Genomic DNA, 54,574 nt, shown 5'->3' on the forward strand with positions numbered 1-54,574 from the left:
AAATCGTCAGGAAGACCTGTCCTTTGATAGCATCGCCGCCACTAATCCCTGCATCGGTGAGGCGAATGGCAAAGAGAGAGGCCACAGAAGCGGCCACAATCCCTCGCGGCGCAATCCAACTCAGGAAGGCTTTTTGTTGCCAACTCAGATCGCTGCCCCATGTACACAACAGAACACTCAGGGGACGGATGAGCACCATCAAGCACAGCACCGTGAGCACCCCCGACCAGCCTAGCTCCAACAGACCCGCAATCGAGAGATCCGCAGCCAGTAGGACAAATAACACTGAGATGGAAAGGGTACTCAATTGGCCCTTAAAGCGCCGCAGCAGACGCCCTCCCGGCACATCTAACCAACGCAGCACGAGTCCCAGAACCACTGCTGTCATGAGACCCGATTCACTCACCAGTTGATCTGAGACCCAAAACAGCCCCCACAGTACCGCCAGCACGAGAAGATTGCGGAGATCATCGGCCAAAAACCAAGCACGGCGTAGGAACCGACTCAGTAACCACCCCCCCACGCCGCCAATCAAAGCACCCACCGCCAAGCGCTGCGCTATTCCTAGGGCGATCGCCCCCATGCCGAGGTCTTGATTGAGCACCACGTTTAGCACCATCACCGCCAAAATGGCCCCAATGGGGTCAATCAGTACCCCTTCCCCTTCGAGAATGACCGCCAGCTTATGCTCGACTCCCACTTGCCGCAGCAGGGGTCCCACAACCGTCGGCCCAGTCACCACCACGAGGGAGGCATAGAGAAAGGCCAATTGCCACGGAAATTCGCCAATCCAATGGGCCGCCATGGCTCCCCCCACTAGGGTAATTAAACTCCCAATGCTCACGAGCTTCCAAAGGCTGCCGCTAATGTCTTGGTCAGCGCGAGTGAGATCTAAACTCAACCCCCCCTCAAAGAGGATCAAGGCTACGCACAGGGGCACTAACACTTCTAGGCCTTCCCCAAGGGCTTCTGGATGCACTAGCCCCAAACCACTGGGGCCTGAAACAATCCCTGCAAGCAGCAACAGAACAATACTAGGTAGCCGTAGCCACTGAGCCATGACTTGAGCGCCAATGCCCAAGCCCACAACCATGACGAATAGGGCGGTCAGTTCAGCACTACTTTCCATTGCAGCCTCCACAGCGGTTTAGGCCTTCAGGGCTAGATGAACGGGCAAACATTCCTCCTTTTTTACGTCAAAGAGCAGTATTGGACTGTTGCATTGATCACAGCCGGGCGAACCTGATTACAGGATACTGGAAGTCCTTGAGCACTGCCAATTTCAATCAATTTTGCTAAATTTAAGGAGAGGAGACGGACCGCGATCGCCACCACAGCCATGCCGCCGCACCACAGAGGGTACAGTTGCCAATGAACGTGAGCAGCGCTTGCAGATCCACCAACCAAGCCAGTGTCGCTGCATTATCGAAGTAATGCCACGTACAGGCACACATGGCACTCACCAACGCTGGCAACATTGCCCACGCCAACCACCGCCATCCCTGCTCCGGACAGCGGCGATCCAGTTGTGCCACAAACCAAATAGCGGCCATCCACTCCAGCACACTGGAGATATGGACTATCCAAGTGGGAATTGATAGAGCATGCATCAGGACTCTGGATAGATGAGAATTTTATAGGTTTCTGGGCTGGGGTGAATCGCCCGTTCCACGGCTTCAGCTAATTTTGAGAGGGGATAGCGATCGCTTACCAATGTGTTCACATCAATACGGCGGTTAAAGATAATGTCGCAGGCAAGGGACTGCAAGCGATAGGAGGAACTGTAGCTGCCCATGAGGTCAATCTCACGGCGATAGAGAATATTGGGATTGAGGGGAATTTCCACTTCGTCAGGAAACTCGGCAAAGAAGAGAATTTTCCCCCCTTTGCGGGTACACTCTAGGGCTTGGAAAAAGGCCTTTTCACTGGGTACCGCCAAGAGACTGACATCCACCCCCAAGCCGTGGGTCAGGGCTTGTACCTTGGCACTGAGATCAGGATCACGGGCATCAAAGGCGGCTGCAGCGCCCACTTCCTTGGCCTTGGCAATTCGGGAGAGCAGCAGATCGGTGGCGATCGCCCGTGCCCCAAAGAGATTCACCAGCATGATAAACATCAGGCCAATCGGCCCTGCCCCTGTAATTAGTACTGTTTGACCGGGAGCAATCCCCGCTTTCTTGACTGCCTTCAGACAACAATTGGTGGGTTCAACAAAGCTGGCTTCCTCATCACTAATGTCATCGGGAATGGGGATTAAACCCCCATGCTGCACAATATGCCCCGGCACTTTCACATACTCGGCAAAGCCGCCGCCACTGGGAATAAAGCCCGCCGTTGTCGTTACTGTCCTATAGACATGGCACATGGAGTAGTTTTCATTCAAGCAGTAGGCGCAGTGCATACAGGGAATATGGTGCATGACCACCACCCGCTGCCCCACCTGCCAACCCGTCACAGTCTCCCCCACTGCCGCAATTTCCCCCACGGTTTCATGGCCAAAGATACGGGGCGGCTCATAGAGGGGATAGCGAATTTTTTTGATGTCCGATTGGCACAACCCAACCACTCTGACCCGCACTAGCACTTCATCGGCAGCAATCTCTGGAATCGGAATCTCTTCATAGCTGAGTTGATTTACCCCTCGGAACACTTGGGCTTTCATTGCAACCTTGGCAAACTCGTCACCCCTAAGATACAGCCCTTTTCCCAAGGAGGGAAGCCACGCCCCCTAGGCAAATGAAAACTCTAGTTGCTTAGCCGAGGGTGAAAAAACAGCAGGCTGAGGCAATTTCGTTTCAAGGGCATTCAATAGATTTACCAGCGATCGCCCCACTGCTGCCGCTAAGTTAACGGGCACCGCATTGCCAATCTGACGATACTGACTCGAAAGAGAACCACAAAACCGCCACTCGTCAGGGAACGTTTGGATACGGGCATATTCACGCACGGTCAGGGGTCGGGTTTCGGTGGGATGGCAGCGTTCCGTTTGCTTTTGGGCAGGAGAGCAAGTCAATGTCAGCGCCGGTTCATCCCATGCAAGGCGCCGTGCCATGCCCGTTTTGCCCCCATCGAGGTGAAAACTGCCCATCAAATAGGCCCGCTGAAGGTCGGGGGGTAAGTCGCGCCAACATCCCCCTTCAGGCACCCGTTGTAAAATTGCCGCTTTCTGCGCAGGGTAGCGCTGACCCTCAGAAGGCGGCACATCGGTTTCGTAGAGCACTCCGGCTTTGAGGGCGTCCACCAACGTCATGATTTGCGGACAAGGACTAGGCCAAGCGAACTGCGCGTAGAGAACCAAGTCATTACGAATTCCTACCAAGAATAAGCGCTGTCGCTTTTGAGGAACGCGATAGAACAGGGCATTGAGAACCTGTGGTGGCAGCAGCGTATAGCCCATGTCTGAAAGTACGGTTTCAATCGTTCTAATGGTACGCCCGCGATCGTGGCTGAGCAGACCCCGCACATTTTCCGCCAAGAACACTTTGGGTTGAACTTCTTTGATGGCTCGTGCAAATTCAAAAAATAGCGTGCCGCGGGTGTCAGCAAAACCTAATTTTTCACCTGCATAGGAAAAAGCCTGGCAGGGGAATCCACCGGTCAGCAGGTCAATTTCTGTCTCGATTAGACCTGCCCAGTTAAGCGTGCGAATATCTGCCTCAACCACTGGCCACTGGGGACGATTTTGCCGCAACGTCCCGCAGGCATCCTTATCAATTTCGTTCAGACAGACAACGTGCAACCCCGCCCGTTCTAATCCCAAAGCCAGACCTCCTGCCCCTGCAAATAATTCAAGGGTTTGGTAGGGTCGCAAGGGCTGGATCAATTGTTCCTGCTCCCAAGGGCTGAAAATAAGTTCCCGGAATTTGGCAAACTGAAGCAGTTGTGCCACAGGATAGTAGCGTTTGCCCCGTTCATCTTCTTTACTACAGGTCAAGAGACCGTGACGCTCCCACTTTTGTATAGTAGTTTTTGTTACATTGAGAATATCGGCGATCAACTCAGCCGAGAGGACATCATTAGTCTTGTGTAAAATTCTTAAATCCTTCATAGCTGTCAAATGCTAAAAGATAAAGAGCTGTCAAGAGATCTTGATTACGTTTTCTTAACTCTTCCAGAATATTGTTATTTTCAGATGAGAAGCCGATTTCAATTCCTTCATCTCTAATGACTTTAATGACATCACGAATAATTCGTGGTAGTTTTTTGCACAATTTTGCAAATGCGTGATCATCACCCGTTGCAATCGCATAAAATCTATCAATTGAAATTATTCTTATTCTTTCACATTCAACAACTTCATTGTCTATTTTAACAGACCAAGGATTGTTTCTAGACTCTTTTGAAATTACTTCAATCAAGAAACAAGTTGCTTTTAAATTATTTTCGATCGTTTTTCGCATCTTGCGAAAAGTGTTTTCTTTTGCATTACTGTTCATTGTGTTAAATTTATTTTTGATTTCTGCATAATAATTTTTCTCATGGTTAACTATATCATAACCTAATTTGAGAACTTCCCAGCCTTGAATGTATTTAAAAATATTTTGATGAAAATATCCAATTTGATTATTATTAGACTTATCAATTTGTCTTATGATTTCTCTTTGAATAAATTCGACATCACTGAGATTATATACAAGCATATCAAAGGTTGCTTTTATTGGATCAATTTTAAGCTTTTTGAATTCCGTGTAATTGATTGATAAACGATACTTTAAAATTATGTCTTTAACATGGTTACGAATATTATTGTCGCTAATAAACCCTAAGTTGTACTGACTTCCAGTGGACATAATCAATTTTTTGAAAATCCAAAAGCTTTATAGAGAATGGTACAGTATGTACAGTACTTTTTATATGGATGGAATACACCCAAAATGGTCAAAACTACTATGAGCCGACAGCAGGCACTGAGGCAGGAGCATAACCCATACTCTAGAAAAGGGCTATATTAAGATTTTTGCTGCTTGTGAGATGTTACGTAACAAAGTGGTGGTGGAAGAAACTCTCCTGAAATACTAGAGGAGAAGTCTTAAGTACTGGGGGCAAGTTTGTTGTGGCCTATCCCTTGCACATTGCCTTCATTTGGCACCAGCACCAACCTCTCTATAAAAGTTGTCGCACCGGTCAATACCTGCTCCCTTGGGTACGGCTCCACGGCACTAAGGACTACCTAGATTTGATTCTTGTCCTCGCCAGATATCCCCGCCTTAAGCAAACCGTCAATCTTGTTCCCTCGCTACTGTTACAAATTCAAGACTATGTGAACGGAACCGCCCTTGATCCCTATCTGACCGCAGCACTGACACCGGTTGAGCAGCTCACGGATCAGCAGCGGTGGTTTATCATTGAGCATTTTTTTGATGCCCACCACCGCACGATGATTGACCCGCATCCCCGCTATCGGGAACTCTACGAGCAGCGACAAACTCACGGCAAAGCGTGGTGTTGGCAAAATTGGCAACCCCAAGATTATGGCGATTTGTTGGCGTGGCACAATTTAGCGTGGATTGATCCCCTGTATTGGGAGGAGCCAGAGATTGCCCAATGGTTGTCCAAAGGACGGGATTTTAGCCTTAGCGATCGCCAGCGGATCATTGCCAAACAGCGAGAAATTCTCAGCCAAATTATCCCCCAGCATCGCGCCCTGCAAGAGGCGAGTCAAATTGAAGTCACCGCCACGCCCTACACCCACCCGATCTTGCCCCTCTTAGTGGACACCGATGCTGCAAAAGTCGCCGTTCCCAATATCGCCTTGCCCCAACAGCGGTTTCAATATCCTGAAGATGTTTCGCGGCATTTGCGGCGGGCGCGAGTTCTCTATGAGCAATTCTTTGGGCGATCGCCCCGCGGACTGTGGCCGTCAGAACAATCAGTCAGCCCAGCGATTCTTGAACCGATTCTGGAGCAGGGATTTGAGTGGATTTGCGCCGATGAAGCCATCCTGGGCTGGACAACGGGCACCTATTTTCACCGCAACGAAGCAGGGGTTGTCCAACAGGCCAATGTTCTTTACCAGCCCTATCGCCTAACCACTAGCAAAGGGGATCTCAACATTGTCTTTCGTGATCATCGCCTCTCGGATTTGATTGGCTTTACCTACAGTGCCATGGCACCTGAAGCAGCAGCAGCAGATCTACTCAAGCAGCTTGAGGGCATTCGCCAGCAACTCATTGCCTATGAAGGAACTGGCCAGTCCAGCTTAACGCAACCATGGCTTGTAACCATTGCCCTTGATGGTGAAAACTGCTGGGAGTACTATCCCCGCGACGGCCTACCCTTCTTAGAACGGCTCTACCAAGGCCTGAGCGAGAGCGAGCACTTTGCCTGCGTCTCTGTGGCGGAGTATCTACAACAGTATCCGCCGCGTGCGGTAATTGCGGGTTCTGCTCTCCACAGCGGCTCGTGGATTGACGGCAATTTCTGCACTTGGATTGGCGATCCGGTCAAAAACAAGGCTTGGGACTATCTGGCGGCGGCTCGCCAAACCCTTGAACGCCACCCCGAAGCTACGGAAACAAACAATCCAGCAGCATGGCAAGCTCTATTTGCCGCTGAAGGCTCTGACTGGTTTTGGTGGTTTGGTGAAGGTCACTCCTCGAACCACGATGCCATGTTTGACCAGCTTTTCCGTGAGCATTTAATGGCCCTTTACACGGCATTGGGGGAGCCCATTCCTGAGGTTCTTAACCATCCCTTGGAAGTCCACGAAGCTAAGGCCACCTACCCGCCCCAAGGCTTTATTCACCCTGAAATTGATGGGCGCGGCGATGAGCAGGACTGGAACTTTGCCGGACGGATTCAAATTGGTGGCAGCCGAGGGACGATGCACCGCCAAACCCTAATCAATCGCCTCTGGTATGGGGTGGATCACCTCAATATCTATCTACGTCTTGATGCCCCTAGCCAAAAACAGCCCTTTGGGACTGACATCAGTGCCCTGCACTTTTGCTGGTACTACCCCAACATGGTGACGTACAATAGCCCCCTCTCTGACCTGCGAGATTGTCCCGACGCAGCGCCCCTCAACTACCTGTACCACCATCAATTAATAATTGACCTTGAAAAACAGCTGCTCACCTTCAAAGAGGCGATCGCCAACTATCAGTGGGAAGAACGCCCGACCCATGCTCGCTATGCCTTGGGCATTTGCCTAGAGGTGGCGATTCCGTGGGCAGATTTGCACCTGCGCCCCGATTGTGGTCTGCATCTGTTGATTGTGTTGGCCCAGGATGGCTACTACTTAGATCATCTGCCCAAAGAACAACTGCTCGTTTTGACCACCCCCTAGTCTGGAGGGCGAGCCTTACAACCCGCGATCGCCCTAACGTCCTCGTGAAATAATACTTGAGAGCAAATTAATTTGCAGTGAAAAATTATTTTCTGCGTCCCAAAGTTCTGTAAGCTCAGAGAGGAAACCTCTGCGGGATCAACTGTGCACTTAGGAGGGTTGTGTGGATAACGTCATCGGCTTAGAGATTATCGAAGTGGTTGAGCAGGCGGCGATCGCCGCCGCGCGCTGGATGGGCAAAGGGGACAAGCACATGGCCGATCAGGTGGCTGTGGATGCCATGCGCAACCGCATGAATCAAATCCATATGCGCGGTCGCATTGTCATTGGTGAAGGGGAACGGGATGAAGCGCCGATGCTCTACATTGGCGAAGAAGTGGGCATTTGTACCCGTCCCGATGCTGCCCAATACTGTAACCCCGAAGAACTGATTGAAATTGACATTGCCGTTGACCCCTGCGAAGGGACCAACCTCTGTGCCTACGGCCAACCGGGATCAATGGCGGTCTTGGCCATCTCTGAAAAAGGGGGGCTATTTGCGGCACCGGACTTTTACATGAAGAAATTGGCGGCGCCCCCTGCGGCTAAGGGCAAAGTGGATATTCGTTACTCGGCAACCGAAAACCTAAAAATTCTCTCGGAATGCCTTGACCGTGCCATTGATGAATTGGTGGTGGTGGTCATGAAGCGCGATCGCCACAATGACTTGATTCAAGAAATTCGCGATGCGGGTGCCCGTGTTCAACTGATCTCCGATGGCGATGTCTCGGCAGCCCTCTCCTGTGCCTTCTCTGGGACCAACATTCATGCCCTCATGGGCATTGGCGCCGCACCTGAAGGGGTGATTTCTGCGGCTGCCATGCGCGCCTTGGGTGGGCACTTCCAAGGGCAACTGGTCTATGATCCCGCTGTGGTGATGACCAAAGAATGGGCCAATCGCACCCGCGAAGGCAACCTCGAAGAACTGAAAAAAGCCGGCATTACCGATCCCGATAAAGTCTATGAAGCCGAGGAATTGGCCTCTGGGGAGACGGTACTCTTTGCTGCCTGTGGCATTACCCCCGGTATGCTCATGAAAGGGGTGCGCTTCTTCAAGGGGGGTGCCCGTACCCAATCGCTGGTCATTTCCACCCAGTCGAAGACAGCGCGCTTTGTGGATACCATCCACATGTTCGATAAGCAGTTGAAGTCGCTGCAGTTGTACTAAGCACTGCCCGCGATGAAGGACAATGAACTCCCTCTCGGTGAGGGGGTTTTCTTTTGCATGAGTGCCATGCCCTTGAACCTCGCCACGACGATTACCCTTGCCCGCCTGTTGATCGTGCCAGTGATCCTAGGCTTGCTCTCCTTCAATGATGGAGCGGTCTATCGCTGGTGGGCTGTCGGCCTGTTTCTAGTGGCCGCCCTTACGGATTGGCTGGATGGCTATATTGCGCGTCGCTTCCAGCAGGTCACAGATTTGGGCAAGGTGCTTGATCCACTGGTGGATAAGTTGCTGATCCTTGTGCCTCTTTTAATTTGTATTGAGTGGGGAGAGGTGACCGCCTGGTCAGTGGCCTTGATCCTCTTTCGGGAGTTGGGAATTGCCAGTTGGCGGGTTCAGCAATCGCACATTCAGGGGGCAAACCTTTGGGGCAAAGCCAAAACCGTTAGCCAGATGGTGGCTGTGGCATTGCTTCTAGCTCCCTTACCTCCGAGTTGGCAGGGGGGAATACTCGTTGTGTATGGGGGGGCGATCGCCCTCACGCTAATATCCGGGGCACTTTATTTGCGAGGCTGACTCCCCATTCGGCCTGCCAGTACCTCCTGCAACTGCTGCGGATTAATGTGATCCACCCAATAGGCTTGAAAGGTTGGCTGGGCAGCTTGGTGAGCAAAGGTTTGACTCAAGAACGGACGCAACTGCGCATTTTGTTGATTAAAGACACCAAAGAAGGCTGCACTCACCCCCTTGAAAAAGGGCTGCGCCAACTGCGGATTCGGACCTATGAGATCATCGGGTACTGGCAACACCCCTGCTGCACTGACCCCCACGGCCGAAAAGTGGGTACCAGGCACCAGCATGGCAAGATACTTGGGCTGTGCCTGCAACCATGTAAAGGGCAAGATTTGCTCCTCTAGCGGTGGCGCAAAAACATCCTTGCTGCTGGAAATAATCAGCGTGGGCACGTTAATATTGGCCATGCCCTGCTCGCCGATGAGAACACTGCTCACCGGATTGACCGCCATCACGGCCTTGACCCGTGGATCTGCCAGCTTAGAGGGTGGGTCAGAAAGACCGAGACTACGGCACTGTAAGGGCAGTGAGATATTAAAGATAAAGAGATCGTTGGCGGCTGCCAGACAGCGTTGTTTCACAGCATCCCAGTCAACCCTACCTCCCGCCGCTGCCAAGACGGTAAAGCCCCCCATGGAGTGACCAAGGAGACCAACATTGTGGGTGTCAATTTTCAGGGCAGGGTTTTTCTGAACCAAAGCCGCCACGGCATCCACGCCAAACTTTAAGTCAAAGGGACGCTGCGCCCAATCCTTCGGCAAATTCTCATAGTCTAAGGGTGCCCCTGACAGAAAACTACTGATCCGACTGGCATCAGAGCCGGGGTGAGTCACCGCCAAAACGGCTAGCCCATAACTGGCGAGGTGCTCCGCTAAGTAGGCAAATGTCGTGCGGTCTGAGGCCAAGCCGTGGGAGATGACCACCAAAGGGGCAGGCGCTGTAATCCCTGTTGGGATATAAAGATCCGCAGGAATTAGTCCAGTGGTGCGATTGGGATTGGTAAATGCAATTTTTTGCTTTTGCCACTGGAAAGGCCCTTTTTGAGCGGGATTGAGGGTTGGCAGAGGTGTTTTCGGTTGGAGTTGCGCCAAGCGCTGGATAAAGTCTTGCGCCCGTTGTTCTTGGTTCACTGCCCGGGTAAAGGCACCCACCGCCTTCAGACCCAACTCGCCGTTGACCCTAACACTCTTGCCCGGAAAGGCTTGGAGTACTGAAAGCAGAGTAATGCCTGAGGGAGAATTGGCGGCAGCTGTTAAGGCTTCCCCAAGGGCTTGGCCACCATTGACATCATTATCTGCCCGAATGACTTGGCCGATCCGCTCTAGAAAGCTTTGACCAATGGGACTGTTGACAAACTGGCGGACGGTGGTGGGTTCTAAGTCCATGCGGGTTGTGAGGCCTTCCCGCAGATTTGGCTCTTGGTCATTGGGGAGCAACCGAATTAAAAACCTTAGCGTTGGACTGGCATTGCCTGTCTTAGCAAATGTGGCAAGGTCACTCACTTGAATGTTGAATGTGCCAAAGGGTGGATAAACGAGGCTAAGCTGCTCCGCAGCCAGTCCACCGTGTCCCCAAAGTGCTGCAGCCACGCCCAAGAGGGAGAACCATTGCCACTTTTTCCTTGTGCGTGCGATCGCCATCGCCGAACCCCCTTTAGGTAATCACTAGCCCTAGTGTAGTTTACAAGGTCACTTGCAATTAACTTTCAAGGACTGGCGGCTGCAGAGACCAGTTCCCCATCTTTGAAAAACGCTGTGAAGGGCTGGCGGTGTGGTATGGTGCTTTTGGAAAAAATGAGGGAACTCGTGCATGAGTGAGGATGCTATCAAACAAATGAAACAGGCCGTGGCCAAAGCTGCCGCCGATCGCGTCCAGTCTGGAATGATTGTCGGCTTAGGGACTGGGTCAACGACGGCCTTTGTCATCCAATTTTTGGGCGATCGCCTGCGCAAGGGAGAACTGAGTCACATTTCTGGCGTACCCACTTCCTTCCAAGCCTCTGTCCTCGCTAAAAAGTACGGCATTCCCCTAGTCACCCTCGATGATGTGGAGAAATTAGACATTGCCATTGATGGTGCCGATGAAGTGGATCCCGCCAAAAACCTGATCAAAGGGGGTGGAGCGGCTCATACCCGTGAAAAAATCGTTGATTCCCTTGCGGATCAGTTCTTGGTGGTGGTGGACAGCAGCAAACTGGTGCCGAAATTGGGTGCCACCTTTCCAGTGCCCGTGGAAGTGTTGCCCTTTGCGGTGGCTCCTGTGACTCGCGCCCTGAAAGCCCTTGGCGGTCAGCCCGAACTGCGCATGGGGGTGAAAAAAGATGGCCCCGTGGTTACCGATCAGGGCAACCTTGTCCTTGATGTCAAATTTGCTGACATTCCTAACCCCGCCGAACTGGAGCAAACCATTAACAACATCCCCGGCGTTGTCGAAAATGGCCTTTTTATCAATGTGGCCGACGTGATCCTCGTTGGTGAAATTGTGGATGGCCAGCCCCATGTTCGTGAAATGGCCTAGCAGTTTTTCCATCCATTTCCCACGAGGAAGGAAGAGTTATCCTCCTGTGATCAATCTCTCAATCTACCGGTGATCGAGGTCTTAGGCGGCGACAGGGTTGCCATTAATAATTGGAGTATCCACTCCATAGGAGCTTCCAATGTCTCTCCACTCCTTCAGCCGCCGGTTGGTCGCAGTAGGCAGGATTGCGGTTTCAGGTTTTGTGGTTGCTACTACAGCAGCCCAAGCCAATCCCCCGATTATCGTTAACTGCAATGGTGGTGGTCAAATTTGTAACCAAATGGCTCGTTATAACTTCACCTCTGAAAGCCCAAACTTTGATTACGCCCTACAGGTCACCGCGCCTGCTACCCACTGCTCGGAAGTGAAATATTTCACCACCAATCGTCAGGGACAGCGGGTCGAAACGGAGTTCCTTGGCCCCAACCGTTCAGCCTTTTTGCCCATTGGTGACAACTGGCCACAGGGGAATCACCCAATTCAAATTGGGGCGATCGGGCGCCAAGGGGGTTGTAATGCGGGTACGCTAGGTTCTTGGGGGGTTCAAGTCCGTCCTGTCGTTGTTCCCCGCTAATTAGCAATGCACTCCTAGAAACCTGACTCATCCTCATCTATGCAAGGGTCAGTGGCAACAACACTGACCTAACAACACTGACCTTTTTTTGTGTGTATTTTAGGCTGACTTGGCCGATTTGTTTTGGGAGGGGGGCAACTTTCCGATTGAACCTCCGAGGGCGATCGCTGGTCAAATTGTTGAAAAAAATTATATGCGTTGGTTGATATTGGCATTAGTGGTGGCAGGAATGTTGATCGCCCTACTCGATGTCTGCAAAATCTGCCCTGCGCAATGGCGTTCTTAGGGTGGGCAGCATTGTTACTGCCAGTGGCAAACTTGAACTTGATGATCGCGAGCTAGATGTTTGGGTTGTCCAGATGAATGGGTCTCAGGTCTGCCCATAATAAATGCCGCAAGGATCCTGCCACGATAGCACTGCACCCTTGACTTAGTGAGCTTGAGCTTATTGAGCTTAACTTAAGTGAGGGAGAATGTCACAGTTGCGAACACCAAAGGGGACATGTACTGAGGGAATTGAACCCGCTGCTGATTCTAGATGGGTCAGTTGATCATCAAAGAAAATATGCGGCTTGAGTTGCTTGAGCACCCGTAATTTCTCCATACCGCCAAGGAAAAAGGTTTCATCAGGCATGACGCTCCAACTATTCAGGGTGGTGACCACCCGTTCACTCGCAAGGATATTGCGTGCCGTTACAATCGCAATCCGTAACAGCCGCTGATAGCTGGCATCCTGCTGCTCTTTTGCCATTTCTAACTGTTGAAAGGCTGCCAGTTTCTTAAAAAGATCGCTCAATGGCCCTGGATTGTGGGGAATATTGGCCTTTTGCAGTTCATGGGCTTGAAATTCCTCCAGATCTCCGTGGCGAAAGACAGCTTCAGCCTCGTCATCCGCTAGCACGCCGTCAAAGTCAAAGGCAATGCGCAACTCAGCATCCTCCTCGTGATCGGTAATGGGCGATCGAATCACCATGCCCGCTGGATACCCGGCAGCGATCGCCTGCTGCACATCCGTTGCATTGGCCGAAAGAAACAGAGACACATTAAAGGCGGGAATATAGGGATGGGGGGATTTTCCGCCCAAAAATGCGGCGCGGGTAATGTTCAGGCCATAGTGTTGGATGGAGTAGAAAACCCGCTGACCTGTATCCGGGTCATTTCTGGAAAGGAGCACCACCTCGACGGGTTCTTGTTCTGGATAGGCACGGTTGAGATTCAAGAAGCGACGAATAAAAGGAAACGCCACCCCTTTGGGCAGCACATCGTATTTCCTTTCGCGTTGAAATTGGCGGTACTTTTCGGTACCCTCATTGCGAAAAATTTCGTCTGCCTCCCCCAAGTCAAAGAGGGCACTGGAGGCCACAGCAATCACTAATTTATCCTGAATGGGATAGGCCATCGCTGACCCTTGGATAGTGGGTTTGAAGGGCGGTGCGCAATTGGGCGATCGCCCCCTGCCAATCGCCGCGTCGCGGCTGACGAATTAACTGTGCCGAAGGATACCAAGGCGATCGCGCCCGTTGCCAATGCCACCGCCAATCCGCGACAAAGGGCAGGAGAATCCACAGGGGCTTCCCCAAGGCACCCGCCAAATGGGCCACTGCTGTATCAATCGTAACGACTGCATCCAACTGCTGGATCAACAGCGCCGTATCCAGAAAATCCCCCATATAGGGCTGGCAGTCAATCATCCCCGCCTGCTGGAGTTGTGCTGCCTCCTGAGGCGATCGCTCCTTTTGCAGGCTATACCATTGCACCTCGAATTCCCGCAGCAGTGGCAGGAAATACTCCAAGGGACAAGACCGCTGTACTGCGGTGGGCGTTTGGCTATGGCTGGCCCAAACTAGACCAATCCGAGCTTTTGGGACATGAAAGATGCTGTGGGGTGGGCGGGCAGGCAGGGGGAAATAGGGCTTAAACTTGGGAAAGTGGTCTTTGTCAATGCCCAAATAGCGCGGCAGACTCAGCAGGGGCGTATGGTAATCAAAGGGGGGAGGGGGTTCCTCGCTGCTGATCACCTCAATCCCCGGCAACGTTTGGCACAGACGCACCAAAGGCGGGTAGGCAGCAAAAATGACCCGTTGGGCATGCCGCGCCATCAAAGGCAGTAGGCGCACAAACTGAATGCAATCCCCTAGCCCCTGCTCGCTATAGACAAAGAGGGTTTTCCCCTTTAGGGATTGACCTTGCCAGCGGGGTTGCGGATAGGTGCGCAATCCGCCTGTGGGTTGCTGCCAACGCCATTCGTATTCTTGCCATCCCTCTTGGAAATGCCCCAGCAATAGCAGCACTAGGGCAAGGTTGAGGTGCCCGTCTGCATCTTGGGGATTGAGGGCAACCGCTTGGCGAAAGTGGTCGAGGGCAGCTTGGGGATCCCCTGTTTCCAGCAGCGCGGTGGCCAATCCGGCTTGGGCAGTGGCATTGAGAGGATCCAGACTAAGGCAGCGTTGGTAGTAGCCGATCGCGCCGCTAAAGTCGCCTTCAGTAAGGCAAATTTGACCCAGTTGCAGCAGCGCCTGTTGATGTTTATTGTCCCGCAGTAGGACTTCCTGATAGCGATCGCGCGCTGCCGCAAGGTTCCCCTGTAAATGCAAGGCGTACGCCAGATTGTAAAGAGCTGCCAACAGTTCGGGATTGGCATTCAAGGCCGCCTGAAACTGGCGAATCGCCGCCTTATAGTTTTTCAGTTCCAGATAGACGCTGCCCAAGTTATTGTGGACATCCGCTTGGCCGGGTTCAAGGTACAGCGACTGTTCATAGCAGGCACTGGCTTCTGTCAGTTTGCCTTGGTTATGGAAACACAGTCCCAAGTTGTATAGCGTCGTGGGCAGATCAGGATTCAAGGCGAGGGCTTTTTGGTAGCAGGCGATCGCCCGCTCAGGTTCCCCCAAATCCAAATAGGCATTCCCAAGGTTGCTATGGGCTTCCACCCACTCTGGTTTGACTTCGAGGGCGCGTTGGTAGTGGGGCAGCGCTGCCGCCGGCTGTCCTAGCAACTCATGGAGAACAATGGCCAACCGATAGTGGGCAGGAGCATGCCAAGGGTCAAGGGCGATCGCCTGTTCATAGGCACTCTTGGCCTCTAGGGGTTGCGCCAGTTGTTCTGCACTCAAGCCCAAAAGATAGTAGGCCTCTGGCTGGGGGGTTTCCTGAACACTCTGGCGTGCCCACTGCTGTGCCCCATGCCAGTTCTGTTGCTGATAGAGTTGCCACGCCTTTTTTAACGGCGAGGCGGTTCGCCATCCAAAGATGCCCACGGTGACTACGATGAACAGTTATTCAAAGTTATTCAAATAATAGGCAACAGCGGTGGCGATCATAGAATTTCCATTGAGATCTAAGGGAGTGGGATCTTGGGGCGGCTGCGGTTGTGCGTGCAAAAAGTGCCAGTGGCCCCTAAAAAACTCTTCATGGCTGAGAATTTGATGGAAATGATGTGCCTGCAATCCCGCCACCAAAACGGGGCCTTCGGCAAAATCATCACGGCGAATGGTTGCCACGGGTACCCCCAAGCGGCAGGCCTCTGCATAGGTGCCATAGCCGGGCTTGGACACCACCCGTCCACAGAGGGGCATGACATCTACTGGACGCAGTTGACGGCCACAGAGCTTGATCAGGTTTGGCATGTCCGCCGGTGCAGTGCTGTCAAAGGTGAGGAACTGCCAGTCGGGAAAGTCCCTGAGGGCCGCATAGGGAATGGCTTCTAGACTCAACCCCCCAAAGGTCAGCAAAACCGTGCGATCGCGGGAGGTTACAAGACCAAGGCGCTGCCGCAGCTCCTCTGGTTCAAAACGCGGCTCCGCACCCGTCAGTCCCACAGGTTCTTTGTGGGGAAAGGCTGCTAGCGGTTCAGCAAAGGGCAGTTGAAACAGGCGATCGCAGCCGCTATAGAGATCACGCACCCAATCGGCAATCTCGATAAAGTCATCCCCAAAGGAGCGATAGATAAAATCCCAGCCAAAGTTACTGGCCATCCAGCAGGGCACACCGGCCGCATGGGCGATCGCCACCGCCAAAGGGGGAATATCCGCGAGGACTAAGGCGGCTCGATTTTGCTGAATAAAGTCGGCCTCAGCACGGATCAACTCCGGGGCTGCCGCCTGAAGTTCCAAAAGCTTGGCACGGGTTGCCGCCAAATCCATGTGCAGACTATCCCTCTGTACCACCCCCAGATCAAGGGCGCGGGGACGATGAATAAACTCCCCCTCCAGGTTTGCTTGCAACAACCAATAGGGAGCAGCCGTCACAATTAAAGGCAAGAGATCGGGCACGTGGTGGCGAATTGCATTCACAAGTGCCGTGGTGCGCGCCACATGACCAAAGCCATGGTTGGTGATTGCCACGTAGAGAGTTGGTCGAGCCATGGCAGCGTTTTTGCTCAAACAGAAGCAATCTTAACATTTGTAACAACTGTCCATCTGTGTTCTAGACATCTTTTTGTTCGCGGGGCAGCGGCACCCCAAAGCCACTTTTCGTGTCCTGTAGGGTTGTTTTAATCATTTAATTTTATCTATTACAGTGATTCATAAAATAGACTTATTCCCAGTATTTATAAAATTGTGTTGCATTTTATAAAGATATGTAACATACTGTTGACTAGGAGACAGAGATAAGCATGACAACCTGCTAAACGTTCAACATCTCTGAAGCTGTATGACCTATACCACCGATACTCGTTTCACTCCCTCAACACTGGCCACAGCCGTTCAAGAGGTTACCACCCTTTTCAATTGCTTGAGCGTGGATGACAAGCTAGCGCTCCTGTGGTTCCTCTACACTGAAACGGGTCGTTCAATTACAGCCGCTGCCCCCGGTACTGCTCGCCTACAACTGGCGGAAGGGCTGCTCAATCAGGTCAAAGCCCTCAGTTTTGATGAGCAACTGCAATTCATGCGTGACTTGGTGGCTCAGGTGGACACTCCCCTCACCCGCGCCTACGGCGTCTTTAGCCCCAACACTAAGCTCGCCTTCTGGTACCAACTGGCCGAACTGATGCAACAGGGGTTTGTCGTGCCCGTGCCCCCTGGTTATACCCTCAGCCGCGATGCCGATCGCGTGTTTGAAGCGATCAAAGCCCTTGACTTTGGTCAGCAGATTACCGTCCTGCGGAATGCGGTGGTCGCCATGGGGGTAGATCCGCTGGCTGTCTAATTGAGATGCCATGGGTTACGCAAGGGGGCAACGCGCTCCCTTTTTTTGTCCGGATATCAACCCCTGAGGAAATGAACACATGACCTATCTTGTGCAAGGAAATCCCCTTCTCGGCTTTGATGAGCCGACCCTAGTTGCCTATTTTGCCGCCCTCAACGAGGAACGCTACGAAGCGGTGGCTGCCCTGTTTGCTGAGGAGGGAGTGCTCTATCCGCCCTTTGAGGAGGCTGTCATTGGCCGAGGCGCGATCGCCCGCTATCTCCAGCTTGAAGCTACGGGCATGCGGGCGGAACCCCTCAAGGGCGAATTGTTGGCAACGCAGGACAGGGAGCGCCGCTATCGCCTTGTGGGTAAGGCCAAATTTCCCCTTTTTAGGGTGAATGTGGCTTGGCAATTTGGCCTCAATCCTGCGGATCAGATCACGTTTGTGAAAGTGGATTTACTGGCAACCTTGGAAGAACTCCTCAGCTATCAACCTCTGCGTCAGCAGCGTTAGGGGGATTGGCAAAGACTTCCGCTTCTAGGGCTTCGAGGCGATCGCGCAAATTGTGGAGAATACCAGAATGACTAAGGCGCACCGCTGCCAACTGCTCCCGCAGGCGATCGTAGGTTTCGGGCAGTTTTTGGCGCAGATGAATCACTTCCCGGCTGAGGGCATTGACCCGTCGCTCTAGATCCGCCACTCGTTCAGGCAAATGATCCGTTTGAGCATAAAACTTACAAACAATGTCAACAATTGCCGCTTCAAGACTAGTAAATTGATGCTCCCGCTGATAGGCATACAGCCAACTGAGAACAGTTAGCGGTAAATGCTCAGTAATCCCTGGCTCAGAATCCATCTTCCCGTCCTGTGGCAGTCTGTATCTCTATTTTGGCGTTTTGGGAGGTTCAGCATGAGAGGCGCAGAGAACTGGCATAGGCGGATAGAGTCAGGCAAGGCCACTGCTGTTGAGCAAAAACTTGGGAGGTGTCAGCCAAAAGAGGTGGCTATTCCCCAGGGGATCGGTTGCGGGCATCTTCAGGCCAATGAGGCCTGCCTTCTTGAGTTGGATATGTCCCAAGGCTTTGCCACAGATCAGTAGTTCCGCCCAGTGACTCAGATTGGGCTCGTGACCCACGGTAATCAAAGGCCCCTCATGCTCTTGACACCAGTGACTCAGCCAATTGAGCCATCCCTGCAAGCTGCCACTGGGAGCAAGCAGCTCAGAAATGATGAGATCAGGGGCAACCCCCACTTCAAGGAGAATTTCTGCTGTTTGCCGTGCCCGTACGAGGGGAGAGGAGAGGATCAGTTCTGCCTCAATGCCCAGATCCAGTAACCGCTGGGCAACCTGTTGGGTTTTCTTTTCCCCTTTGGCCGTCAGGGGGCGATCGCTATCCCTGCCTTCAAAGACCTCCGCTTCAACGGCAATCCCGTGGCGGAAAAAAAAGACTGTTAGCTCCCTCATAAAGACCTAAAACTTGATTACTGCGAACAGTGCCTTACTCCGTACCGTGGAGGACATTGTTTTTGGGATTGACCAGGTGGAGGAGCTTCTGCTTAATCTGCGTATCGTAAACGCTCCACTTGAGTTTAGCGTATTCTGGATTTTCATTGAGACCCGATAGGAAGCCCACGGGAATCTCAAAGCCCCCTGCTTGGGAGCGTCCACCCCCAAAAAAGCGCCCCTGACTATCCTTGCCAAAGGCCTCTTTGATAAATTCATCGGGGTCAAGGGTAATTTTTGTGGTACGCAGGGAGCCAATAATTAGTTCCACCTCTTCATCCTCGTCGTGGACAAGGCCATAGACAACGGCGGTATGCACATTTTCTTCGGTCACGAGGAAATCTGCAGCTTGGGGAATGGCATCACGGTCTTCGTAGCGGATATAGCCGACCCCGGAAATAGAAAAGTTGTTGTGGATGGAGCGGTTTTTTAGCGATCGCTCAATTACATCCATGACCTGCTTCGAGCGGTGGGACTGCAAAATCGTGTTCAGCAGTTGATAGTCAATATAGCGACTCAGGAAGGCGGCTGCGAGAAAGTCCTCTTCTTTGGCCTGTTTCAGGCAATCCGTATCCGAGCGCAGGCCATGCATGAGGGCAGTGGCGCATTTTACGTGAACCGGGTTGCTACTGTCGAGGGTGAGCAGCCCCGCTTGCAGGTATTGGGTAAAGATGGTTGCCGTAGCGCGGGTCGTTGGCCGAATATCTGTAAACTCCGCTTGAATGGCCTCCTGCAGACTGTGGTGATCAATGACGGCGATCGCTGGCAGGCCGGCCGCTTGAACCATGGGGAGCAATTGACTGGTGGTGCCTTGGTTGTCAATGAGGACGTAGCCTTGGTAACAGGAGCAGTCCCGCTGATCCTTATTTTTCGTACCTTGCACTGACCAGCGCACAAGGGGCATCCCTGTCAGCCGCACAAGGGTAATGTTTTCCTGATGGCTCAGGGCACCGGCGTAGGCAATATCGCACTGAATCTCAAATTGCTCGGCAATCAGCTTATACGTCCATGCCGAAGACAGGGCATCGGGGTCAGGAAAATCTTGGAGAATAATCACCTGCCGCGTCCCCCGATGGCGTTCCAGCATTTGCCGCAGTGCTTCGGCACGGGGGTCACTCAAGCGAACTTCCACCTTTGCCAATCCTGTCGTGCTCGTCTCCGATTTCACCAGTGCGTTACCATTCAGTTCAGGATGATTGGAAGCAACGTCACTGGCAGCAGGGTCATTGACTTCAAGTGGATAGGGAGATTGCATAGTTGTTTCAGCGTTGGATAACAGGGTTCAACCCAATGGGGAACGCGCAGAAGAGAATTGTCGTTACTATACTGTTAACGACGCTATCTCGATCTTGGCAGATATTTTATCGTTTGACATCCCCCTTGGACGGGGCGTAGGTCTCTTGGAGATGGGGCGGTCTTGGCATCCCTTAGCATTGAGCTTGGCGATCGCGCTGTTTTTGGTAGGAACCCACAGGGTGACAGCGCAGCAGGTTTGGTGGGGCAGTGAATCTGTCCCTGTGCAAAGGGCCTATGCCGACTGGCAACAGCAGCACATCCTCTATTTGGGTGAAACCCACGACAGTGAGGCAGACCATCGGGCGCAACTGCAAATTTTGCAAGAACTACAGCGGCGGGGGCGTCCGCTAGCGATCGCCCTTGAGATGATTCAGCGGCCCTTTCAGGCTGCCCTCGATGCCTACATTGCCGGGGAGATCACCGAAATGGAGTTGCTAGAGCAAACGCAGTATGCCCAGCGGTGGGGGTTCCCTTGGTCACTGTATGCACCGATTTTTCGCTTTGCCAGGGAGCAGCAAATTCCCCTGATTGCCCTGAATACGCCTACAGAAGTGACTCGCCAAGTGGCACGTTACGGCTTGGCCAGCTTGAGGGAAGAGAATTTTCGCTATATTCCACCCCTGACAGAGATTGACTTGAGCAACACCCCCTATCGCGATCGCCTGTGGGAGATTTTTTGGGCAGCCCATCAGGGGGCGAGCCACAGTCTCAATTTTGACTTCTTTTACCAAGCCCAAGTTCTGTGGGATGAAACGATGGCCAAGGTCATTGCTAAGCACCATCAGCGGCATCCCGATCGCCTGATTGTGGTGTTGACGGGACGGGGCCATGTTTATTTTGGTGAGGGTATTCCGCAGCGGGTACAGCGACGGCTCTCCCCCAATCTCCGCCAAGCCATTATCCTTCTGAATCCCACCGCCACAGAAAAAGCTAAGCCTGGCATTGCCGACTGGTTTTGGCAAAACGATCCGTCCTAACTTCCCCTAATCAGCCAAGCCATGTTCTAGGGCAAAGCGCACCAGTTCGGTGCGGCTACTCGTCCCGGTTTTCATAAAGAGGCGACTCACGTACTTTTCAATGTTGCGCACACTGGTATTGAGTTGGCTAGCAATTTCCTTATTCATTAGACCCTTGACCACCAGTTGCAAAACACTGGCTTCGCGGGGGGTGAGATCCAGTTGAAGCGGGGGAGCCGTGGGATTGCGTTTGCCCTGTTGGACAAGCATTGCCCGTAGTTCGGCGATTTGTTGGGCGAGGTTGGCCAGATTGGGTTCTGCCTCATCGCGAGCAGCCGCTTGGCGCCGCAGCAGATTTTTAATAATGGCCACCAGTTCATCGGGGTCAAAGGGTTTGGCGAGGTAGGCATCACAGCCAGCCTCATAGCCTTGGATGCGATCGCGCTTCATGCCGCGCGCTGTCAGGAAGAGGACTGGAATATGGTTGAGATGGGGCTGTTGGCGTACTCTTTCCAAGAAGGCATAGCCATCCATTTGCGGCATCATGATGTCTGTAATAATCAGGTCGGGTACGTTAGTTTCTAGGTACTCTAGAGCGGCTTGAGCACTGGCCACCGCCGTCACCTCAAAGCCACTGTCCTCTAGATAGGCCGTGACTGCCTCGCGCACCCCCGGTTCATCATCCACCAGCAGTAGTTTTGCTGTCATTGCCTCTCTCCTACATCCTTGACATCCTCACCACCCAATCGCTAGGCGATATGTGAGGTGATTCCCTGGGTCGCCCCAAAGATTTCCTGCTTCAACGCCAGCCAGCTAGACTGAGTGATCCCAGCCCCCGCCGCATCGACTCCACAGGCATTTTCTATTCCCCGTTGCCCACGGGTACAAATAACTTGAGCTGCTGCCACGTCACGGGGTTTGATTGACCCGCAGTTGTGGCAGTAATGAACTCGGCTGAAAAGGTCTTTGTGCAACTCTGCCCCGCAGTCAGAAGTTGAGAGAAAGTATTCCAGTCCAACGTCAATCGCGACCGGGTGCCCATGGGGCACTGCGGCGGGCACATCCACATCGGCCTCAAGGCTCAACATGACAAAATAGCCTGACGCCTTGCGAACGATGCAAGCCTGTTTGACCTTAGACCGCATTCGCCCAGGCTTTTTGAACCGAGGAAACCCTGAGCGCTTTAATCGCCATGACTCCCAAGCGGCTGCCAGTTTTCTAATAACTTGCTGGACCACTTGGGCATTGACGGTCTTCAGCCGAGGGAACACGGACTTAGCCGCTGTCAGTGCCTTGCACTGCTTGACATAGTTGGGGAATGGCGCGTCAGCAGGCAAGATGAACTCTTGCCGGATTGAACAGGCATTCACCGGACACTTGCGAGAATCCAGCCAGTCTTTGCGTTCCTGCAGCGCAAAGTTCCAGACATTGCGGCACACCTCTAGGATGTGCTCAATCTCTGAAACCTGCTCAACGGTTGGCTCTAGCTTAAATTCCCAAGTCATATTTAGCATAAGGTTATTATCCCCTAAGAAGTATGGGTTCATTTCTTAGATTTCTTAGACGAGGATCAACCCATTGCTCCCTTCGGTCGCCCGCCGCTTCACCACCCCCCAAGCCTGCGGCTATGGGCGGAGCACTGCGACGGATTTTGGTAGAACCCAATCTACCCATGGTTTATTATTATTTGCAGTCTCTGTTTGGAATGTTTTAATGGCAATTATTGTGCTGCGGGCATGGTACCTACCGCAGTATGAACCCCTTGACCAGATCGAGCAACGCCCCCACGATTTACGGCTCAATAAAAGTAGCTTGCTGAAAACAGCATTGCGGGCGGATTTTCTGGATGACTTAACAACAGTCCAGCGTTCGGAGTGGTTTCAGCGCTATCGCCTTGGCGAAACAGTGGAGTTTTACATTGAAGGGAGTGGCAGCTATACAATTGCCAATATTGATGTTCTCAGCCACGAAATCTACTTCATCAAGAGCAATCGCCTAAGTTATTTAGAACCCACCCTCTTTTTTAGCAGCAGCGATCGCCCCAGTAGCGACGAGATTCGCCATGCCTTGAAAGCCTTTATTGCCAACACGCCAAGCCGTTTGCCCCTGCAACTTGTGGAAAGCCCGCGATCGCCTGTCCCTCGCTTGCAAACCCCCGTCCTAACCCATTTGCGTCGGGCGTTGCTGTTTATTGCCGATGTCACGGCTTGTCCTCACCTAGACGGAGCCGTGGCCCTTGAACTCGGCTATGCCATTGCTAGTAAACGCTGCAACCAAATCCTGCTCATCGAACAACAGTCCCTCGACCGCTCCCCCCTGCCGGTGGCAATTCCTAGCCAGCAGCGCCTCATCTATGGGGAAGCTGCGGAGTTAGCCACCCTGCTTACCTCCCACCTTCAGACCCTGCTGGCGCCGTTTCAGCTGCTCGCCCATGAGCATCAGACCCATTCCCCAGATTAGACAGCAGGCTGGCCGGAACGCCGGCATCTAAAAGTAACTGCGGCAGCACCGGCAACACTTGGCAGCCTTGGCGGATAAAGCGCTCGATCCACCCTTGGAGGGTTTTTTGTTGTTCAGAGGTTAATCGTTGATCCTTGCTTTTAGGGGGGAGTTCAGAGCCGTAAAACTGTTCCACCGAAATTTGAGCCAGCCAACTTTGAGGCGGGCGGGTTGCCAGCCAGTAGTTCCTTACAATCATTTTGCCGAGATAGCAGGCGGCAACCGAGGTGATTTTTTGAAAAATTCGGTAATACTCTCCCAGTGTGGTTACTTCCTGTGTTGTGGTGGGGCTAGCTGCTTGGCGAGGAGTGGCAAGTCCGTTGAAGAACGTCATCATCTGCGTTAGCGCCCCCTTCGAGAGCGGCAATTCAATGCCCAGTAACTCCAAAATTCGGGTTTCAATTTCCTGAAGTTGGGCGCTTTGTTCGGGTTCGACTTCCTTGAGCTTTTGATGTAACCTGACAAGAACCTCCAGTTCGTTGACCTGTTCAGTACGCAGGCGGCTGCGATTCAGGTAGCTCTCAAGACATTCGTATTCCTCTTGCTGTTCCCGGCAGTTGGCCAGTTTAGATTGCAGGGCAGGTTGAGCCTTCAAAAGCTGACGCAGATAGTAACGAGTTAGGGGAGAAATTGAATTACTCATATCCACCTCATTTCTTAAGTCATTCGGGAAACACTAAAGTTCTTGTCTTGAACATCGCCAGTCTGCACTTCAGTTGCTAAGCCGAGTGAAGCCTCAATTTTCTTTTTACCTAGGTTTAATTATATTAAAAACATCGTGAGGATGGTTATTGCCAAAATTATAGGATTTATTTATGTTTTTAGGATTTCTTAAAACATAGAAAAGCAAGTTCACATCAGCTTGCCGCTGTATCAATCTCCTAGAAGCGATCGCCCCCTAAGCTGCGGCATGCCTAGCCCACCAAAGCCCAGAGCAATTGACAAGGGATATTGGCAGCAAGGAGAAGACGCGGCAGACTCGGCAGGATGCGACAACAGTGCTGAATGAAATCACAAATCCACTGTTGGAGGGTTGCCGCTTCCCGTTCGGCCAGAAGCTGATCTGGGGGTTTGAACGTGGGATTATAGAACTGTGCCACTTGAATTTTTGCCAGCCAGCTTTCACGCGGTCGCGTCAATAACCAATAGTTGGTGACAAGCATCTTGTCGAGGTGAGGCGTTGTTACTTCTGTAATTTTCCGAAAGTAGTGATAATACTCAGACAAAGTAGTGATAATACTCAGACAAGGTTGCGGCCTCATGTCTGGAGGGGTCATTTTGGGGTTTGATCAACCAATCACAGGAGGATGGCGAATTTTCGATGGTATTGTAGGAATGAGGGGCAATGGGAAGCTCAATACCGAGGAGGTCAAAAATTTTCTGCTCAAGGCGCTGAAGTTGATGGGTTTGGTGGGGTTCGTTAATTCTTATTTTTTGATGTAATTCAATAATAAATTCTAATTGATTCAGTTGCGGATATGTGAGGTGCTCTAAATGAATGTAGCGCTCTAGGTATTCCTCTTTCATGCCTAAGGGGTGCGTGTCGCGATTGATGTAGGAGCGAATGGCGGGATGCTCTACCAGTAAGCGCCGCACATAGTGGCGGGCAGCTGGAGAAATATCCATGGTGGGAACCCTCACTATCGGAACAATACAGAGCAGCAAAGGGCGGAGAGGCACGGGATAGATCCATGCTTTTGACGTAGTAGCAACTTGACAAAGATCGTTAGTTTTTTTAATGGGACTTAACTAAAGCTTTTTTCTTAGAAAAGATGGAATCAGTAATTGAATAAAACCTCTTGCCCCTGTTATAAAATCTAAAATCGAGGATTGTCAAGTATTGGCCGATACCCACAGGGTTAAGTCATTGTTTTGTAACACCGTCACCCTGTGCCTTTCTTGAACCCAAATCAAGTAATCGGGACTACACTTGCCGTGAACAAAACGGCAAAATGATTTACTCTGATTTTATGTTCTGATTAAAAATTTTTATTTTTGATTGTCATTAAGATTTGTATAAATTTACGGCATCGCCATTTTCCTACAGCGGCGGAAAGGTGAGGGGCAGGGGGTGTTGATGAAATCCGCTTCAGAACACGGCGGGGGCAATCGCCGGCCAGGCGCTAATCTGAGGGGGCATGCGCTGTTCCTAAAAATCGGCGATGATGGTTTTACGCATTCCCTTGAGGCTGTGAACCTTTCACCTTTGTCATTGAGTCACCTATGCTTGCCGTCTATCCCGGAAGCTTTGATCCCATTACCCTAGGACACTTAGACATTATTGAGCGGGGGGCGCGTCTGTTTAGCGAAGTCATCGTCGCGATCGCCCACAACCCCCAGAAAACAGCCCTCTTTAGCATCAGCCAACGCATCAAACAAGTCCAGGCGGCAACAGGCCACCTAAAAAATGTACGCGTCGATGCCTTTGATGGCCTAACAGTGGAGTACGCGCGATCGCAACGGGCAACAGTGCTCCTGCGAGGGCTGCGGGTCCTGTCGGACTTTGAGTACGAGCTGCAGATGTCCCACACCAACAAAAGCCTCTGGCCAGAAATTGAAACCGTCTTCCTGACAACGTCCAATGAGTATAGTTTCTTAAGTAGCAGCTTAGTCAAGGAAATTGCCCGATTCGGCGGTAATGTTCGTCATCTTGTACCAGCCACCGTTGCTAAGGATTTAGAAGCATGCTTTACTCAAACACCGACCCCCTCTCAACCAACACGGGAGTAAACGCCCCTCCCAATGTCCCTTCGATCTCCTTGCAACTGCTGCAACAGCTGCAAAAGCTGGAAGAACTGATTATCCTTGAGGGAACCAAAATTCCGCTGACGGGACGTAAACTCATTGACGAGGAGCAGATCCTGAACCAGCTGGCCCAAGTTGAACAGGTGATCCCTGAATCAGTGATCAGGGCACAGCAGATTCTCAATCAGCGGGATGAGATCATTCAACAGGCTCAAAGCCGCGCCCAAGAGATTATCCGTGCTGCAGAGCAACGTGCTGCCCAAATTGCCGATGAGTTGCGGATTCGCCAGCAAGCAGAACTAGAGGCGCAGCAAATTCGCCAGCAGGTACAGCAAGAGATAGAGTTTATGCGCCAGCGCGCCATTGAAGAAGTGAATTTGCTGCGGCAAAACACAGAAAAAGAACTTGCCCGTCTGCGCCAAGTGACGCGTCAGGAGTGCCAAGAACGGCAACAGGAAGCCGATGCCTATGCCGATCGCACCCTTGCGGAAATGGAACGCCAATTGAAGGAAATGTTAGCCGTCATCCAAAATGGTCGCCAATACTTGAAGCAACAGCAAGTGCAGCGTCAACCCTAGGGCCTCTTATGGCATTGGCTGTGTCTAGGAAGCAGAGGCTAGGGGTAGCCAGGCAATAGCCTCCACTAAACTGTTACATTGCGTTACGCTAGCGGGCTTTGGCCGGCTCTAGGGTAAAGAAGGTCTCAAAAATTTGTGTATCCACCTCATTCATCTGCTGCTGCAAGTGATCGAGGAACTCGTGCATGCCTTGACCAATAATTTCATCAATGGTCAAATAATCCAATTGCGATCGCAGGCGTCCCAGTTGGCGCTCTACGGGTTGGTGCCAGCTTCCCAAGGGCGTCCCCGTAATTTTGTAGAGGGACTTTTCCACCTGCAACAGACAAAAACGAATCGCGCGCGGAAACTCCGCATCAAGAATCAAAAACTCTGCCACCCCAGCGGGAGTAATCCGATGGGAGCCCCGTTTGCGGTACATCTCATAGGCACTGGCCGACTTTAGGAGCGCCATCCAGCCCAATTCATCTATGGGCGTGCCCACATCCTCCACCGATGGCAAGAGGAGATAGTATTTCACATCGAGGATGCGGGAAGTTTTGTCAGCCCGCTCCAAGAGCCGTCCCATTTGACCAAAGTACCACGCCTCATTGTGGGTCATGGTGCTATCCATCACACCCGCAAAGAGGTGACTGGCCTGTTTAACTTTCTCCAAAAAGCTGGCAATCTCCACTTGATCAGGGGCTTTAGCCGCCTCGCGCACCATGGTGTAGAAGGCGTTCACCTGCTGCCACATCTCCGAGGAAATCACCTCGCGAATGGAGGTGGCATTCTCCCGTGCTGAGCGCAGACAGGAGATGATGGAGTTAGGGTAAGTGGGGTCAAAGACGAGGAACCGAATAACATTTTCAGCGGTGGCGGTGCCGTAGTGCTCCTGAAAAAAGGCCAAGTCCCCTGTGGTTAACACGAGGGGTTCCCATTGACTGGATACGCTTGTGGGCAAATCCAGCAGCATGTTCAAGTTGACATCCACAAACCGCGCGATATTCTCGGCCCGCTCAATGTAGCGATTTAACCAATAGACTGCATCGGCAACCCGACTTAGCATATACTGGCAAGCACTCCCTTTTTGCCCACTTTAGCAACCTTTGCCTCTCTTGAGCAGATGCAGCAAACCCGCCTCAATACCCTCCTTGATCGTCTAGGTGCTGGGCTTCAGGAGCAGTTAAAAAATCCTTGGCGACGGCTGGCAACCCTGAGTATTGCCGTTCTCTTTGGCATGTTCTTGGGGCTGGCTGTCTCCTCCAGTGCGGGTCAACTGGGTTACTTGGACATCGTGGCCTCGACAGTGGTGGCGATCGCTAGCGAAATTATCAGTGCCCTGTTCTATGGCGATCGCTGGAAACTACGGCAAACGCTCTTTGGCGAAATGCTCAATGCCCTGAAGTTTGGTCTCCTCTATGGCCTATTTCTCATTGCCTTCCTTTTGGGCAGTTAGCTGCCAATTATCCCGATCAAGTTTATCGAGAATATCTCAATGAGTATCAATGAGTATTGCTGCAATTTTGATCGCAATTCTCGACAGTGAGCCGCTAAAAGACCTTGAAGCGCTCATTGCAGCCGCAGAAGAGGGAAACTTGCCCAGTTGCATCCTAGAAACCGCATGGCAGGCTCTGCATTGGTTATTCACCGGCACTGCCGATGGCGGTGACGAACCCTGGTGCTATCTCCTCAAAAGGGAAATAGAAATTACCACCAAAGAGCAGACAGGATGGACAGTGTGCCCTGTTTCCTCAAATACCAGCAGATGGAGCCTTGGCCTCAAGCACTGCAATCTCTGACTAAAACGGCTCTAGCACAACGTTTTGACCCAGCAGTAAGGGCTGCCCTCCTCTGGCGCTGCAGCAACCAAGAGCCTTGGCAACTACTTTGGCAATCCTCTAGGGATCTACAGGACTTTTTAGCAAGCGCAGAGCAGCAAAGGGCAGGGGTACTGATTTACTTTGACTAGAAGAAAGAATCCTCTATTTAGCAGGCATAATTTGAGTAAAATAGGGGGATGCTAACAGGGGCTTGCCCTGTTGGTACGGCGTTTACCCTAGGTTGATCACTGCCTGCTATGGTTCAAGAGCGTAGTCTGCCCTCTTTGTCCATTCCCCAAACGACGATTACCCGTGAGCAGGGGTTAATACTCTATGAAGATATGGTACTGGGGCGCACCTTTGAAGATAAGTGTGCGGAAATGTACTACCGAGGGCGGATGTTTGGCTTTGTCCACCTCTACAACGGTCAAGAGGCCGTTTCCACAGGCGTGATCAAAGCGATGCGTCCCGATGATTACGTGTGTAGTACCTATCGCGATCACGTCCATGCCCTGAGTGCCGGTGTTCCAGCGCGGGAAGTGATGGCAGAACTCTTTGGCAAGGCCACAGGCTGTAGCAAGGGTCGCGGTGGTTCAATGCACCTGTTTTCCGCCAAGCACAATTTCTTGGGGGGCTTTGCCTTTGTGGCTGAAGGGATTCCCGTGGCAACAGGGGCAGCCTTTCAGACGATGTACCGCCGTCAGGTGATGGGCGATGCCAAAGCCGATCAGGTCACCGCTTGTTTCTTTGGGGATGGTGCCACCAACAATGGCCAGTTCTTTGAGTGCTTGAATATGGCGGCACTCTGGAAATTGCCAATTCTGTTTGTGGTGGAAAACAACAAGTGGGCGATCGGGATGGCCCATGAGCGCGCCAGCTCCCAAACGGAAATTTACAAGAAAGCCAAGGTCTTTGGCATGGTGGGTGAGGAAGTAGATGGCATGGATGTGCTAGCAGTGCGCACCGTAGCCGAGGCAGCGATTGCCCGTGCCCGTGCCGGGGAAGGTCCTACCCTGATCGAAGCCTTGACCTACCGTTTTCGGGGTCACTCCCTTGCGGATCCGGATGAACTGCGCTCCAAAGAAGAGAAAGAATTTTGGCTGAAGCGTGATCCCATTAAGAAGCTAGGAGCCTACCTCGTGGAGCAGGAACTGGCGACTACTGAAGACCTACGTGCCATTGAGCAAAAAGTACAGGCCATTGTCGAGGATGCGGTGGCCTTTGCGGAGGAAAGTCCTGAGCCTAAGCCCGAAGAACTCTACGACTATGTCTTTGCCGATGAGTAACCTAGGATGAGTTCTGTTGACTACAATAAAAAGAAACTTTCCTAGAACATTGGCATGCTGCTAACGCCTTTCCCCTTTGCTTGGCTGGATGGCCTCTGGGATGGGGTATTCTCCACCCAAGGGATCATGATCATGTTGCTGATGGGCTACGTGGGAGCGATGTGGCTCTTCTTGTCCAGTGCTCCCAAGGTCTATACAATCATGGTTTCGGATTTAGAGCACGCGCGGCAGTTCTACGAGCAGGAGTTGCGTTTGCCAATCGCCGATGTGCCGCTGCACTATTACTACAACTATGAGCAAACCCTTGGTGTGGCCTCCTTGGATCCACTCTATGTCCCCTCGGCCTTGAGCTACGCTAGTCCGAAGCGCCCTAGCCCCAGTGATGGTCTGTGGTACCAACTCAAGAAAAATACGCAACTGCATATCATTAGCGGTGCCAGTAAGGGGGAACGCAACCGTCAGCGTCATGTCTGCTTTGATCGGGAGTGCTTAGAACTTTTGTTGCGGCGGATTCAGCGACGCCAGTTGCGCTACAAAATGCGCAGCGATCGCCCCCTCAATTTCCTTGTTAAGGACTATGACGGCACTGTGATTGAAATGGCGGAAATTTCGGCGCGGCCATGACAGATCTGCAAGACCTCCCCAGTCGCGGGCATCTCTTGACGGAGCAGATCAACCCCGCCAGCCAAAATCTCGATCAGCTCAGTCCCCTCGAATTGGTTGATCTCTTTAACCGCGAGGATGCCCAGACGCTGCGGGCGATCGCCCAAGCCCGTGAGGCCTTAGCGCAAACCATTACTGCCACTGCAGCTCGCCTCCGCCAAGGGGGACGTCTCTTTTATGTGGGGGCAGGCACCAGTGGTCGCTTGGGGGTTTTGGATGCCGCCGAATGTCCACCCACCTTTTGTACCCCCCCTGATTTGGTGCAGGGCATTCTGGCGGGGGGAGAAGCAGCCCTTGTGCGCAGCTCCGAAGGCCTTGAGGATCGCTACGAGGATGGCGTGGCGGTGGTGGGCGATCGCCAGATTACTGCTCAAGATGTGGTGATTGGCATTACCGCTGGGGGCACGACTCCCTACGTCCACGGGGCCTTGGATGCAGCTCAAGCGGTGGGGTCACTCACGGTCTTTATGGCCTGCGTTCCTTCGGATCAGGTGCAGCGCGCTGCTGACATTGATATTCGCCTGCTCGTGGGTCCAGAATTGGTTGCTGGCTCCACCCGTTTGAAAGCTGGTACGGCCACAAAAATGGCACTGAATATCATTTCCACAGGGGTGATGGTGCAGTTGGGCAAAGTCTATGGCAACCGCATGGTGGATGTGGCTATTACGAATCGGAAGCTTTTAGATCGTGCCCTGCGCATTCTCAGCGATCTGACGGGGATAGATCGGGCAGCGGCGGCAGATCTCCTTGAACGCAGTGACTACCAAGTGAAACGTGCCCTGCTCATGCATTGGACAGGATTAGATGCCCTTGCCGCTCAGGCCCTATTGCAGCAACACAATGGCCAGCTTCATGCTGCCAAGCAGGCTGCCAGCACCCGCTAAATGCCAACCCGGAAACCAATGCCGCGGCGGCGGGGTTCCTCAAATTGCCGATATACTTGGGGAGCGGGGCGCGGCGGTACGGGGGCAATCTCTAAGCTGTTTTCAATTTCCACCTTATCTTGCACCTGTTGTAGGACGTTGATGGTTGCGGTAGAACCTGCTGCCGACTGCAGGGCCGATCGCAAGTCAGGACTAACCTGAATCGTACCAATGGCATTGGAATCTGCAATGGCTGGTGCGGCAGCAAGGGTGCCAACCATCAGCACCAAAGGAAGTGAGGAGAAACGCATCATCCAGACCCCTCGATAGCAGTGGAACTTAGACCCTTAAACCCTCTAGCTATGGGATGACGGCCATTGAGTTTCTTTCTATTTTAGCTTGGCTACTTCCCTCCGCCGCCTTGCAAGGGGCGCCCTCAAGTACAAGCAAAGTAATAAACTTAGAACGGAGAGAGAGGGATTCGAACCCTCGGTGAGTTGCCCCACACAGCATTTCCAGTGCTGCGCCTTCGACCACTCGGCCATCTCTCCAAATTTAGGCAGTTCTACTATCTTATCAGAAGTCCTGTGTCTCTGCTGCATCCAATAGCCCAAGCCAGTTTTGCCATCATCGATCGCGAGATCGGCGCTCACCATTTTGATGCCCAAAGTTATGCGATTCTGCGGCGGATTATCCACAGTACGGCAGATTTTGAGTTTAAGCACCTCCTTGAGATTTCACCAGGGGCGATCGCCCAGATCACACAAGCTCTGCGCTCAGGTGTGCCGATTATTACGGATGTGGCCATGGTCAGTGTCGGTATCCAAACAATGGTCAAGCGTACTTTTCAAAACCCAATTATTACCGCCCTCGACGATGGCAGCCACACTGCCCCCGGTCAAACCCGCAGCGAAGCAGGCATGATCCGCGCTTGGCAACAGTGGCCCCATGCACTGTTTGTGATTGGCAATGCCCCCACGGCGCTCCTTGCCCTCTGCGATCGCCTGCAACAAACCCGTGTGCCGCCGGCGGGCGTCATTGGTGTCCCCGTTGGCTTTGTCAATGTTGTGGAGTCAAAAGCAGCCCTTGCCCAACTGCCGGTGCCCCAAATTCGCATTGCCGGTCGCAAGGGAGGGTCGCCTGTGGCAGCAGCAATTGTAAATGCTCTACTGGAGTTGGCCTCTAGCGAGGAGCCAGTGTGACTCCGATTCATGTAGTGGGCATAGGTCTCGATGGACTGGCGGGGTTGGGGACAAAGGTTCAGGCAATTATTGAGACTGCAACGCTCTTGGTGGGGAGCGATCGCCATCTGCAGTTGATTCCCCAACGAGAGACCCCCCGCCTCTCTCTCGGAGATTTTAACGCCACTCTCAAGGCAATTCAAACCCACTTGGCAACAACCCCTGACCCCCAAGTGGTCATCCTCACCAGTGGGGATCCCCTGTTTTACGGCCTAGGGCGCTGGCTCCTTGAAGTCTTTACCCCGGATCAGTTGACGTTTCATCCCCACCTCAGTGCGGTGCAGTTGGCCTTTAGTCGGCTGAAGCTGCCTTGGCAGGATGCTGTGATCTACAGTGCCCATGGTCGCGATTTGGCGGGGCTGGTGCCGCTGTTGCAGCGGGGGGTGGCAAAAATCGCCATTTATACCGATGGCGAGGCCAATATTGCGGCCATTAGCCGCTTGTATCAAGCCTTGCGTTTGCCCGTGTCCTATTGCGCGTGGGTGTGTCAGGCCCTTGGCAGTGAAGACGAAGTCATTCTGCCCTGGGACTTAGCCCAACCTGTGACGGAACTGCCACCGCTACATCCGCTGAATCTAGTGGTACTCCTGCGGCAACCGCAGCGCCTGCCTCTTAAGGAACAGCCCGTTCTTGGCTTAGGGGATGATCAATTTTTCACGTTTGGCGATCGCCCCAGCTTGATGACGAAGCGAGAAGTACGGGTACTCGCCTTGGCGGAACTGGCCCTCACCAGCAGTATAGAAACCGTTTGGGATGTGGGCGCCGGCACCGGCAGTGTAGCCGTGGAAATGGCTCGCCTTGCCCCCCAAGCCACCATCTACGCGATCGAGAAAACCGCCATTGGCTTTCAATTGATTGAGCGCAACCGCAAAGCTTTTGGTTTGACCAACCTGATCCCGATCCAAGGGGCAGCTCCCCAGCGCCTCAGTGGCTTGCCACCACCAGATCGCGTGTTTATTGGCGGCAGTGGTGCCCAGTTACTAGCCAATCTTGACTATTGCTGGTCGCACTTGAAAGCCGGCGGCCGGGTGGTGCTAGCGATCGCCACCCTCCAACACCAAGGCCAAGTTCTCCAGTGGTGTCAGACCCATCAAATTAGTCCACAAGTGCTACACGTGCAACTCAGCCGCTCTGTTCCTTTGGGTCCAGGCCATCGCCTCCATCCCCTCAATCCAGTGACGCTAATTACGCTGAGTCAAGGATAGAAATAGCCATCGGGATAGATGGTGGTGCGATCGCACACCGCCACCGAGAGATCAACGCCTGTAGCGCGAAAAAAATTACAGCGCTGTACCTGCGCTGCCGTCAAGTCTGCCCGCTCCAAATTGGCTTGTTGCAGGTTCGCTCCCCGCAGATTAGCCTCGCGCAAATTGGCATAGCGGAGATCTGCCCCCTGAAGATTGGCCCCTTGCAGGTTTGCCCGTTCCAAATTGGCCGTGCGCAGATTTGCCCGTACAAGGCTTGCCCCCTCGAGATCTGCTGCCGCAAGGTTCGCTTGATACAACTGCGCATCCCCTAATTCACTGTGGCGCAGATTGGCGGCAGTCGCTTGAATGCGATTCAACTGGCAATAGGGTAAATAGGCATTCTCTAGGTTACTCTCGCTAAAATCCGCATCGCTGAGATTGATGTCAAAAAGACTCAGCTCCCTCAAATCACGCCCCCGAAAATTCCGTTCCCCCGCTGCATAGGCTGCCAATAGTTCCTCATTGCTGAATTTGGCCATAATGGTATAAAGAGCGCTGTACTGCGACTAAGTATTTCTACCTAAACCTTTTTGACTGTAGGGGGATTTATTGAAGAAGTTCATCTTACTTAATGGTTTCTTAACTTGGTGAGGCACCAGAATGGGGTTTCAACGGCTTTCCTTAGCACAGCACTACCACGAACGCACCAAGTATGCCCCTGAGACCTTAGCCCAACAGGCAGCACCACTGGATTTTAGTCGTCAGCCCACTCCCTTCAAAACCTATCCCTTGGGTCATGTCTTTTCCCTCAAGCCCTTTTTAGAATCTGAGCAGGGGGCAGCCCACCCCCACTGGCAGCGACTGTCGCGGTTGTTGTACTGTAGCTATGGCATTACTGGGGTAGTTCCCTATCCGAATCAGCCCTTTTATATGCGGGCAGCCCCCTCTGCCGGCGGGCTATATCCAGCGGAAATCTATCTCCTCACGCGCAACGACACCGCCATTCCCGCTGGCATTTACAACTACCAAGTAAAAGATCATGCCCTTGTCCAACTGTGGCAAAGCTATTCGTGGTCAGCCCTACAGGCCGCTTGTCTTTGGCATCCGGCACTGGAACGAACCCACATTGCCCTGATTGTCACAGCGGTCTTTTATCGTTCCGCTTGGCGTTATGGCGATCGCGCCTATCGCCGCATTTGCCTCGACATCGGGCACCTTTTGGGGAATGTGGAACTGGCTGCCAATATCAATGACTTTCGCGCTCACTTCATTGGTGGCTTTGTGGATGCCCAAATGAATGAACTGCTTTACCTTGATCCAGAACAGGAGGGGGTGTTGGCGGTGGTTGCCCTTGCCAATTTACTAGAAGTGGGCGAAAACTTGTCCACGTTTCCTTCGGTGTTGGCCTCTGCTACCTGCTATGACTATGGGGCGATCGCCAGTGGCGAGCTACTAAAGGCTTACCATCGTGCCAGTGCCCTCACCAATAGTGACATTATTTACGGCATGGCCAAAGTCGAGGAGACCACTCATCCCAACCTCAGTGCCCAAGAGCCGACTGAACCCCCCGCTAGTAAGTACAACTTTCCCTTTGGGCTGCGGGTCACTCTGAGTAAAATAATCATTCAGTGGCAAGACAATTTAGCCGCTCTCCAGCAAACCATTCTGCAGCGGCGCTCCACCCGTCAGTACAGTGGCCAAGGGATTGAGGTGGATCAACTGGCCGCCCTCCTCACCTTTGCTTACCATCCTCAAGACTATCGGGATCAAGGCCTAGATGAAGCCCCCAGTTTCTTTGACCCGACTTTGGTGGAAACCTTTATTGCCGTGACGCGGGTCAGGAATCTTGAGGAGGGGTGCTACTACTACGCCGTGGCTGAGCATGAGCTACGCCAGATTCGCTTCAAGAACTTTCAGGAACAGTTGCATTTTCTCTGCCTGAATCAAGACCTCGGTCGTGATGCCGCAGTGGTGATTTTCCATACCGCCAATCTGGAGCGGGCGATCGCTCGCTATGGGGAACGCGCCTACCGCTACCTGCACATGGATGCCGGCCACCTTGGACAGCGACTCAATTTAGCCGCCACCGCTTTGGGGTTAGGGGTCAGTGGCATTGGCGGTTTCTTTGATGATCAGGTCAACGATCTTCTAGGCATTCCCCCCGAAGAAGCCGTTTTGTACATTACCACCGTGGGCAAAGCAGCGTGACCCTCACCACCCGTGGCCACTATAGTATCAAGGCGCTATTGGATTTGAGTTTGTTACCCAACTATGGGCCTGCCTCCGTGCGTGCCATTGCCGAGCGACAAAAGATTCCTGCCCCCTATCTAGAAAAACTCTTGATTGAATTGCGGCGGGCTGGCTTGGTGCGATCGCTGCGGGGGGTTTATGGGGGGTATCAACTTGCCCGTCCCCCCGCCGCTATTTCCCTGCGGGACATCCTGACTGCTGTTGGTGAATCCCCAATCCCGCTGTTTTTGCACCCCCCCCAACCAGCAGATGGCACAGCGGATTGGGTGACCTTGAGTCTCTGGCAGCGACTCCACCAAAAACTTCAGGATGCCTTGGCCAGTATCTCCCTTGAAGACCTCTACTTCGATGCCCGCAGTTGGCAAGCCGCCCAAGGGGATGGTGCCACATTTGTAATCTAAACCCAGTCTGCTGGGGTGAGGGGTTTGACAGCCAGAGGGTATAAATCTATGATGGGAGATTGTTGAGTTTGCGCGGAACAGGTTTCCAAGCGGGTAATTCCCCACCTGCACGGCAAGGAGTCCTTTGGTTTCTATGGCATACGCAATCATTGAAACTGGTGGTAAGCAACTGCGGGTCGAACCCGGACGCTTTTACGATGTAGAGCGGCTCCCCCTTGAGCCAGAAAGCACAATTGATATAGAACAGGTGCTGTTGGTGCAAACCGATAGCCAAGTGCACGTAGGTCAACCCTACGTCAGAGGTGCAGTTGTGGCGGGGACGGTGATGGAGCATCGGCGCGGTCCCAAGGTGATTGTCTATAAAATGCGCCCGAAAAAGAAAACCCGCAAAAAACAAGGCCATCGCCAAGAACTCACCCGCATCATGATCAACGAGATTCGTCTCAACGGTGAATCCCTAGGAGGTTAACATGGCACACAAGAAAGGAACAGGTAGTACCCGCAACGGTCGTGACTCCAATGCCCAGCGTCTCGGTGTCAAGCGCTTTGGTGGTGAAGTAGTAAAAGCCGGCCACATTCTTGTGCGGCAGCGGGGCACGAAGTTTCATCCCGGCGCCAATGTTGGTCGTGGTAGTGACGATACTCTTTTTGCAACAATCGCGGGTGTGGTCAGGTTTGAGCGTTATGGCAAAAATCGCAAGCGCGTGAGTGTTTATCCTCTAGCAGAGGGCTAGAGCCACGCCTCGATAAACCTTCAAAAATCATGCAATGGGGTCAATCCTTTGGGTTGGCCTTTTTTGTTGTCTTAGCCAATGACCCTCCCAAGGAAGTGTTGACCCGAGTATTGTAAATTTCTATGAAAAGCTTGCTTTAAGGTCGAGAAATTGTTAAATTAGATACAGAAATAAATCGTTCATCTCTCGCAAGACCGCAGTAAACGCTTTTCAGACGAAGTTTAGGAATCAGCGTTTTCCCCTTGCGAGGGACGGAAGTAGGGAAATAGCTCCCGAAGGAACGCGCCTCAACCAGTCCATCTTGTAATACAAAGTGGGGCGATGACGATGACTACTCTGACCTATCGCGGCGTTCAATACAACTACGTTCCTCCAGCGATCAATACCCAAGCAACGGACGTTGTAGCCAAGTATCGCGGTAACACCTACCGGGTGGCGGCGGTAACCAATCCGCCGGAAGACTCCTTAACAATCATGACCTATCGCGGGGTCAAGTATCAAAAAGGCAAACAGCCCGCCGGTGTGCCTGCGGCTCGCTTGGCCGATAATGTGGCTTCTGTGCCCATGACAGCCAGTGTTAACGAAATGGCTCGCTCCTTGGCCATGGCACATCATGGGATGATTAAAAACCGTGAGCAAACCCTTCTTGCGCGGATGGCAGAGGCGATCGGCATGCCGGTGACGGTAGCCCACTACTGGAACCACATCCAAGGAAAAATCAACCCCGTGTTTGGTGCCACCTACGATCGCTCCCATGTGGCGCTAAGTTAAGGTGGAAATGACCTTGGGTTAAAGTGTTGAGTTGACTCAGAGTTGACTCAGAGTTGACTCAGTAGCAAAGGGTGGAGGGAGTCAGGTCGTCCTTGGCTCCCTTTTACTATGAGCATTAGCCCCGTCGATCCCAAGGCCCCCAAATGGCAAAGGTCATCCCTGGGTGGTAGAGATTGACAAACAGGGTCTGGCCATCGGGGGAGAAGCATATACCTGCGAGTTCTTGATTGTTGAGGGCATTGCGGGCGAAAGTGTATAGCTGTCCTTGGGGGGTAATGCCGACAAGGCGGTTGGTGCCATCATTGCCATCTTCACAGCAAAGCAGATCTCCCCAAGGCGCCATTGTCAAGTTATCGGGATAATCCAGAACCTCCTTGCCCGGTGACTCCACAAAGAGTTCAATCGTCCCCCCATCGGCTGAGGTACGACCGGGACGATAACGCCAAACCTGCCCCAAGCGTTTTCGGCCGCCGCTGGTGGCTGTAAAGTAAAACTCCCCCTTGGCGTAGCAGAGGCCTTCAGCACGGACAAACTGGGCTGCGCCCTTTTCATATCCCTGGTAGCGGACAGTGTCAGTCGCAGGGTCAGGCTCTGGAATGGAAACCCACTCCACTTCAAAGGGCTTGCGCAGGGGAAACCCTTCGGCAGTGTTGAGTTTCGGCGCCCCTTTAATCTTGAGGGCTTGTAGCTCGCCGCCGGCAGCAAGGTTGCCCGCCTGTTTGGGAATAAAGCGATAGAAGAGGCTATCCCCCCGATCCTCCGTTTGGTAAATGATATTCGTCTGCGGATCAATGGCGATTGCCTCCCGTTGAAAGCGACCCATGGCTTTCAGGGGAACGGGCTTCACGGGTCTAGAAGCGGCAATGGGGACTTCAAAGGCATAGCCATGCCGCTTTTGCACAGCACCACGCCAACCGGGGTTTGCTGGGGTCGCAACCGTTTCTTCACAACTAATCCAACTCCCCCAAGGGGTCTTGCCCCCACCACAGTTACAGGAGGTGCCAGCAAGGGAGACATAGTGCTTGAGAAGGCGACGATCCTTGCTGAGGATCAGCGTTGTCGTGCCGCCAGGAGCAAGGGGGTCGTACTGGATTTCTTTTGTACTTTCAATCCCCTGAAACACTCCCCTCAGGGCAGGGTAGAGTTCATGGTTGCGCACAAGAATGGTGGTGCCCTCAGGGCCAAGGAAGGCGGCCATGCCATCGTGACAGGTGGGTACCGGCGTACCATCACTCAGGCGATCGCCCAATTTGGAGAACACGCGATACTGAAAACCCGCCGGTAAATCCAACAGGCCATTGGGGTCTTTGACCAGCGGGCCAAAGCCACGAGTAGTGAGGGGTTGACCATAGGCTGCCCGTTGATAGAGAAGCTGTAATCCTTGGGGAAAGAGGGCTGCCCCTATACCGGCGGCGGCAAGGGTGAGGAAGCGACGACGTTGCAAACCCATAAAAAACCTGAAGTGAACTGCACAACCGATGGCTCAATGGCTCTCAATGGCTAAATACTGCCCCCTACTGTCTTACCGCAAAGTGAGGCAACTATTCAAGGGAGCAGAGGTGCTGAGGGCGGCGGGGCTGGTAAAATAAAGTCATAATGAGTTTGGATAAGCCAATGCGTGTATTAGATTTGCCCCTCACTGCCATTCGTCGGCCTCTGCCTCGGCAAACGGATCCTGCCAAAGTAGCGGCGTTGATGGCCTCAATGGCTGAAATTGGCCAACAGGAACCCATTGATGTTCTTGAAGTGGAAGGGGAATACTACGGCTTTTCGGGGTGTCATCGCTACGAAGCCTGTCAACGCCTTGGACTGCCAACCATTCGGGCACGCGTCCGCCGTGCGCCCCGGTCGGTACTGAAGCTGCACCTTGCCTAGGCGCCTTGTCAGATGAGTCCCCGTGTGGGATGCTAGCCAACTAGCCCCCTCAAACAGCGATCGTGAGCGGTGTACGTCTTGAACAACTGACCAAGGTCTATCGCGACCCTCAGCGCCGGCAGCCTGTCACGGTGCTCAAGGATATTGATCTCAGGGTCGAGGCGGGGGAGTTTCTAGTGCTAGTGGGGCCTTCAGGGTGTGGCAAGAGTACGCTGCTGCGACTGATTGCGGGTTTGGATGACCCCACCACAGGCACCATTTGGGTGGGGGATCGCGTGGTCAATGGTTTACCCCCCAAGGCACGGGACATTGCCATGGTCTTTCAGAGCTATGCCCTCTATCCCCACCTCACGGTCTATGACAACTTGGCCTTTGGTTTGCGCCGCACCAGTCAAATGCAGGGGGGATTACCTGCCCCCCTTGAAGCAGCATTAACGCGCTGGACGCGATCGCTCCCCAAGCCTTTGCAACTCTCCTTCCCGCGTGAACGCGCCATTCACCAGCGAGTGATGCAGATTGCTGAGATGTTGCAAATTGCTCATTTGCTCTCTCGCTATCCCAAACAACTTTCCGGTGGCCAGAAGCAGCGGGTCGCCCTTGGACGCGCCATGGCACGCAATCCCCAAGTCTTTCTCATGGATGAACCGCTCTCTAACCTCGATGCCAAGCTGCGCACGGAAACCCGTGCCCAAATTGTTCAGCTTCAGCAGCAATTGGGCATCACAACCATCTATGTGACCCACGATCAAACGGAGGCGATGACGATGGGCGATCGCATTGTCGTTCTCCATCAAGGTCAAATTCAACAGATTGCTAGGCCCCTTGAGCTGTATCAACGCCCCGCCAATCGCTTTGTTGCCGAGTTTATTGGCTCACCGCCGATGAATTTCCTAGCCGTAACCCCCAAGGACGGAAAGATTCAGTACCACGGTTGGCAGTTGTCCCTGCGCCAGCCCTTGCCCTCAGGCTCCAAGGTATGGTTGGGGATTCGGCCTGAGCATTTCCTGCTCGCAACGCCTGAGGCGGCGAATACACTGGCCGTGGAAGTGGATCTCGTAGAAGCCCTTGGCCACGAAACCGGGCTGACGGTTCACCTCACTGCCACAGGAGAAACGTTGCGGGTGCGCTTGCTAGGACAACAGCCGATTCAGCGGGGCGATCGCCTGTATTTGCGTCCTGATCCGCAGCATCTCCACTTTTTTGACCACAGAACAGGGCAGCGTCTAGAACCATGAGCCAGCGTCTGCAAGCCCGCCTTGCCATGGCCGGTATTACCCGCAAAAGTCACCTGCGCCGTCAAGGCTTCACGCGACAGCAAGCGAATGCCATTTGGTTAGGCGAGCTACACCGCTTGCGCCTTGAGACCTTAGAACACCTTGCCCAACTGCTGGGGATGCGACCCGCAGAATTCTTTCAATGGTTCTATGGCGAAGCGGTTTCTGAAGCGGCACTCCAGCACCAAGCCCTACAGATTCTTGAGCCGTTTCTGCGTTTCTGGCCGACTGCTGCCTACGCTGCTCACCAAAACCCCACTGCCCCCGCCCAACGAATTTTGCCCCTTGTCAAGCCGGTGTTTCAACTTCTAGAACAATGGGGGGTCAACAGGATGGGTGAGGTGGGAGACTGTGTCCCCTTTGATCCGCATCAGCACCAGAGCGATCACGCCCCCTTAGCAGCAGGTACCCCTGTGCGCATTACCCATGTGGGCTATTGGTGGGGCGATCGCCTCCTCTTTCGGGCGAGGGTGACGCCAGTAGATACTCTTGGACAATCCGCCCCCCCAGCACATGCTCCTGAATCACCCGCTCAATAACCGCCGGGGTTGCCGAGTGATACCACACGCCCTCGGGATACACCACAAGAATCGGCCCCTGTTGGCACACCCGCAGACAATTGGCCTTGGTCCGAAAAATACAGCCCTCTGGGCGCGGTTGATCCAAGCCCAAGTCCTTGAGGCGTCGTTTTAAGTACTCCCATGCCTCTAAACCCACCGCCTTCTCACAGCAGAGGGGTTTTGTTTGATCGGCACAGAGGAATAAATGCCGCTGAATGTGACCAAGGCCGAGGACTGCAACTTGCTGCGCTAAGGAAGGAGGTAGCATAGGGGAGGTTCTAGTCTGTAACCAGTGTTTCGGCGGTTGGCAGCACCATTGAAGAAGTGGGAGAAGGCTGGCAGCGGTTCCATTCTATGTCCGGCATTTCCTCAAAAGCCCGCCGCAAGGAGGCCTCCCAGAACTGCCGCACCTTGGTTAGGAAGGGATCCCCCAGGACAAATTCGGCGCGGTGACGGATCTCAAAGCTATCTGTCCGATACAGGATCAGGTCAAGGGGAGGACCGACGGAGATATTCGATTTCATTGTCGAATCAAGGGAGAGCAGGGCGTACTTTGCTGCCGCCTCCACCGGAGTATCGAAGCGCAACGTGCGGTCTAGGATTGGCTTGCCATATTTGGTTTCCCCAATCTGCAGAAAGGGCGTTTCGGGGGTTGCCTGCAGAAAATTGCCCTGACTGTAGATGAGGTAGAGGTAGGGTTCCTCGCCCCGAATTTGCCCCCCCACTAGGAATGTGCACTGGTAGTCAATGTTATCTTTGGCTAGCCAAGGGCGATGGCTTTCGGTAACTTCCCGCAGCTTACTGCCGACGTAGCGGGCTACCTCGTACATCGTGGGTAGGGAGTTCAAACTGTGCTCGGCTTGCCCCTTGAGATCACGGCGGATCAGGGTCAGGACTTCCTGCGTAATTGAGAGATTGCCAGCAGTACAGAGGACAATCACCCGCTCCCCCGGCACTGAAAAATCAAAGAGTTTCTGATAGGTGGAGATATAATCTACCCCCGCATTGGTGCGCGAGTCTGCTGCCATGACTAGACCGGAGGTGGTGAGGATTCCCAAGCAATACGTCATTTTGCCCAATGCTGCGCCACTAACCAAGCACTATAGAGCATATAGAGAGCATATAGGGGATTGGGAGCGATCGCCAAGGACCCTACTAGCCATTGACCTGATCATTCGATAGGGTAGGGGGCGGTGTCACAGTGAGGCTTGCACTCATGTCAGCCATTTTAGAGACCCTTGCCCTGATTCTGCTGCTCGGGTTCTTTGGTGGTCAGTTGGCACGGCGACTAGGGGCACCGCCGTTGATCGGCATGATTCTTGTGGGAATCCTCCTTGGACCTGCGGGCTTAGACCTCTTGCATGCCGCTGTCCTAAGGGCAGCCCCCACGTTTCGAGCAGTTGCGGTAATGGTGATTTTGATGAAGGCGGGGCTGGGCTTGGACCGCCAGAAGTTGGCGCAACAGGGTACGGTAGCCCTGCGCCTCGGTGTCTTACCCGCCCTGTGTGAAATGGCTGTGGTGGCAGGAATGGCTATGCTCCTGCTGGGATTTAATCTACGACAGGGGTTCCTGCTGGGGGCGATCGTGGCGCCGGAGTCTCCTGCCGTGATTGTGCCGGGGATGCTACGACTAAAAAGTTTGGGTTGGGGCGTGGACAAGGGCATTCCTGATGCCATTCTCTCCGGCAGTGCCATTTCCGATGTCGTGGTGCTGTTGCTGTTTAGTTTGCTGATGGGAGCTGAACAGGAGGGCAGCTTCCTAGGCGCTTTGCCGCCAGCCTTGGAGGTGAGTGTGCAGGCACTTCTTGAAATTGGGGGTGGCGTGATTGTGGGGTATGGCGTGGCAAGGGCGCTGGTCTTTTTGTTGGTCAAGCAAAACTGGAGTCAAAATCGTGTCCAGACGACGCTGGTGGCAGCCGCTGTGGCCTTGGGGGCGGTGGGCTTGGCGGAGCGCCTGCCCCTGTTTTCTGGCTACTTGGCGGTTATGAGTGCAGGATTTTTCTTGATTGAGATGGATGCGCCCCTAGCCCGTCAATTGCGGGGGGGCTTTGATGTGCTGTGGCAGGTGGCGGAGATTTTCCTCTTTGTACTGTTGGGCGCCAGTGTGCAGTTGGGAGTATTGCAACGTTCCCTTGGGGTGGGCTTGGTGATTTTGGCAGTGGGCACCGTGCTTGGGCGCGGCATGGGTTGGTACCTTGCCACCCTTGGCAGTAATTGGACCCGCTCAGAACGCCTCTTTTTGCTGGCGGGGAATTCGGCAAAGGCCACTGTGCAGGCGGCGATCGGGGCGTTGCCTCTGTCTGCAGGGGTAGCAGGGGGTGACACGATGCTGGCGATCGCCCTCCTTGCGATCTTGATTACAGCTCCCCTGGGGGCATGGGCCATTCCCACATTTGCGCCGAAACTGCTGCAAAAGGGAGAGGTGGATGCCACCAAAGTCCTGCTGCAACCTCGGGTTGTGCTCTTGGCCGCCGTGGATTTCTCCAGCGTCACCCCCTATGTCCTGCAAAAGGCGGCGGAATTGGCGCGGCGAGCCGATGCAGAAGTGATTGTGCTCCATGTCCAAGACCTGCCACAACCCAAGGCGATCGCCGCCCTCAAGGACCAAGTCAAGCAGTACCTTGCGGATATTCGCTATCGTTTCATTGTGAGTGCTGGCCCGATTCCGCAAGCAATTTTGGAGACTGCTACGCTCTACAACGTCACTGAGATTATCCTTGGCAAACATGGCCAAGGGGGCTGGCAGCGAGTGCTCATGGGGTCTGTGTGCCAGAGTGTTCTTGAGGCATCAACGCGACCAGTGCTGATTGTGGAGGAGCCACGCTTGTGATCTCGATTCATTCTCGCTTGCGCCCTGCCCTAGCCGTTAGTCTTGGGGCCATCCCCGGTGCCTTGGGCCGCTTCTTACTGGCGGCCTATTTGGAACCCCATCTTGCCGGCAATTTGCCCTTTGCCACGTTGATCGTGAATGTCAGCGGCTGCTTTTTGCTGGGGGGGATTGCCCCCCTTGCCTTTGCCCGCACGTTTGTCCTACACCCCGATTTGCGCTTGCTATTGACAACGGGGTTGATCGGTTCCTACACAACCTTTTCATCCTATGAGTTGGATAACGACAAGTTACTGGGGATCAGGGATGGGGCAATCGAGGGCTTTTACTGGCTAGGCAGTATGGGGCTGGGATTACTCGCCCTAGAGGTGGGAAGCCGCCTAGTCCTATGGGGATTGGCCTATTGGGAGAAATGGGATGATCTGGCCTGAGGGACTGTTGGCGATCGCCATTGGCGCTGTGCCCGGCGCTTTGATACGCTACTACATCGGCCTGTGGAGCGATCGCCGCTTTGGCACCCTCGTCTTCGGTACCTTGAGTGTGAATCTCAGCGGTGCCTTTCTCATGGGCTTTTTGAGCCACGTTTTAGGCCGCTGGGGGGCACCACTGTGGCTGACCTATGGGCTTACCGTGGGTTTTTTAGGGTCTTTGACCACCTTTTCCACGTTTATCCTCGAAGTCTCGAACCTGCGCTGCCAAGGCTACTCGCGGCTGGCGTGGTTTTATTGGCTGGGCACACCTGTTGGGGGATTTCTGTGTCTTGAAGGGGGAATTTCCCTTGCTCACGCACTCTAGGCGAGTTGAGACCGCCGAGGCTCCCTTGCTTGAGGCTCAAGATATTATTCTTCGCTAATCCTTTGCAGCTGCTGGCGATCGCAAATCGTAATTTCCGCCCCATTGACACTGATGATTCCCTGGAGGCTCAGCTCATAAAAGGCACGGGATAAGGTCGCAGGAATTGTGCCCAAGAGGGCAGCTAACTCAGTTTTTGTTAGGTTCAGCGTGACCGTGTCGGAGCGATCGCGAGGGACAAGTTGCAGCAAATAGGCCGCCAGCCGTTGGGGCACCTGTTTGAAGGAAAGAGTTTCTACTAAGCTGACCAGATGCCGCAGGCGCTTGGCAAAGCCAGCTAAAAGATGAACGGCAAGGGCAGGCTCTCGATGCAGTAGCCCTAAAAAAGCTGACCGCGGAAAAAATACCAATTCAACATCATCAAGCGCCTGGGCAAAGGCAGGATAGGGCTGGTGGTCAAAGGCGGTCACCTCAGCAAAGCTATCTCCGGCTTCACAGATGTGCAGGATTTGTTCTTTTCCTGCTGTCGAAAGATTGAAGACTTTGACCCGTCCGGTTTTGACAACAAAAAACCCCGGAGCCAGATCTCCTTTGCGGAAAATGATGTGCTGCCGTTGCCAAACCTGTAGCTCAGCAATTGCAGCCAATTGCGCTAACTGTGCTGTGGAAAGTTCGCCAAACATGAGCGACTGGCGCAGGCACGGCTCAATATCCCTTTCCTGACCCATAGGCAAAGTTAAGGATTTCTCAAGGTTTCTTTTGACTTAGGTCAAAGCCCTACGCTTCAGCCCCCCCGTAACTTAAGAGCTTAAGGATACTGCTTGGAGAATCCTACCATGGTGAATTTGTCCTTCAATCCTACCAAAGCGCTGCAACCGGCGGCGCGATCGCGGGGCTGGACACTGCCTGCTTGGTTAGTGTTTGTCTGTGTGGTCACCTTCTCCGTTCTCCTCACCGCCGGCGCAGTGATTTACAAGAATGCTCCCCCGCTGCCGGCTACGATCGTATCGCCACAACAGGAAGTTCTGCTAGATCGCGCAACGATTCAGCGGGGTCAGGAACTGTATTTGGCACGGGGAGGGCAGCACATTGGCAGTATTTGGGGGCATGGCAGTTATCTTGCTCCCGATTGGACGGCCGATGTATTGCACCGCTGGGGGCTTGCCACCGCCGGGGTCTTGCTCAATGGTCATCCTGAGTTTGAGGAAGCAGATTGGCAAGCGTTATCCGAGGCCGATCGCGCTCAACTGCAAGTCCAGGTTCAAGAGCAATTCAAACCGAACCGCTACAACCCGGAAACGGGAGTGCTTGTGCTCACCCATGCCCAAAGCCAAGGACTGCAAAAGGTCTTTCGGGACTACCAAAACCTGCTCTCCCAAGGCTCTGCGGCTCACTCTATTCCCCGCCATTGGTTTACGGATGCAGAAGAGATCCATGCTGTTACAGCTTTCTTTGTCTGGACAGCGTGGGCGGCGGTGGCCACCCGTCCTTTGTCGCCGTTTTCCTATACGGCCAACTTTCCCTATGATCCCTTGGTGGGCAACCAACCACCGGGGCAGTTTGTCATCTGGTCAATTGTTTCCGTGGTGGTCTTAATTGCGGCGATCGCCCTCTTTCTTTTTGTCTATCTCACTCAAGAGGAAGATGCGGTTCAACCTGTAACCGAGCGCCCGGCAATTCGTCTGGCAACCCCCAGCCAAAAAGTGGCCACCCTCTTCTTTGGGGTAGCCATGGCCCTGTTCTTGGTGCAGATTTTGATGGGGATGGTGACTGCCCACTACGCCGTTGAGGGGGATGGATTTTATGGAATTCCGATTCAGCAGTATCTTCCCTATGCTGCCTCACGAACATGGCACTTGCAACTGGCCGTCTTTTGGATTGCCACCTGTTGGTTGGCTGCCGGTCTTTATTTTGGCCCGCGCTTTGCCCACCACGAACCCAAGTTTCAGGTTTGGGGCAACGGTAGTCTGCTGCTGGCTCTGACCATTGTGGTGATCGGCTCCTTGGTAGGCACATGGGCAGGGATTCAGGGATATCTTGGCTCCCAGAGTTTTTGGTTTGGACATCAAGGTTATGAGTATGTGGAGCTAGGGCGACTATGGCAACTTTTGCTCATCGCGGGTATGGTCCTGTGGCTTTGGTTAATGTTCCGCGCTCTGCGACCGGCCCTTAAAGCCGAGGGAAGGAAAACCGGTCTCAATCATTTTTTCCTTTACAGCGCCATCACTATTCCCCTGTTCTACGGGGCAGGGCTGATGTACACGAATCAGACTCCCTTGAGTGTGGCCGAGTATTGGCGCTGGTGGGTTGTCCATCTCTGGGTGGAGGGCTTCTTTGAGGTCTTTGCCACCGTCGCGATCGCTTACCTGTGCAGTGAACTGGGTTTTCTCAAGCGCTCCGCTGCGCTGCGCGCCAGCTATCTCACGACCATTCTCTATCTTGGCAGTGGCGTCATCGGTACCCTGCATCACCTTTACTTTGCCGGTACACCGGTCTTTATCAGCGCCTTGGGGGCTGTGGCCTCTGCCTTGGAGGTGGTTCCCTTGACACTCATCGGCTTTGAGGTGGTGAAGTCACTTAAGCTTTCCCAAGAAGCCCAAGGGTTTTATCGGCTGCCCCTGCGTTTTTTCATTGCTACCTGTTTTTGGAATTTGGTGGGGGCAGGGGTCTTTGGGTTTTTGATCAATCCGCCGATTGTTCTCTACTATTCTCAAGGCTTAAATACAACCCCCATTCATGCCCACGCGGCGCTGTATGGGGTATATGGCTCCCTGGCGATCGCCCTAATGCTGTTTGTTTTGCGGGAAATCACACCGGAAACCGCCTGGGACGAAACAACCCTCAACCGCGCCTTTTGGTGGCTAAACGGGGGGTTGGTAGCCATGTTGGGGCTGGGTCTGATTCCCAACGGATTTTATCAGCTTGTGCAGTCCATTAACCACGGTACTTGGTATGCCCGCAGTGCCGCCGTCATTCACTCCCCTTGGATGCAGTGGACGGTTTGGCTGCGGATTCCCGGTGATGTGATCTTTGCGGTTGGGGCAGGGTTGCTCATTTACGCAGTGGCACGGGCACTCTTTGGGATTTGGCGAGAACCGACGGCAACTGTATCCCCCGCTGCCCAACCCCTTGGAAATTGACGTTGACCTTACCGTTGGAGGTTACCCCTATGACGACTCAGTTACGTCTGACGGAGACCATGGGCACCTTGGTGCGAGACCACCCTGCTTTGGCGACATTGTTTGAACGGGCACGCATTGACTACTGCTGTGGGGGGCGCCAAACCCTTGCTGAAGCCTGTGCGCAGCAGGGCATTGATCCGCAAGGGTTTCTACAGGAGTTAGAAGCTGCCTTAGAAACCGCCCCTGTAGCGTCAATGGAGGTTGCCTATGACTCCCTGACGTCGCTGATTGACCACATTGAGACGGTGCACCATGCCTATTTGCATCAGGAGCTTCCCCATCTCGAAGCGCGGGTTGCCCAAGTGGTGGCTGCCCACGGGCACAAGGATGCTCGTTTGGGGCAACTGCAATCCTGTGTAGCCGCCTTAGCCGCAGAGCTGCAAGCCCATTTGCAAAAGGAGGAACAGATTTTGTTTCCCCTGCTGCGCCAACTAGAGGCCGACCCCAACAGCACCCTGAGGTCTTTCATCCAAGCCCCGATCGCCTGTATGGAACAGGAACACCAAAAGACCGGAGCTGCCCTAGCCCAACTGCGGCGGCTGACCGATGACTTTACCCCTCCTGCGTGGGCGTGCAATACCTACCGCGCACTGTTGGCCGGCCTTTTGAGGCTGGAGCAAGACTTGCATCAGCATATCCACAAAGAAAATAATCTCCTCTTTCCGAGGGCGATCGCCGACCTCTGAGGGCAGCCATGCTGTTCAAACTTCTTGTGATTTTCCATACCCTCGGGGCAACGGTTTGGGTGGGAGGGCACCTGATTCTTGCCCTGACCATTCTGCCCCCTGCCCTCAAACAGCAAAGTGCGGAACCCATCCGACGGTTTGAGGAGCCTTTTGAAAAATTGGGTTTGGCAGCGCTGCTGGTGCAGGTGGTGACCGGTGTGGGGCTGACCCTCATTTATTTTCCCCAACTGGAGGACCTGTGGCCACCGCGCTCTGTAGTGGCGCAGTATGTTGTGATCAAGCTGGGAGCTTTGCTGGCAACCCTTGCCCTGGCGGTGCAGGCGCGGCTGCTAATTCTCCCAAAACTGACCGCCACAACCCTGCCTTGGCTGGGGCTGCACATTGTGGGTGTCACGGTTCTTGCTGTCCTGCTTGCCGTCGTAGGGACAGGAATTCGCTTAGGAGGGTTGATTTAGACCATGAACCTTGGAGAATCGCAACCGTTGTCTAAACCGGCACCCCCGCCAAGGAGCGGCAAACCGTGGTATCTGCCAACCTTCTCGCCGGAGCATGGGGTCTATGTCATGCTGCTGGTGGCGTTTCTGACGGGAGTGGCAGCCGCCCAACGGTGGACTTGGACAACAACGCTGGCATTGGTGTGCGCTTTCAGTGCCTTTCAGGCGGAGCACCCCTTGACGCTCCAAATGAAGCAACGGCGGCGTTGGCAACCGCGCCTTCTGGTGTGGGGAAGTTTCTATAGCGCCCTCGCCCTTGGCATTGCTTTTTATCTTTACTGGCAAGTGCCTCTATTACTTTGGATTTACTTGGGGGCGATCGCCATCTTTGCCATTGATAGTATTGCCGTCTTTTATCGGCAGCGCAAAGCCATCTGGAATGAGTTACTCACCTTTGCCGGCGTGTGTCTGGTTGCTCCCCTAACAGCGATCGCGACAACCGCAACAGCCGATGTTTCCCTCCTTGGGCTGTGGCTGCTGAATACCCTTTTCTTTGGCAGTGCCATTTTTACGGTCAAGCTGCGTAAGCTGCAAGACACCTCTTGGCCGGCCGCAGTGGTTTATCATGCCTTGGCCGGTCTCCTCATTGCTGGCCTTTGCTGGCTGGGTTGGTTAGGCGGTTGGGTGGCGATCGCCTTTTCTGGGGCAATCCTGAAATTCGGCCTGATTGCCTGGCAACGGGATTGGTACAAGACCACCGCCATACAAAACGTGGCCCTGCTGGAGACAGGCGCGGCATTTTTGTTCTTGGGTTTAAGCGCGATCGCGCTGCTGCCTCCCCACCCGGCCGGCGGTTAGCCACCGATACTGGCCCATAGCTTGGCCTCCTCCTCTTTGGAGATGAGACGGCCTTGATTTTCGTAGTCGGGGATTTGATCAAAGTAGAGGTAGCGATAGAGATCTGCGGCAAAAGGATCAATTTTCCGCGTCACGATTTCTAGATACTCCTCGCGGGTGGGAATGCGCCCCAAGAGGGCACAGACGGCTGCCAACTCTGCGGATCCAAGATAGACCCGTGCTCCTTTGCCCATCCGGTTATTGAAGTTCCGTGTGGAGGTGGAGAAAACCGTCGTATTATCTGCAACACGGGCTTGATTGCCCATACACAAAGAGCACCCTGGCATCTCCATGCGCGCCCCAGCAGCAGCAAAAATACTGTAGTAGCCCTCTTCGCGCAACTGCTGCTCATCCATGCGGGTGGGGGGGGCAATCCAGAGGCGTACCTTTACCGCTCCTTCCCCTTCAAGCACCTTGGCTGCGGCACGGTAGTGGCCGATATTGGTCATACAGGAGCCAATAAAGACCTCCTGCACGGGGTCGCCCGCACATTCGGAGAGGGTTTTGATATTGTCGGGGTCATTGGGGGCGGCGACGAGGGGTTCTTTGATCTGGTCTAAATCCACCTCAATGACATCGGCATATTCGGCATCCGCATCCGCCGACAGGAGACTGGGATTGGCCAGCCATGCCTCCATCTTTTTCACCCGCCGTAGGAGAGTACGAGCATCGCCGTAGCCCCGCGCCACCATGTTCTTGAGGAGTGCCACATTGGATCGCAGGTAGGTGGCCACGGTTTCTTGACTCAGCTGAATGGTACATGCTGCCGCCGATCGCTCCGCTGTGGCGTCGGTCAATTCAAAGGCCTGCTCCAGTTGCAAGTCCGGCAGCCCTTCCATCTCGATGATCCGCCCAGAGAAAACATTCTTTTTATTCTCCTTGGCTACCGTAAGCTTGCCCTGCTGAATGGCCACATAGGGAATAGCATGGACAATATCCCGCAGCGTTACCCCCGGTTGCAGTGAACCTTTGAAGCGCACCAGTACCGACTCCGGCATATCCAACGGCATCACCCCCAAGGCCGCCGCAAAGGCCACCAAGCCAGACCCCGCTGGAAATGAAATGCCCAAGGGAAAGCGCGTATGGGAATCACCCCCCGTGCCCACGGTATCGGGCAGCAGCATGCGGTTGAGCCACGAGTGGATAATGCCATCCCCCGGTCGCAGGGACACTCCTCCCCGTGAGGTGATAAAGTCGGGCAGTTCTTTGTGGGTTTTAATGTCCACGGGCTTGGGATAGGCCGCCGTATGGCAGAAACTTTGCAACACCAAGTCTGCACCAAAGCCAAGGCAGGCCAGCTCCTTGAGTTCATCGCGGGTCATCGGACCTGTGGTATCCTGGGAGCCAACGGTCGTTATCACGGGTTCACAGTAGGTGCCGGGGCGGACGCCGCGGAGACCACAGGCTTTACCGACAATTTTTTGCGCCAAGGTGTAGCCTTTGTTGCTCTCAACGGGGGGCTTGGGACGAGTAAAGAGGGGGCTGGGTTCTAGGCCAAGGGCAGTCCGCGCTTTGTCAGTGAGGGTACGGCCAATGAGCAAAGTAATCCGACCGCCGGCGCGCACCTCATCCAAGAGGGTAGCAGGCTTAAGGCTAAAGCAACTGATGACTTCTCCTGCTGCGTTGGTGATTTCGCCGCGGTAGGGGTAGATCGTGATTACATCCCCCATATTCATTTGGGTAACATCGCACTCAATGGGGAGGGCGCCGGCGTCCTCCATGGTGTTAAAGAAAATGGGGGCAATTTTGCCACCAAGACAGACGCCCCCTCTACGCTTGTTGGGAACGTAGGGAATGTCGCAACCAATGTGCCAAATCACGGAGTTGGTGGCGGACTTGCGGGAGGAACCAGTGCCCACCACATCCCCCACATAGGCCAGGGGGTAGCCCTTCTGCTTCAGCTCAGCCATGATTTGCAGTGCCCCCGGCAAGCGACTTTCTAGCATTACCGTGGCGTGCAGGGGAATGTCGGGGCGGGTGGTGGCATGGGGGGCAGGGGAAAGATCATCGGTAGTGGTTTCCCCCGCCACCTTGAAGACGGTGACAGTAATGGCTTCGGGGAGGGGTTCGCGGCAGGTAAACCAGTCACCATTAGCCCAAGATTCCATCACTTGACGGGCATAGGTGTTCCCTTGGTGCATCAGGTCTTGGACATCGTGAAAGGCATCATAGACCAAGAGGGTATGACTCAGGGCCTTGGCCGCTGCCGCAGCCAGTTCTGGGTTCTCGTGACGTAGCAGCTCAATGAGGGATTGAACGTTGTACCCCCCCAGCATTGTCCCTAGGAGTTCCACCGCTGCCACGGGGGTAATGAGGGGACTGCTGAGTTCCCCCTTGGCGATCGCTGTCAAGAAGCCCGCTTTAATGTAGGCTGCTTCATCCACACCGGGGGGCACGCGATCGCGAATCAGGTGCAGCAGATAGTCTTCCTCTGCGGCGGGCGGGTGTTGCAGTAGATCACAGACCGCTGACGTTTGCGCTGCCGTCAGGGGCAAGGGGGGAATACCTAGGGCAGCTCGTTCTTGGGTGTGCTGACGGTATTGGCTGAGTACGGTTGTGTCCACGCTGTTTAACCTCAATTCACAACAAATGGCGGATGGGAGAAGGCATTGGAGTGCAGATCCCGATTCTAAAGTACAGGGCTGCCTTGAGTTCTTTGGTTACTTTGGATACCTTGGGGGCGATCGCCCTATCGCCAGTCCCGTTGTAACTCCTCAGCCACACGCCGGTAATCCGCTTGGGCTTCCTTGGCCTGTTTGCCCTTCCATTGGGTAATGGGCACTCCTGCAAGGGCCGCCCGTTCATGGGCTTTGTAGGCGCGAATAAAGGAATGACAGGCTGCCACTCCCAACTGCAGGAGCGTATTTTGGGCTTCGAGGGCTTCATTGACGCAGCGGGGATCCACGCGGGTGAGCAGGACACGGTGGGGGACTTTGGAGGGTTGTACCACTTGCTTGACGGTTTCAATGAGAGCGGCAAGGTCCAGGGGGGCAGGGGGGGTGGGCAGCACCAAGTAATCGGCAATGGGCACCACCGCCCCAAGGGCGCTAGAGGCCAAAGCTGGAGGGGTATCCACAACAATTAAGTCATAGCCAGAGAGTTGGCGCACCTTGCTGAGGAGTTTTGGGTTCACCTCCTGCGCCAGATCAAAGCCCATGGACTGGCCACTGCGTTGAAACCACCACGTCGCCGAGGCTTGGGGATCGGTGTCCACCAACAGCACTTTGTACTGCTCAGCATAGGTAGCGGCTAAATTAATCGCAGTGGTGGTTTTGCCCACGCCCCCCTTCCCATTGAGGATGGCCACTAAACGGGGTTGCGCCAAGGCTCTGCCTCCTAAAACTGCTGTAGAAAGCGCAGGTCGCTGGTGTAGAAGCGGCGAATGTCATCAATTTGATGCAGCACCATGGCAAAGCGCTCCACGCCAAACCCAGCGGCAAAACCGCTATAGACCTCTGGATCGTAGCCGACATTCTTGAGGACAGCCGGATCCACCATGCCACAGCCCATCACCTCTAGCCAGCGTCCCTGCCACTGCACATCCACCTCCGCCGAGGGTTCCGTAAAGGGGAAATAGCTCGCCCGGAAACGGATGGGAACATCACCAAAGAGTTCCGCCAGAAACGTCGTGACCGTGCCCTTGAGGTCGGTAAAGGTCAGCCCCTCATCCACGGCTAAAATCTCAATCTGATGGAACACCGCTGCGTGGGTGGCATCCTCTGCATCCCGACGGTAACAGCGACCGGGAGCCACAATGCGGATGGGGGGATCGTTCAGTTCCATGTAGCGAATCTGTACCGAGGAGGTATGGGTGCGCAGCAGATTGCCATCGGGCAGGTAAAAGGTGTCCTGCATGTCGCGAGCCGGGTGATCGGCGGGCGTGTTCAGCGCCTCAAAGTTGTAGTAGTCGGTTTCCATCTCTGGGCCATTGGCAACGGTGTAGCCGAGACCAACAAAGATATCGAGGATGCGGTCAATGGT

General features: G+C 53.7%; 60 protein-coding genes, 1 tRNA gene and 1 riboswitch (2 of these 62 only partly in view). Of the genes, 33 read left to right on the plus strand and 28 right to left on the minus strand.

What is annotated here, in order from left to right:
- From ACK4HN_RS03425 to ACK4HN_RS03445, 5 genes are all read right to left on the minus strand, one after another.
- A protein-coding gene (locus ACK4HN_RS03425; protein WP_409870342.1) for a cation:proton antiporter crosses the window boundary here: on the minus strand, nt 1-1,129 show its 5' portion. 749 nt of this gene lie to the left of the window's left edge; the window shows 1,129 of its 1,878 coding nt (coding positions 1-1,129); the start codon lies at nt 1,127-1,129; its stop codon lies off the left edge, out of view.
- Between the two features lie 172 nt (nt 1,130-1,301).
- Nucleotides 1,302-1,610: a DUF2499 domain-containing protein gene (locus ACK4HN_RS03430; RefSeq protein WP_409877228.1), complete on the minus strand. Its 309-nt coding sequence runs from the start codon at nt 1,608-1,610 to the stop codon at nt 1,302-1,304.
- Entirely contained in the window at nt 1,610-2,662 is a 1,053-nt protein-coding gene (locus ACK4HN_RS03435) for a zinc-dependent dehydrogenase (RefSeq protein ID WP_409877229.1), read from the minus strand. Before ACK4HN_RS03435 ends, ACK4HN_RS03430 begins: the two co-directional genes overlap by 1 nt.
- A 66-nt stretch (nt 2,663-2,728) precedes the next feature.
- Entirely contained in the window at nt 2,729-4,048 is a 1,320-nt protein-coding gene (gene dcm, locus ACK4HN_RS03440; RefSeq protein ID WP_409877230.1) for a DNA (cytosine-5-)-methyltransferase, read from the minus strand.
- Complete coding sequence (locus ACK4HN_RS03445) at nt 4,017-4,790, minus strand: Eco47II family restriction endonuclease (RefSeq protein WP_409877231.1); 774 nt, start codon at nt 4,788-4,790, stop codon at nt 4,017-4,019. Before ACK4HN_RS03445 ends, dcm begins: the two co-directional genes overlap by 32 nt.
- A 263-nt stretch (nt 4,791-5,053) precedes the next feature.
- Here ACK4HN_RS03445 and ACK4HN_RS03450 point away from each other — a divergent pair, with 263 nt between their 5' ends.
- The 3 genes from ACK4HN_RS03450 (at nt 5,054) to pgsA (ending at nt 9,068) form a co-directional block, all read left to right on the plus strand.
- Entirely contained in the window at nt 5,054-7,288 is a 2,235-nt protein-coding gene (locus ACK4HN_RS03450; protein ID WP_409877232.1) for a glycoside hydrolase, read from the plus strand.
- A gap of 163 nt (nt 7,289-7,451) precedes the next feature.
- Complete coding sequence (gene glpX / locus ACK4HN_RS03455) at nt 7,452-8,495, plus strand: class II fructose-bisphosphatase (RefSeq protein ID WP_181495734.1); 1,044 nt, start codon at nt 7,452-7,454, stop codon at nt 8,493-8,495.
- A gap of 66 nt (nt 8,496-8,561) precedes the next feature.
- Nucleotides 8,562-9,068 carry a CDP-diacylglycerol--glycerol-3-phosphate 3-phosphatidyltransferase gene (gene pgsA, locus ACK4HN_RS03460; protein ID WP_409870393.1) on the plus strand — a complete coding sequence of 169 codons (507 nt, stop codon included), beginning with the start codon at nt 8,562-8,564 and terminating at the stop codon, nt 9,066-9,068.
- On the opposite strand, the gene ACK4HN_RS03465 is transcribed toward pgsA, so the two are convergent.
- Nucleotides 9,053-10,705 (minus strand): alpha/beta hydrolase, encoded by a 1,653-nt coding sequence (locus ACK4HN_RS03465; protein WP_409877233.1) that lies wholly within the window; start codon nt 10,703-10,705, stop codon nt 9,053-9,055. The two genes, pgsA and ACK4HN_RS03465, sit on opposite strands and share 16 nt — an antisense overlap.
- Nucleotides 10,706-10,874: 169 nt before the next feature.
- Between ACK4HN_RS03465 and rpiA the strand changes: the two genes are divergently transcribed.
- Both rpiA and ACK4HN_RS03475 read left to right on the plus strand, forming a co-directional pair.
- Nucleotides 10,875-11,582: a ribose-5-phosphate isomerase RpiA gene (rpiA, locus tag ACK4HN_RS03470; protein WP_409877234.1), complete on the plus strand. Its 708-nt coding sequence runs from the start codon at nt 10,875-10,877 to the stop codon at nt 11,580-11,582.
- A 139-nt stretch (nt 11,583-11,721) separates the two neighbouring features.
- Complete coding sequence (locus tag ACK4HN_RS03475; protein WP_409869206.1) at nt 11,722-12,156, plus strand: hypothetical protein; 435 nt, start codon at nt 11,722-11,724, stop codon at nt 12,154-12,156.
- Nucleotides 12,157-12,610: 454 nt separating this feature from the next.
- Here the strand turns inward: ACK4HN_RS03475 and ACK4HN_RS03480 are convergent, their stop codons facing one another.
- From ACK4HN_RS03480 to ACK4HN_RS03490, 3 genes are read right to left on the minus strand one after another with little or no spacing between them, the layout of a single operon-like run.
- The gene (locus tag ACK4HN_RS03480) at nt 12,611-13,555 is read right to left on the minus strand and encodes a 5'-nucleotidase (RefSeq protein WP_409869205.1); all 945 of its coding nucleotides are present in this window, start codon (nt 13,553-13,555) and stop codon (nt 12,611-12,613) included.
- Complete coding sequence (locus ACK4HN_RS03485; RefSeq protein ID WP_409877235.1) at nt 13,533-15,413, minus strand: tetratricopeptide repeat protein; 1,881 nt, start codon at nt 15,411-15,413, stop codon at nt 13,533-13,535. Before ACK4HN_RS03485 ends, ACK4HN_RS03480 begins: the two co-directional genes overlap by 23 nt.
- A gap of 18 nt (nt 15,414-15,431) precedes the next feature.
- Nucleotides 15,432-16,520: a glycosyl transferase gene (locus ACK4HN_RS03490; RefSeq protein WP_409869203.1), complete on the minus strand. Its 1,089-nt coding sequence runs from the start codon at nt 16,518-16,520 to the stop codon at nt 15,432-15,434.
- Nucleotides 16,521-16,809: 289 nt separating this feature from the next.
- Between ACK4HN_RS03490 and ACK4HN_RS03495 the strand changes: the two genes are divergently transcribed.
- The gene (locus ACK4HN_RS03495; RefSeq protein ID WP_409852113.1) at nt 16,810-17,307 is read left to right on the plus strand and encodes an orange carotenoid protein N-terminal domain-containing protein; all 498 of its coding nucleotides are present in this window, start codon (nt 16,810-16,812) and stop codon (nt 17,305-17,307) included.
- 79 nt (nt 17,308-17,386) lie between these two features.
- On the plus strand, nt 17,387-17,803 hold the full coding sequence (locus tag ACK4HN_RS03500) for a nuclear transport factor 2 family protein (protein ID WP_409852111.1): 417 nt from the start codon (nt 17,387-17,389) through the stop codon (nt 17,801-17,803).
- On the opposite strand, the gene ACK4HN_RS03505 is transcribed toward ACK4HN_RS03500, so the two are convergent.
- From ACK4HN_RS03505 to ACK4HN_RS03515, 3 genes are all read right to left on the minus strand, one after another.
- Nucleotides 17,772-18,146 (minus strand): hypothetical protein, encoded by a 375-nt coding sequence (locus tag ACK4HN_RS03505; RefSeq protein WP_409877236.1) that lies wholly within the window; start codon nt 18,144-18,146, stop codon nt 17,772-17,774. The two genes, ACK4HN_RS03500 and ACK4HN_RS03505, sit on opposite strands and share 32 nt — an antisense overlap.
- Before the next feature lie 90 nt (nt 18,147-18,236).
- A complete protein-coding gene (gene sixA / locus ACK4HN_RS03510) occupies nt 18,237-18,755 on the minus strand; it encodes a phosphohistidine phosphatase SixA (RefSeq protein WP_409877237.1) in 519 nt (172 codons plus the stop codon).
- 34 nt (nt 18,756-18,789) lie between these two features.
- A complete protein-coding gene (locus tag ACK4HN_RS03515) occupies nt 18,790-20,049 on the minus strand; it encodes a DHH family phosphoesterase (RefSeq protein WP_409877238.1) in 1,260 nt (419 codons plus the stop codon).
- 94 nt (nt 20,050-20,143) lie between these two features.
- Here ACK4HN_RS03515 and ACK4HN_RS03520 point away from each other — a divergent pair, with 94 nt between their 5' ends.
- Nucleotides 20,144-21,067, plus strand: a complete 924-nt coding sequence (locus ACK4HN_RS03520) for a ChaN family lipoprotein (RefSeq protein WP_409869199.1) — start codon at nt 20,144-20,146, stop codon at nt 21,065-21,067.
- A gap of 6 nt (nt 21,068-21,073) precedes the next feature.
- Here the strand turns inward: ACK4HN_RS03520 and ACK4HN_RS03525 are convergent, their stop codons facing one another.
- Both ACK4HN_RS03525 and ACK4HN_RS03530 read right to left on the minus strand, forming a co-directional pair.
- Nucleotides 21,074-21,754 carry a response regulator transcription factor gene (locus ACK4HN_RS03525; protein ID WP_409869198.1) on the minus strand — a complete coding sequence of 227 codons (681 nt, stop codon included), beginning with the start codon at nt 21,752-21,754 and terminating at the stop codon, nt 21,074-21,076.
- 41 nt (nt 21,755-21,795) lie between these two features.
- Nucleotides 21,796-22,560, minus strand: coding sequence for an RNA-guided endonuclease InsQ/TnpB family protein (locus tag ACK4HN_RS03530; RefSeq protein ID WP_409869197.1), 765 nt, complete (start codon nt 22,558-22,560; stop codon nt 21,796-21,798).
- Between the two features lie 199 nt (nt 22,561-22,759).
- Between ACK4HN_RS03530 and ACK4HN_RS03535 the strand changes: the two genes are divergently transcribed.
- Nucleotides 22,760-23,506, plus strand: a complete 747-nt coding sequence (locus ACK4HN_RS03535) for a hypothetical protein (protein ID WP_409877239.1) — start codon at nt 22,760-22,762, stop codon at nt 23,504-23,506.
- On the opposite strand, the gene ACK4HN_RS03540 is transcribed toward ACK4HN_RS03535, so the two are convergent.
- From ACK4HN_RS03540 to ACK4HN_RS03550, 3 genes are all read right to left on the minus strand, one after another.
- Nucleotides 23,430-24,188, minus strand: coding sequence for a hypothetical protein (locus ACK4HN_RS03540; protein WP_409877240.1), 759 nt, complete (start codon nt 24,186-24,188; stop codon nt 23,430-23,432). The two genes, ACK4HN_RS03535 and ACK4HN_RS03540, sit on opposite strands and share 77 nt — an antisense overlap.
- Before the next feature lie 271 nt (nt 24,189-24,459).
- Nucleotides 24,460-24,771, minus strand: a complete 312-nt coding sequence (locus ACK4HN_RS03545) for a hypothetical protein (protein WP_409877241.1) — start codon at nt 24,769-24,771, stop codon at nt 24,460-24,462.
- Entirely contained in the window at nt 24,764-25,171 is a 408-nt protein-coding gene (locus ACK4HN_RS03550; protein ID WP_409877242.1) for a hypothetical protein, read from the minus strand. The genes ACK4HN_RS03545 and ACK4HN_RS03550 overlap by 8 nt, the downstream gene beginning before the upstream one ends.
- A gap of 597 nt (nt 25,172-25,768) precedes the next feature.
- Here ACK4HN_RS03550 and coaD point away from each other — a divergent pair.
- Nucleotides 25,769-26,275, plus strand: coding sequence for a pantetheine-phosphate adenylyltransferase (coaD, locus tag ACK4HN_RS03555; RefSeq protein WP_409869194.1), 507 nt, complete (start codon nt 25,769-25,771; stop codon nt 26,273-26,275).
- Nucleotides 26,230-26,868 carry an ATP synthase F0 subunit B gene (locus ACK4HN_RS03560; protein ID WP_409869193.1) on the plus strand — a complete coding sequence of 213 codons (639 nt, stop codon included), beginning with the start codon at nt 26,230-26,232 and terminating at the stop codon, nt 26,866-26,868. The genes coaD and ACK4HN_RS03560 overlap by 46 nt, the downstream gene beginning before the upstream one ends.
- Nucleotides 26,869-26,956: 88 nt before the next feature.
- Here the strand turns inward: ACK4HN_RS03560 and ACK4HN_RS03565 are convergent, their stop codons facing one another.
- Nucleotides 26,957-27,916 carry an alpha-E domain-containing protein gene (locus tag ACK4HN_RS03565; RefSeq protein ID WP_409869192.1) on the minus strand — a complete coding sequence of 320 codons (960 nt, stop codon included), beginning with the start codon at nt 27,914-27,916 and terminating at the stop codon, nt 26,957-26,959.
- Between the two features lie 21 nt (nt 27,917-27,937).
- Between ACK4HN_RS03565 and ACK4HN_RS03570 the strand changes: the two genes are divergently transcribed.
- The 5 genes from ACK4HN_RS03570 (at nt 27,938) to murQ (ending at nt 31,503) form a co-directional block, all read left to right on the plus strand.
- Nucleotides 27,938-28,306 (plus strand): DUF565 domain-containing protein, encoded by a 369-nt coding sequence (locus tag ACK4HN_RS03570; RefSeq protein ID WP_409869191.1) that lies wholly within the window; start codon nt 27,938-27,940, stop codon nt 28,304-28,306.
- A 49-nt stretch (nt 28,307-28,355) separates the two neighbouring features.
- On the plus strand, nt 28,356-28,649 hold the full coding sequence (locus ACK4HN_RS03575; RefSeq protein WP_409869190.1) for a hypothetical protein: 294 nt from the start codon (nt 28,356-28,358) through the stop codon (nt 28,647-28,649).
- 278 nt (nt 28,650-28,927) lie between these two features.
- On the plus strand, nt 28,928-29,956 hold the full coding sequence (gene pdhA / locus ACK4HN_RS03580) for a pyruvate dehydrogenase (acetyl-transferring) E1 component subunit alpha (protein ID WP_409869189.1): 1,029 nt from the start codon (nt 28,928-28,930) through the stop codon (nt 29,954-29,956).
- Between the two features lie 54 nt (nt 29,957-30,010).
- The gene (locus tag ACK4HN_RS03585) at nt 30,011-30,580 is read left to right on the plus strand and encodes a glyoxalase-like domain protein (RefSeq protein ID WP_409869188.1); all 570 of its coding nucleotides are present in this window, start codon (nt 30,011-30,013) and stop codon (nt 30,578-30,580) included.
- The gene (murQ, locus tag ACK4HN_RS03590) at nt 30,577-31,503 is read left to right on the plus strand and encodes an N-acetylmuramic acid 6-phosphate etherase (RefSeq protein ID WP_409869187.1); all 927 of its coding nucleotides are present in this window, start codon (nt 30,577-30,579) and stop codon (nt 31,501-31,503) included. The genes ACK4HN_RS03585 and murQ overlap by 4 nt, the downstream gene beginning before the upstream one ends.
- On the opposite strand, the gene ACK4HN_RS03595 is transcribed toward murQ, so the two are convergent.
- Nucleotides 31,500-31,796: a hypothetical protein gene (locus tag ACK4HN_RS03595; protein WP_409869186.1), complete on the minus strand. Its 297-nt coding sequence runs from the start codon at nt 31,794-31,796 to the stop codon at nt 31,500-31,502. The two genes, murQ and ACK4HN_RS03595, sit on opposite strands and share 4 nt — an antisense overlap.
- Before the next feature lie 152 nt (nt 31,797-31,948).
- A tRNA-Ser gene (locus ACK4HN_RS03600) sits at nt 31,949-32,033 on the minus strand.
- A 36-nt stretch (nt 32,034-32,069) separates the two neighbouring features.
- Between ACK4HN_RS03600 and ACK4HN_RS03605 the strand changes: the two genes are divergently transcribed.
- Nucleotides 32,070-32,684 (plus strand): cobalt-precorrin-8X methylmutase, encoded by a 615-nt coding sequence (locus ACK4HN_RS03605; protein WP_409869185.1) that lies wholly within the window; start codon nt 32,070-32,072, stop codon nt 32,682-32,684.
- On the plus strand, nt 32,681-33,928 hold the full coding sequence (gene cbiE / locus ACK4HN_RS03610; RefSeq protein ID WP_409869184.1) for a precorrin-6y C5,15-methyltransferase (decarboxylating) subunit CbiE: 1,248 nt from the start codon (nt 32,681-32,683) through the stop codon (nt 33,926-33,928). The genes ACK4HN_RS03605 and cbiE overlap by 4 nt, the downstream gene beginning before the upstream one ends.
- Here the strand turns inward: cbiE and ACK4HN_RS03615 are convergent.
- The gene (locus tag ACK4HN_RS03615; protein ID WP_409877243.1) at nt 33,919-34,449 is read right to left on the minus strand and encodes a pentapeptide repeat-containing protein; all 531 of its coding nucleotides are present in this window, start codon (nt 34,447-34,449) and stop codon (nt 33,919-33,921) included. The genes cbiE and ACK4HN_RS03615 overlap by 10 nt on opposite strands.
- A gap of 121 nt (nt 34,450-34,570) precedes the next feature.
- Here ACK4HN_RS03615 and ACK4HN_RS03620 point away from each other — a divergent pair, with 121 nt between their 5' ends.
- The 5 genes from ACK4HN_RS03620 (at nt 34,571) to ACK4HN_RS03640 (ending at nt 38,066) form a co-directional block, all read left to right on the plus strand.
- Entirely contained in the window at nt 34,571-36,118 is a 1,548-nt protein-coding gene (locus ACK4HN_RS03620) for a SagB/ThcOx family dehydrogenase (protein ID WP_409869182.1), read from the plus strand.
- On the plus strand, nt 36,115-36,561 hold the full coding sequence (locus ACK4HN_RS03625; RefSeq protein WP_409869181.1) for an Rrf2 family transcriptional regulator: 447 nt from the start codon (nt 36,115-36,117) through the stop codon (nt 36,559-36,561). Before ACK4HN_RS03620 ends, ACK4HN_RS03625 begins: the two co-directional genes overlap by 4 nt.
- Nucleotides 36,562-36,694: 133 nt before the next feature.
- Nucleotides 36,695-37,030 carry a 50S ribosomal protein L21 gene (gene rplU, locus ACK4HN_RS03630; RefSeq protein ID WP_409852841.1) on the plus strand — a complete coding sequence of 112 codons (336 nt, stop codon included), beginning with the start codon at nt 36,695-36,697 and terminating at the stop codon, nt 37,028-37,030.
- A 1-nt stretch (nt 37,031) separates the two neighbouring features.
- Entirely contained in the window at nt 37,032-37,295 is a 264-nt protein-coding gene (rpmA, locus tag ACK4HN_RS03635) for a 50S ribosomal protein L27 (protein ID WP_409852843.1), read from the plus strand.
- 174 nt (nt 37,296-37,469) lie between these two features.
- Nucleotides 37,470-37,582: riboswitch (Glutamine riboswitch) on the plus strand.
- 40 nt (nt 37,583-37,622) lie between these two features.
- Entirely contained in the window at nt 37,623-38,066 is a 444-nt protein-coding gene (locus ACK4HN_RS03640) for a DUF4278 domain-containing protein (RefSeq protein WP_409869180.1), read from the plus strand.
- Between the two features lie 115 nt (nt 38,067-38,181).
- Here ACK4HN_RS03640 and ACK4HN_RS03645 read toward each other — a convergent pair whose 3' ends face one another.
- Nucleotides 38,182-39,516 (minus strand): alkaline phosphatase PhoX, encoded by a 1,335-nt coding sequence (locus ACK4HN_RS03645; RefSeq protein ID WP_409869179.1) that lies wholly within the window; start codon nt 39,514-39,516, stop codon nt 38,182-38,184.
- 164 nt (nt 39,517-39,680) lie between these two features.
- Here ACK4HN_RS03645 and ACK4HN_RS03650 point away from each other — a divergent pair, with 164 nt between their 5' ends.
- From ACK4HN_RS03650 to ACK4HN_RS03660, 3 genes are all read left to right on the plus strand, one after another.
- Complete coding sequence (locus ACK4HN_RS03650; protein WP_409851789.1) at nt 39,681-39,941, plus strand: ParB N-terminal domain-containing protein; 261 nt, start codon at nt 39,681-39,683, stop codon at nt 39,939-39,941.
- Nucleotides 39,942-40,003: 62 nt separating this feature from the next.
- Nucleotides 40,004-41,176: an ABC transporter ATP-binding protein gene (locus tag ACK4HN_RS03655; RefSeq protein ID WP_409869178.1), complete on the plus strand. Its 1,173-nt coding sequence runs from the start codon at nt 40,004-40,006 to the stop codon at nt 41,174-41,176.
- Nucleotides 41,173-41,754 (plus strand): helix-turn-helix domain-containing protein, encoded by a 582-nt coding sequence (locus tag ACK4HN_RS03660; RefSeq protein ID WP_409869177.1) that lies wholly within the window; start codon nt 41,173-41,175, stop codon nt 41,752-41,754. The genes ACK4HN_RS03655 and ACK4HN_RS03660 overlap by 4 nt, the downstream gene beginning before the upstream one ends.
- Here the strand turns inward: ACK4HN_RS03660 and ACK4HN_RS03665 are convergent.
- Nucleotides 41,636-42,043, minus strand: a complete 408-nt coding sequence (locus ACK4HN_RS03665; RefSeq protein WP_409869176.1) for a (2Fe-2S) ferredoxin domain-containing protein — start codon at nt 42,041-42,043, stop codon at nt 41,636-41,638. The two genes, ACK4HN_RS03660 and ACK4HN_RS03665, sit on opposite strands and share 119 nt — an antisense overlap.
- A gap of 10 nt (nt 42,044-42,053) precedes the next feature.
- Nucleotides 42,054-42,845, minus strand: coding sequence for a peptidase (locus ACK4HN_RS03670; protein WP_409869175.1), 792 nt, complete (start codon nt 42,843-42,845; stop codon nt 42,054-42,056).
- Nucleotides 42,846-42,991: 146 nt separating this feature from the next.
- On the opposite strand from ACK4HN_RS03670, the gene ACK4HN_RS03675 reads away from it, so the two are divergent.
- The 3 genes from ACK4HN_RS03675 to ACK4HN_RS03685 are packed head-to-tail and all read left to right on the plus strand — an operon-like array spanning nt 42,992 to nt 45,397.
- On the plus strand, nt 42,992-44,605 hold the full coding sequence (locus ACK4HN_RS03675; protein WP_409869174.1) for a cation:proton antiporter: 1,614 nt from the start codon (nt 42,992-42,994) through the stop codon (nt 44,603-44,605).
- The gene (gene crcB / locus ACK4HN_RS03680) at nt 44,602-45,033 is read left to right on the plus strand and encodes a fluoride efflux transporter CrcB (protein ID WP_409877244.1); all 432 of its coding nucleotides are present in this window, start codon (nt 44,602-44,604) and stop codon (nt 45,031-45,033) included. Before ACK4HN_RS03675 ends, crcB begins: the two co-directional genes overlap by 4 nt.
- On the plus strand, nt 45,020-45,397 hold the full coding sequence (locus tag ACK4HN_RS03685; RefSeq protein WP_409877245.1) for a FluC/FEX family fluoride channel: 378 nt from the start codon (nt 45,020-45,022) through the stop codon (nt 45,395-45,397). Before crcB ends, ACK4HN_RS03685 begins: the two co-directional genes overlap by 14 nt.
- 44 nt (nt 45,398-45,441) lie before the next feature.
- Here ACK4HN_RS03685 and ACK4HN_RS03690 read toward each other — a convergent pair whose 3' ends face one another.
- A complete protein-coding gene (locus ACK4HN_RS03690) occupies nt 45,442-46,122 on the minus strand; it encodes a Crp/Fnr family transcriptional regulator (protein WP_409877247.1) in 681 nt (226 codons plus the stop codon).
- A 108-nt stretch (nt 46,123-46,230) separates the two neighbouring features.
- On the opposite strand from ACK4HN_RS03690, the gene ACK4HN_RS03695 reads away from it, so the two are divergent.
- The 4 genes from ACK4HN_RS03695 to ACK4HN_RS03710 are packed head-to-tail and all read left to right on the plus strand — an operon-like array spanning nt 46,231 to nt 50,554.
- Nucleotides 46,231-48,534: a nitric-oxide reductase large subunit gene (locus ACK4HN_RS03695; RefSeq protein WP_409877248.1), complete on the plus strand. Its 2,304-nt coding sequence runs from the start codon at nt 46,231-46,233 to the stop codon at nt 48,532-48,534.
- A 29-nt stretch (nt 48,535-48,563) separates the two neighbouring features.
- Entirely contained in the window at nt 48,564-49,262 is a 699-nt protein-coding gene (gene ric / locus ACK4HN_RS03700) for an iron-sulfur cluster repair di-iron protein (protein ID WP_409877250.1), read from the plus strand.
- An 8-nt stretch (nt 49,263-49,270) separates the two neighbouring features.
- Nucleotides 49,271-49,717 (plus strand): CopD family protein, encoded by a 447-nt coding sequence (locus ACK4HN_RS03705; protein ID WP_409877251.1) that lies wholly within the window; start codon nt 49,271-49,273, stop codon nt 49,715-49,717.
- A gap of 27 nt (nt 49,718-49,744) precedes the next feature.
- Nucleotides 49,745-50,554 carry a YwiC-like family protein gene (locus ACK4HN_RS03710; protein ID WP_409873885.1) on the plus strand — a complete coding sequence of 270 codons (810 nt, stop codon included), beginning with the start codon at nt 49,745-49,747 and terminating at the stop codon, nt 50,552-50,554.
- Here the strand turns inward: ACK4HN_RS03710 and acnB are convergent.
- The 3 genes from acnB to pheS all read right to left on the minus strand — a co-directional run.
- Nucleotides 50,551-53,157, minus strand: a complete 2,607-nt coding sequence (gene acnB, locus ACK4HN_RS03715) for a bifunctional aconitate hydratase 2/2-methylisocitrate dehydratase (RefSeq protein WP_409877252.1) — start codon at nt 53,155-53,157, stop codon at nt 50,551-50,553. The two genes, ACK4HN_RS03710 and acnB, sit on opposite strands and share 4 nt — an antisense overlap.
- A 125-nt stretch (nt 53,158-53,282) precedes the next feature.
- Nucleotides 53,283-53,918, minus strand: coding sequence for a ParA family protein (locus tag ACK4HN_RS03720; protein WP_409851813.1), 636 nt, complete (start codon nt 53,916-53,918; stop codon nt 53,283-53,285).
- Nucleotides 53,919-53,929: 11 nt separating this feature from the next.
- On the minus strand, nt 53,930-54,574 hold the 3' portion of the coding sequence (pheS, locus tag ACK4HN_RS03725; RefSeq protein ID WP_409869170.1) for a phenylalanine--tRNA ligase subunit alpha. It continues 366 nt past the right edge of the window; 645 of the gene's 1,011 nt are visible here — the last part of the coding sequence; the start codon falls outside the window, past its right edge — the gene reads right to left on this strand; it ends in the stop codon at nt 53,930-53,932.

This window comes from Thermosynechococcus sp. (genome assembly GCF_046299655.1).
GTDB lineage: Bacteria > Cyanobacteriota > Cyanobacteriia > Thermosynechococcales > Thermosynechococcaceae > Thermosynechococcus.

Coding starts and splice junctions, on each gene's coding strand:
- ACK4HN_RS03480 (WP_409869205.1), bottom strand. CDS start 13,555: ATGGCCTATCCCATTCAGGATAAATTAGTGATTGCTGTGGCCTCCAGT.
- ACK4HN_RS03685 (WP_409877245.1), top strand. CDS start 45,020: ATGATCTGGCCTGAGGGACTGTTGGCGATCGCCATTGGCGCTGTGCCC.
- ACK4HN_RS03615 (WP_409877243.1), bottom strand. CDS start 34,449: ATGGCCAAATTCAGCAATGAGGAACTATTGGCAGCCTATGCAGCGGGG.
- ACK4HN_RS03430 (WP_409877228.1), bottom strand. CDS start 1,610: ATGCATGCTCTATCAATTCCCACTTGGATAGTCCATATCTCCAGTGTG.
- ACK4HN_RS03665 (WP_409869176.1), bottom strand. CDS start 42,043: ATGCTACCTCCTTCCTTAGCGCAGCAAGTTGCAGTCCTCGGCCTTGGT.
- ACK4HN_RS03650 (WP_409851789.1), top strand. CDS start 39,681: ATGCGTGTATTAGATTTGCCCCTCACTGCCATTCGTCGGCCTCTGCCT.
- pdhA (WP_409869189.1), top strand. CDS start 28,928: ATGGTTCAAGAGCGTAGTCTGCCCTCTTTGTCCATTCCCCAAACGACG.
- ACK4HN_RS03530 (WP_409869197.1), bottom strand. CDS start 22,560: ATGCTAAATATGACTTGGGAATTTAAGCTAGAGCCAACCGTTGAGCAG.
- ACK4HN_RS03670 (WP_409869175.1), bottom strand. CDS start 42,845: ATGACGTATTGCTTGGGAATCCTCACCACCTCCGGTCTAGTCATGGCA.
- ACK4HN_RS03690 (WP_409877247.1), bottom strand. CDS start 46,122: ATGGGTCAGGAAAGGGATATTGAGCCGTGCCTGCGCCAGTCGCTCATG.
- ACK4HN_RS03640 (WP_409869180.1), top strand. CDS start 37,623: ATGACTACTCTGACCTATCGCGGCGTTCAATACAACTACGTTCCTCCA.
- ACK4HN_RS03585 (WP_409869188.1), top strand. CDS start 30,011: ATGCTGCTAACGCCTTTCCCCTTTGCTTGGCTGGATGGCCTCTGGGAT.
- sixA (WP_409877237.1), bottom strand. CDS start 18,755: ATGAGGGAGCTAACAGTCTTTTTTTTCCGCCACGGGATTGCCGTTGAA.
- ACK4HN_RS03445 (WP_409877231.1), bottom strand. CDS start 4,790: ATGTCCACTGGAAGTCAGTACAACTTAGGGTTTATTAGCGACAATAAT.
- ACK4HN_RS03620 (WP_409869182.1), top strand. CDS start 34,571: ATGGGGTTTCAACGGCTTTCCTTAGCACAGCACTACCACGAACGCACC.
- ACK4HN_RS03660 (WP_409869177.1), top strand. CDS start 41,173: ATGAGCCAGCGTCTGCAAGCCCGCCTTGCCATGGCCGGTATTACCCGC.
- rplU (WP_409852841.1), top strand. CDS start 36,695: ATGGCATACGCAATCATTGAAACTGGTGGTAAGCAACTGCGGGTCGAA.
- murQ (WP_409869187.1), top strand. CDS start 30,577: ATGACAGATCTGCAAGACCTCCCCAGTCGCGGGCATCTCTTGACGGAG.
- ACK4HN_RS03695 (WP_409877248.1), top strand. CDS start 46,231: ATGGTGAATTTGTCCTTCAATCCTACCAAAGCGCTGCAACCGGCGGCG.
- pgsA (WP_409870393.1), top strand. CDS start 8,562: ATGCCCTTGAACCTCGCCACGACGATTACCCTTGCCCGCCTGTTGATC.
- ACK4HN_RS03505 (WP_409877236.1), bottom strand. CDS start 18,146: ATGGATTCTGAGCCAGGGATTACTGAGCATTTACCGCTAACTGTTCTC.
- rpiA (WP_409877234.1), top strand. CDS start 10,875: ATGAGTGAGGATGCTATCAAACAAATGAAACAGGCCGTGGCCAAAGCT.
- ACK4HN_RS03435 (WP_409877229.1), bottom strand. CDS start 2,662: ATGAAAGCCCAAGTGTTCCGAGGGGTAAATCAACTCAGCTATGAAGAG.
- ACK4HN_RS03675 (WP_409869174.1), top strand. CDS start 42,992: ATGTCAGCCATTTTAGAGACCCTTGCCCTGATTCTGCTGCTCGGGTTC.
- ACK4HN_RS03595 (WP_409869186.1), bottom strand. CDS start 31,796: ATGATGCGTTTCTCCTCACTTCCTTTGGTGCTGATGGTTGGCACCCTT.
- ACK4HN_RS03490 (WP_409869203.1), bottom strand. CDS start 16,520: ATGGCTCGACCAACTCTCTACGTGGCAATCACCAACCATGGCTTTGGT.
- ric (WP_409877250.1), top strand. CDS start 48,564: ATGACGACTCAGTTACGTCTGACGGAGACCATGGGCACCTTGGTGCGA.
- ACK4HN_RS03465 (WP_409877233.1), bottom strand. CDS start 10,705: ATGGCGATCGCACGCACAAGGAAAAAGTGGCAATGGTTCTCCCTCTTG.
- dcm (WP_409877230.1), bottom strand. CDS start 4,048: ATGAAGGATTTAAGAATTTTACACAAGACTAATGATGTCCTCTCGGCT.
- rpmA (WP_409852843.1), top strand. CDS start 37,032: ATGGCACACAAGAAAGGAACAGGTAGTACCCGCAACGGTCGTGACTCC.
- ACK4HN_RS03575 (WP_409869190.1), top strand. CDS start 28,356: ATGAGTATTGCTGCAATTTTGATCGCAATTCTCGACAGTGAGCCGCTA.
- ACK4HN_RS03560 (WP_409869193.1), top strand. CDS start 26,230: ATGCTTTACTCAAACACCGACCCCCTCTCAACCAACACGGGAGTAAAC.
- ACK4HN_RS03540 (WP_409877240.1), bottom strand. CDS start 24,188: ATGAGTAATTCAATTTCTCCCCTAACTCGTTACTATCTGCGTCAGCTT.
- ACK4HN_RS03495 (WP_409852113.1), top strand. CDS start 16,810: ATGACCTATACCACCGATACTCGTTTCACTCCCTCAACACTGGCCACA.
- ACK4HN_RS03500 (WP_409852111.1), top strand. CDS start 17,387: ATGACCTATCTTGTGCAAGGAAATCCCCTTCTCGGCTTTGATGAGCCG.
- coaD (WP_409869194.1), top strand. CDS start 25,769: ATGCTTGCCGTCTATCCCGGAAGCTTTGATCCCATTACCCTAGGACAC.
- ACK4HN_RS03515 (WP_409877238.1), bottom strand. CDS start 20,049: ATGCAATCTCCCTATCCACTTGAAGTCAATGACCCTGCTGCCAGTGAC.
- ACK4HN_RS03645 (WP_409869179.1), bottom strand. CDS start 39,516: ATGGGTTTGCAACGTCGTCGCTTCCTCACCCTTGCCGCCGCCGGTATA.
- ACK4HN_RS03705 (WP_409877251.1), top strand. CDS start 49,271: ATGCTGTTCAAACTTCTTGTGATTTTCCATACCCTCGGGGCAACGGTT.
- ACK4HN_RS03535 (WP_409877239.1), top strand. CDS start 22,760: ATGGCAATTATTGTGCTGCGGGCATGGTACCTACCGCAGTATGAACCC.
- ACK4HN_RS03475 (WP_409869206.1), top strand. CDS start 11,722: ATGTCTCTCCACTCCTTCAGCCGCCGGTTGGTCGCAGTAGGCAGGATT.
- ACK4HN_RS03565 (WP_409869192.1), bottom strand. CDS start 27,916: ATGCTAAGTCGGGTTGCCGATGCAGTCTATTGGTTAAATCGCTACATT.
- ACK4HN_RS03525 (WP_409869198.1), bottom strand. CDS start 21,754: ATGACAGCAAAACTACTGCTGGTGGATGATGAACCGGGGGTGCGCGAG.
- ACK4HN_RS03550 (WP_409877242.1), bottom strand. CDS start 25,171: ATGGATATTTCTCCAGCTGCCCGCCACTATGTGCGGCGCTTACTGGTA.